This is a genomic window from Nocardia puris (assembly GCF_003315035.1).
GTDB lineage: Bacteria > Actinomycetota > Actinomycetes > Mycobacteriales > Mycobacteriaceae > Nocardia > Nocardia puris.
On record NZ_QNRE01000024.1, the window covers coordinates 1 to 57,671 of the forward strand.

Here is a 57,671-nt window from a genome sequence, read left to right on the forward strand (position 1 = left end):
CCCTTCCCCTACGCGGTTCCCCGGCACACGTATTCGGCGGCGCGGGCTTGCCATGCTGCGGTCGGCTGTCGACGAATCCGCAAGCGGTGGAGTGCAATTGAACTATCAGGGTGGGTTCAGCAAGCCTGAGCCGGTGCAAGCACATCCGGCCCCTGCGCCACCGCCGTATTCGCCACCGCCGCAGGCTTATCCGCCGTACGGCCACCCAGCCCCGGGCGCATCACCGCAGGGCTATCTGACGCCCGGCTACCCGCGCCAAGCGCCGCCACCGAGGCGGAAGGGTTCCGGGGCTATCGTGCTGTTCGTGATCCTCGGGGTGGTCGTTCTCGTCGGCGGCTTGATCACGGCGGTGCTGGCACAGTCCGGGGTGTTCTCCGCGTCGAACTCCGAGCCGATGCAGATCCCGATCGTCGGAACGTGCACGGACCAAGTGGCCGGCGTTCTGCATCTCCACGAGCCGCTGAAGACGAAGGATTGCTCGGATCCGTCGGCGATCTTCAAGGTGGTCGAGTCGGAGATCATCACCGGCACGGGTCTCGACGTGAACTGTGACGCCGGCGTCGAAATGCGGATCACCACCCAAGGCAAGCACTACGGCAAGGGTGCTACCGCACATTCGTGCGCCGCGCTGAATCTCATTGTGGGGCACTGCTACAGCAGGTCGGGCACCTACCGGAAGTATGAGACGGACTGTCGCGCGGGCGGACGCCTCCATCAGAAGATCGAAGGGATCGCGGACGAGGACGCGTGCGACTTCCTGGCGCCCGAGGAGCCCGGCGCCGCGATGGAGTGGATCCCGATCACGATGATCGACCACGTGGACGAACGTGAGCCGGCTACCTACTGCTTCGTGCCCGTGTCCTGAGCGGGCGGGTTCCGGAGCGGAACCCGTGAGGGCCTAGACTCGACCGGTGCGCCTTGTGATTGCTCGTTGCCAGGTCGACTACGTCGGTCGTTTGACCGCCCACCTTCCGATGGCCCGCAGGCTGCTGATGATCAAATCCGACGGGTCGGTGCTCGTGCACTCCGACGGCGGCTCCTATAAGCCGCTGAACTGGATGAGCCCGCCGTGCTGGCTCGAGGAACGCGACCCCGTCGCGGCCGAGCTGCCGGACAGCACCAAGGCGCTGTGGGTTGTCACCAACAAGGGGGGTGAGGAGCTGCGCATCACCATCGAGGACGTGGAGCACGACTCCTCGCACGACCTCGGCATCGACCCCGGACTCGTGAAAGACGGTGTGGAGGCGCATCTTCAGGAGCTGCTGGCCGAACACGTGCAGACCCTCGGCCCCGGCTACACCCTGGTGCGCCGCGAGTACATGACCGCCATCGGCCCGGTGGACCTGCTCTGCCGCGACGCCGACGGCGCCACCGTGGCGGTGGAGATCAAGCGGCGCGGCGAGATCGACGGCGTCGAACAGCTCACCCGCTACCTGGACCTGCTCAACCGCGATCCGCTGCTCGCGCCGGTCAGCGGGGTGTTCGCCGCCCAGCAGATCAAGCCGCAGGCACGCACCCTCGCCGAGGACCGCGGCATCCGTTGCCTCACACTCGATTACGACGCGCTGCGCGGCACGGAGAGCACCGAATTCCGCCTCTTCTGAGCCCTTCTTCGCGCCGCGATCGTGGCACTGCGCTGGGTGTCTGATTCGGCCCTCCTCCTCCCCGCCGCGTGCGGGCAGGCCGGGTTGGGCGCCGTTCGGCTCTTCTGATCCTTCTCGCACCGCGATCGGTGCCCCCTGCGCAGGGCACTGAATTCTGCCTCTCCTCACCCCTTCTCGCCCCGCGACAGGGGCGCCAAGCTGAGTGCCGAGTTCTGCCCGTTCTCTGCGCCCGGTCGGGACCCGCGCTGGGCACTGAGTTCCCGCCCATTCCAAGCCTTCTCCAGGCCGCCGCGCTGGGTGCCGAGTGCTGGCTCTTCTCAGGCCCCATCCGGGCCGCTCCGCGGACGGCTGTGTTGGGCGCCGAATGCCGCCTCTCCTCAGCCCTCTCCGCGTCGCCACTGGAGACGGCAAACCAGCGCCGCGACGGGGGAGGATCGTGCTGCGGCTTGTCCTGTGTCTGTGCGGCAGGCCGGCACTCCGCCGTGTGGGCGGCGCAAGGCGCCGATGGCACCACCGGCGCGTCTTCGTTCTACCCTCGAATCATGCCCCGCCGTAAACCGCGCCGAGACACCGAGGTGAGCCGTCGGTATGCCGACGGCCTCGGCTTCGGCGATGTCTTCGGCCGCACCGAGGCCGGTCCGGACGGCGACGAGGACTACGCCGTGCGCACGATTCCGGCCGCCCGCGCGCTGAAGACCTATCGCTGCCCCGGCTGTGACCACGAGATTCCGCCCGGCGTCGCGCACATCGTGGCGTGGCCGCGCGATGGGGACATGGACGATCGCAGGCACTGGCATCGGGGCTGCTGGAACGGCAGGCATACCCGGCGGATCACGCGGCGCTGGTCCTGATTCCGAGGTAAGCGAGGTTCACGCGGTCGGCGCGGTATGCCGGGTTCGTCCGCCCATTAGGAAGGCCGCCCCCGGGATCCGGGAGCGGCCTTCGGCTGAGTTCGGTCGTACCGCCGTCGCGTGGAAGGGCTGACGTCAGTTGGCGATGTCGGCGTTCTCGCGCTCGTCGGCGTCGAGTTCGGCGTCCTCGTTGGTGACCTCGGGGATCGCCTTGGTGTTATTGCGCGAGCCGGTCACCGACTTGTTGCCGCCGCTGTTGATCGACTTGCGCTGCTCCGGAACACCGTCCAGCAGTTCGCTTTCCCGGTTGACGGCCGCCAGCATGGCGGGCACCGAGTCCAGCTGGCCGCGGATGCCGAGCAGCTGGGCGAGCACCCGGCCGCGCAGCACGCGCATCTCCTCCGCCAGTTCCTTGGCGTGCGCGATCTTGCGCTCCGAGGTCTGGGTGGCCGAGGTGATGAGGCGGTTGGCCTCATCGGTCGCGTCCTTGATCCGCTGGGCGGCCTCGGCGCGGCTGGTGGCCTCGAGCTCCTCCATGGCGCGCGTGAGCTTGGTGCGGCGCTCGGCCATGGTGACCTCGAAGTCCTGCTGGGCGGCCTTGCGCTTCGCCTCGGCTTCCTTGGCGATGCGGTCGGACTCGGCCTGCGCGGCCTCGATGATCTTCGCGGACTCGGTGCGTGCGTTCGCGAGGGTCTGCTCGAACTCGATCTCGAGCGCCTCGCGCTTCTCCTTCGTCTCGGCGAGCAGCGACTCGTACTTGCCACGCATCTCGGTGGCCTGCTGCTCGGCGATCGACACCATCTCCGCGGCCTCGGCCTGGGCCAGGGCCCGGACCTCGCTGGCCTCGTCGGAGGCCAGCCGCAGCATGCGGGAGATGCGATCGGACATGCCTTCCGCGGTGGTCGGCGGAACCGAGAGCCGGTCGACCTCCTTGCGGAGTTCGTCGATCTCGTCCCGCGCGTCCTCGAGCTGGGCGGCGAGGTTGCGCGCCTGGGCCGCGGCGGCGTCGCGGTCGGTGGCGGTGACCCTCAGTTCGGCATCGAAGCGGTCGAAGTAGTTACGCACCTCGTCTTGCGCATAACCCTTGCGCACAACGGTGAAGGGCAGTGCAACGAAGCGATTGCGATCGGACTCAGGTGACGACATGGCACACAAACTACAGCCTAGAAGGACCCGATGGTGACTCGACTGCGAATGTGATCAGGATGAGTTTTGCGGGCCCGATCTTGATACTAGTGCGTAACATTCGGGTTCGGCTCGACCAACTCGATCAGCACACCGCCAGCATCCTTCGGGTGGATGAAATTGATGCGGGAATCGGCGGTTCCGTGCCGCGGCGCCTCGTACAGCAAACGCAGGCCGCGTGCCCGCAGGTGCGCGGAGACGGCCTCGATATCGGTGACGCGGTAGGCCAGCTGCTGCAGACCCGGGCCGCTGCGATCGAGGAACTTGGCGATGGTGGATTCGGCGTTCAGCGGAGCCAGCAACTGCAGGGCCGTCGCGCCGTCGTGCGCGCCCGGCAGCGACAGCATCGCCTCGTGCACGCCCTGGCTCTCGTTGACCTCGCGGTGGGTCTCGATCATGCCGAGATTGTCGGTGTACCAGGCGATCGCGGCGTCGAGGTCGGGGACGGCCACGCCGACGTGGTCGACGGCGACGACGTAGTCGCCGGGAACGATTTCGGAGGTGTTGTTCGCGGTGCTCACGACTCGACGGTAGCGCCTACCTGCGCGCGGCCACGCGGGCCGGGCAGGCTACCGTGGGGTACCAGACTTGACGCCGTGCCGTCGCCGTGCGAGGGCGCGGCGGGATCCACCTACGAATGCGAGGCTCGTCGTGACCACTACCGTCATCGTCTCCGGTGCGCGCACCCCGGTCGGCAGGCTGCTGGGCGGGCTGAAGGACTTCTCGGGTTCGGATCTGGGCGGGTTCGCGATCAAGGCCGCGCTGGAGAAGGGCGGGGTCGCGCCGGAGCAGGTGGACTACGTGATCATGGGCCAGGTGCTCACTGCGGGCGCGGGCCAGATCCCGGCGCGCCAGGCGGCGGTGGCGGCGGGCATCCCGATGGACGTGCCCGCGCTGACGCTGAACAAGGTGTGCCTGTCGGGGATCAACGCGATCGCGTTGGCGGATCAGCTGATTCGCGCGGGCGAGTACGAGATCGTGGTGGCCGGCGGCCAGGAGTCGATGAGCCGGGCGCCGCATCTGCTGGAGAAGAGCCGCGAGGGCTTCAAGTACGGCGACGTGACGCTGCGCGACCACATGGCCTACGACGGCCTGCACGACATCTTCACCGACCAGGCGATGGGCGCGCTCACCGAGACGCGCAACGACACCGACAAGATCAGCCGCGAGGATCAGGACGCGTTCGCCGCCGCCTCGCACCAGCGCGCCGCCGCGGCGTGGAAGAACGGCGTGTTCGACGAGGAAGTGGTGCCGGTCGCGGTGCCGCAGCGCAAGGGTGATCCGGTGCTGGTGAGCGCCGACGAGGGCATCCGCGCCGACACCACGGTGGAATCGCTGGGCAAGCTGCGCCCGGCGTTCCGCAAGGACGGCACCGTCACCGCGGGCACCGCCTCGCAGATCTCCGACGGCGCCGCCGCCGTGGTCGTGATGAGCAAGGAGAAGGCCCAGGCGCTGGGGCTGAGCTGGATCGCCGAGATCGGCGCCGCCGGCGTCGTCGCGGGCCCGGACTCGACCCTGCAGGACCAGCCGGCCAACGCCATCGCCAAAGCCTGTGCGCGCGAGGGTATCTCGCCCGCCGATCTGGATCTGGTGGAGATCAACGAGGCGTTCGCCGCGGTCGGCATCGCCTCCACCCGCAAGCTGGGCATCGATCCGGAGAAGGTGAACGTCAACGGCGGCGCCATCGCCATCGGCCACCCGCTGGGCATGTCGGGCGCGCGCATCGTGCTGCACCTGGCGCTGGAGCTCAAGCGCCGCGGTGGCGGTGTGGGCGCGGCCGCGCTGTGCGGCGGCGGCGGTCAGGGCGACGCGCTCATCGTCCGGGTCTGAGCTGTTTCCGCAGGTCCGGCTCGTATACACGCGGGCCGGACCGCGGGCACGCGAGTGTGACACGATCGACTACGACACCCTGTAGTGAATCGGGCAGAATGGACGCCATGGGAAATTTCTTCGACTTGAGCACTGTCGCCAAGCGATTCCGTTTCATCGCCGTGCTCGAGGCGATCTCCTGGGCCCTCCTGATCGTCGGCATGGTCTTCAAGCGGCTGCCGGAGCCGGTGTTGTGGCCGGTCAAGGTGTTCGGAATGACCCACGGCATCGTCTTCGTGCTGTTCCTGCTCGTCACGCTGGTCACCGCCCGTGAGCTGAGCTGGAACTGGAAGGTCACCGTCGCCGCGCTGGTGTCGAGCATCCCGCCGTTCGCCACCGTGGTGTTCGAGATCTGGGCCGCCCGCAACGGTCATCTGGCCGAGCTGAGCACCGACGGATCGACCGACTCCGCGGGAGCCGTGCGCGCCGCGTCGTGACACACTGGAAACCGTGACTCGACCAGCCGCACGCCGTCCTTCGCCCGCCGTCGCTGCCGCAATGTCCGGCGCGGTGGATCTGTCCAGTCTGAAGCAGCCGCCCGCCGGCGCCTCCGGCGGTTCCGGTGGCGACCACGCGGTCTCCGAGACCGATTTCGAGACCAAGGTGCTGCGCCGTTCGATGCAGGTGCCGGTGGTGGTCGCGCTGTACTCGCAGCGCAGCCCCGGCAGCGTCGAACTGGTCCGCACCCTGGAGCGGTTGGTCGCGGCCGACGGCGGCACGTGGGATCTGGCGACCGTCGAGGCCGAGGCCAATATGCGCATCGCGCAGGCGCTGCGGGTGCAGGGCATCCCCACCGTCATCGCTATCGCGGCCGGGCAGCCGCTCGCCGATTTCGAAGGCGCGCAGCCGGAGCCGCAGGTGCGCCAGTGGCTCGACGCCGTGCTGGACGCCGTCGCGGGCAAGCTCGAGGGTGGCGTGCAGGAGGAGCGTCCGGTGGAGGACCCGCGCTTCACGGCCGCCGAGGACGCGCTGGAGCGCGGTGACCTGGCCGGCGCGGAAGCCGCGTACGAGGCGATCCTGGCCGCCGAGCCGAACAACACCGAGGCCGCGGGCGCGCTGCGGCAGCTGCGCTTCCTCGCCAGGGCCCAGCAGGTTCCGGAGTCGGCGTTGGCCGCCGCCGAGGCGAACCCGGCCGACGTGGACGCCGCCATCGCTGCCGCCGACCTGGAACTGCTCAGCCAACAGCCCGAGGCCGCGTTCGATCGGCTCATCGCCGTGGTCAAGCGCACTGCGGGGGACGAGCGCACCAAGGCGCGCACCCACCTGCTGGAGCTGTTCGAGCTGTTCGACCAGGCCGAACCGTTCGTGGTCGCGGCCCGGCGCAAGCTGGCCGCCGCGCTCTACTGACGGATCATCCCGCGGGCGCGGCCAACCAGACGGCGCTGTTCGGCGCGATCGTCACGGCCGCCGAGAACGGCCTGCCGTGCCACGGGATCTCCTCGGTGCGCACCGCGCCGTAGTTGCCGACACCGGCGCCGCCGTACTCGGTGGCGTCGGTGTTCAGTATCTCGGCCCATTCGCCCGCGACGGGCAGGCCCACTCGGTACTCGCCGTGCACCGAGCCGGAGAAGTTGTAGACGCACGCCACCACGGACCCGTCCGAGGCGTAGCGCAGGAACGCGATCACGTTGCGTTCGCGGTCGTCGGCCTCGAGCCAGGAGTAGCCGCCCGGTGTGGTGTCCTGACTCCAGAACGCCGGGTGCGCGCGGTAGACGGCGTTGAGGTCGCGCACGGCGGCGGCGATGCCCGCGTGCAGGGGGTTGTCCAGCTCGCCCCAGTCCAGCCCGCGGTCGTGGGACCACTCGCGGAACTGGCCGAAATCCTGTCCCATGAACAGCAATTGCTTGCCGGGGTGGGCCCACATGTAGGCCAGCAGCGCGCGTACGCCCGCGGCCCTGGCGTAGTCGTCGCCGGGCATCCGCGTCCACAGCGTGCCCTTGCCGTGCACGACCTCGTCGTGGCTGATCGGCAGCAGGTAGTTCTCGCTCCACGCGTACATGAGCGAGAAGGTGACCTCGTTGTGGTGCCAGGACCGGTGGATGGGGTCGCGCGCCAGGAAGCCCAGCGTGTCGTGCATCCAGCCCATGTTCCATTTCATGGTGAAACCGAGCCCGCCCACGTCGGTGCCGCGGGTGACGCCGGGCCAGGCGGTGGACTCCTCGGCGATGGTCACCGCGCCGGGGTGGGCGCGGTGCACGGTGTCGTTGAGGTCCTGGAGGAAGTCGACGGCTTCCAGATTCTCCCGGCCGCCGTGCATATTCGGCTCCCACTCGCCCTCGGCGCGCGAATAGTCCAGGTACAGCATGGAAGCGACGGCGTCGACGCGCAGGCCGTCGATGTGGAACTCGTCGAGCCAGTAGTTGGCGTTGGCCACCAGGAAGTTGCGCACCTCGTTGCGGCCGAAGTCGAAAATGTAGGTGCCCCAGTCGAGTTGCTCGCCGCGGCGCGGGTCGGCGTGCTCGTAGAGTGGGGTGCCGTCGAAGCGGGCCAGCGCCCACTCGTCGCGCGGGAAGTGCGCGGGCACCCAGTCCAGCAGTACGCCGATCCCGGCGGCGTGCAGGTGGTCGACGAAGGCGCGGAAGTCGTCGGGGGAGCCGAAGCGCGCGGTGGGCGCGTAGTACGAGGTGACCTGGTAGCCCCAGGAACCGCCGAACGGATGCTCGGCGATGGGCAGCAGTTCGACGTGGGTGAATCCGGCGGCGCGCACGTAATCGGCCAGCTGCGTGGCCATTTCGCGATAGCCGAGGCCGGGCCGCCAGGAACCGAGGTGCACTTCGTACACGCTCATCGGCGCGCGCGTGGGGTCGGTGGCGGCGCGGCGGGCGAGCCATTCGCCGTCGTGCCAGGTGTAAGAGCTCGCGGTGACCACCGACGCGGTGGCGGGCGGGGTCTCGGTGGCGAAGGCGAACGGGTCGGCGTGGTCGACGGTGCGTCCGTCCGCGCCGTGCACGCGGTACTTGTACTTCGTGCCGACGCCCACGCCCGGCAGGAACACCTCCCACACCCCGGACGAGCCGAGGGCGCGCATGGGCGCGGTGTTGCCGCTCCAGCCGTCGAAATCGCCGATCACGGTGACGCCGCGCGCATTCGGCGCCCACACCGCGAACGACGTGCCCTCGACCTCGCCGTCCAGCGTCGTGTAGTGGCGGGGGTGCGCGCCGAGCACGTCCCACAGTCGTTCGTGGCGGCCTTCGCCGATCAGGTGCAGGTCGAGATCGCCCAGGGTGGGCAGGAAGCGGTAGCCGTCGGCGGAGATGATCGTCTGTCCCCCTGGGTAACTGGCGACGACGCGATAGTCCATCAGATCCGGGTACGGCAGCACCGCCGCGAACACCCCGTATCCCTGGGAGGCCAGCGGGTGGTCGATACCGCCCACGCGGACCTCGACTTTTTCGGCGTGCGGACGCAACACTCGCACCGCGGTGCCGTCGGGGTGGGCGTGGGAGCCGAGGACGGTGTGCGGGTCGGGATGGGTACCCGCCGCGAGCAACATCAGATCGCGCCGCCGGATGACCGCCCCCCGCTTCATCGGAACGACTTCCGGTACGCCAGAGGCAGCCGCGCGGGCGCGGGTACCGGCGGCAGCGCGATGATGTGCGCGACGGCCTTCGCCGGGTCGAGCCGCACCCAATTGGTCTGCGCCCAGTGGTATTCCTCGCCGCTCACCTCGTCGCGCACCACGGGGTGGTCGTGCCATTCGCGGCCGATGGCGGGCAGATCGAGGGAGATGTGGCCCTCCTCGGCGCCGTAGGGGTTGAGGTTGACGATGGTGAGCACCGCGTCGCCGGTCTCCGGGTCGAGTTTGGAGTAGGCGATGAGGGCGTCGTTGTCCACGTGGTGGAAGTGCAAGCAGCGCAACTGTTGTAGCGCGGGGTGCGCGCGGCGGATCTCGTTGAGCCTGGTCAGCCACGGCTCCAGCGACTCGCCGCGGGCCAGCGCGCCGGCGAAGTCGCGGGGGCGCAGCTCGTACTTCTCCGAATCCAGGTACTCCTCGCTGCCCGGCCGCACCGCCTGGTGCTCGAACAGTTCGAAGCCGGAGTAGACGCCCCAGGTGGGCGCCAGCGTGGCGGCCAGCACCGCGCGGATGGCGAACATGCCGGGACCGCCGTGCTGGAGGCTCTCGTGCAGGATGTCGGGGGTGTTGACGAACAGGTTGGGCCTGGCCTCGTCGGCCTTGGCGGCCAGCTCGGTGCCGAATTCGGTGAGCTCCCACTTGGCCACCCGCCAGGTGAAATACGTGTAGGACTGGCTGAATCCGCGCCGTGCGAGGCCGTAGAGGCGGGCGGGGCGGGTGAACGCCTCGGACAGGAAGATCACGTCGGGATCGGTGCGCCGCACCGTCGCGATCAGCCACTCCCAGAAGTCGGCGGGTTTGGTGTGCGGGTTGTCGACGCGGAAGATCTTGACGCCCAACCCGATCCAGTGCCGCACCACCCGCAGCACCTCGGCGTAGAGGCCGTCGGGGTCGTTGTCGAAGTTGACCGGGTAGATGTCCTGGTACTTCTTGGGCGGGTTCTCCGCGAACGCGATGGTGCCGTCGGGCAGCGTGGTGAACCACTCCGGGTGCGCGGCCACCCACGGGTGGTCCGGCGCGCACTGCAAGGCCAGGTCCAGCGCTACTTCCAGGCCCAGTTCGGCGGCGGCGGTGACGAATTCGGCGAAATCGCGTTCGGTGCCGAGGTCCGGGTGCACGGCGTCGTGGCCGCCCTCGGCGGCGCCGATCGCCCAGGGCGACCCCACGTCGCCGGGTTCGGCGGTGAGGGAGTTGTTGCGGCCCTTGCGATTCACCCGGCCGATGGGATGGATGGGCGGCAGGTACACCACGTCGAAGCCCATGCCCGCGATGCGCGGCAGTTCGGCGGCGGCGGTGGCGAAGGTGCCGTGCACGGGCCTGCCCTCGGCGTCGCGGCCACCGGTCGACCGCGGGAAGAACTCGTACCACGAGCCGTAGAGCGCGCGCTGCCGTTCCACCTGCACGGTGTGCTGCGGTCCGCGCGTGACGAGTTCGCGCAGCGGGGTGACGCGCAGGATCTCGGCGACCTCCGCGCTGAACGCGGGCGCCACGCGCGCGGGCAGTTGCTCCTCGCCGCGCAGGGCGGCCGCCGCCGCGCGCAGTTTCTCGAACTTCGCCTTGGGCAGCGCTTGGGCGGCCCGCTCGAACAGGCGCGCGCCGAGCTCGAGATCGTTGGCCAGATCGGCGGCACTCTGGCCGACGGCCAGTTTCGCCTCGACCGCGTGCCGCCATGTCGCGAGCGGATCGCTCCAGCCCTCCACGCGGAACGTCCACGCCCCGGGCGTGTTCGGCACGAACGTCGCGTTGAACACGTCGGGCTCGTAGTCCGGCGTCATGCGGATGCGGGTGGCTCGCGACGAGCCGGGGGCGCGCACGGCGAGGGTGGCGGCGACGGCGTCGTGCCCTTCGCGCCACACCACGGTGCGCACCGGGAAGACCTCGCCCACCACGGCCTTGGCCGGGCGGCCACCGGGGATGGACGGGGCGGTGTCATCGATGGCGATGCGGCCGGTCACGCGGACCAACCTACCCGCTGGCGCCCGCTCGCTCCGGCCGGACGGGTGCGTCGGCGCGCTCGCGCAGCCCGGCCAGCACCCGGCGCAGCGCGGCGGTGGTCTCGGCCAGCGCGTCGGGTTCGGGGGCGGTGGCCAGCCACAGCGCGGCCTCGTTCATCGCGCCGGACAGCAGGTGGGCCAGCGGTTCGACGGGCTGGCGGGCGAGCAGGCCGTCGTCCATGGCCGCGAGCAGCGCCTCACCGAGGTGGCGCCCGGAGTTCGCCTCGTCCATCGCGCGCCATTCGTGCCAGCCGAGCACGGCGGGCCCGTCGATGAGCATGATCCGCTGGATCTCCGGGTCGGCGCTCACGGTGAGGAAGGCCTCGCACCCGCTGACCAGCTGGTCCCACGCGTCGCCGGAGGCGTCGGCGATCGCCGCGACGCGTTCGCCGACCTCCTGCTGCACCTGGTCCAGCACGGCGCGGAACAGCTCGGCCTTGCCCGCGAAGTTGTGGTACAGCGCGCCCTTGGTGACCCCGGCGGCCGCGACGATCTCCGAGAGGCCCACGGCCCCATAGCCTTTCGCGGCGAACAAGCGCCTGCTCTCGCGCAGCAGGGTGTTGCGGGTCTCCTCGCGTTGCTTGGCGCGCAGGGACATCGGATCCTCCTCTTGACATACCGTCGGTATGTCGACTAGCTTACTTCACATACCAACGGTACGTGAAAGGTTCCGGTCATGAAGATCAGCAGCTTCTACCCCGTCATCGCCACCGCCCGCGTCGCCGAATCGCGCGACTTCTACACCAAGTGGTTCGGCTTCGAGATCACCTTCGAGGCGGACTGGTACATCAGCCTGCGGCGCCCGGCCGCCGACGGCGAGCGCGAGTACGAACTGGCGCTGCTCGACCACACCCACCCGACCATTCCCGAGGGCTACCGCACGCCGGTCCGGGGCCTGGTGCTCAACTTCGAGGTCGACGACGTCGACGCCGAGTGGGAGCGGCTGGTCACCCAGGGCGGGCTGCGCGCCGAACTCGAGATCCGCAGCGAGGAGTTCGGCCAGCGGCACTTCATCGTCGCCGATCCCAGCGGCGTGCTCATCGACGTGATCACCGAGATCCCGCCGAGCGGTGCGTTCGCCGAGCAGTTCAGCGCCGAGTACACGGCTGAGAAGTTCGGCGGCGAGTGAGTTCGTCACCGGTGAAGGCGCTGGTCGGGAGGGTCTTCGAGGGTGGCGCGCGACCGGCGGCGCGGTGCCCGTCCGTGTAGGGTCTACCCGGTGAAGGCTCTCCGTAGGTTCACCGTCCGCGCCCACCTGCCCGAGCGGCTCTCGGCTCTCGGCGAACTCTCCACGAACCTGCGCTGGTCCTGGCACGGGCCCACCCAGGATCTGTTCGCCGAACTCGATCGGGACCTGTGGGCCGAGGTCGGGCACGATCCGGTGCGGATGCTGGGCGAGGTGCCCGCCGCCCGGCTCGACGAACTCGCCGCCGACCCCGCCTACACCGCGCGGGTGGACGCCGCCGCGGCCGAACTCCGGGACTACCTCGACAAACCCGCCTGGTTCCAGCGCCGCGACGACGAGGACGGCGTGCGCGGCGTGGCCTACTTCTCCATGGAGTTCGGCGTCACCGAGGTGCTGCCCAACTATTCCGGCGGCCTCGGCATCCTGGCCGGCGACCACCTCAAGGCCGCCTCCGATCTCGGCCTGCCGCTCATCGGCGTCGGCCTGCTCTACCGCTCCGGGTACTTCCGCCAGTCGCTGTCGGCCGACGGCTGGCAGATCGAGCACTATCCGGCGCTGGACCCGCAGGGCCTGCCGCTGCGCCTGCTCACCAGCGACGGGTCGCCGGTGCTCGTCCACGTCGGCATGCCCGACCACCGGGTGCTGCGGGCGCGGGTGTGGGTCGCGCAGGTGGGGCGGGTGCCGCTGCTGCTGCTGGATTCCGATATCGCCGAGAACGATCCGGAACTGCGCGCGGTGACCGACCGGCTCTACGGCGGCGACCAGGACCACCGCATCAAGCAGGAGATCCTGGCCGGCGTGGGCGGGGTGCGCGCGGTGCGCGCCTACACCCGCGCCGAAGGGCTGCCCGACCCCGACGTGTTCCACATGAACGAGGGGCACGCGGGCTTCCTGGGCGTGGAGCGCATCCGCGAATACGTCTCCGCCGGACTGGATTTCGATACGGCGATGGCCGCCGTGCGCGCGGGCACCGTGTTCACCACGCACACGCCCGTCCCCGCCGGCATCGACCGCTTCCCGATGCCGCTGGTGCGCCGCTACTTCGGCGGCGCGCACGGTGAGTCGGAATCCGCGCTGCTGCCGGGACTTTCGGTGGATCGCATCCTGGCGCTCGGCCGCGAGGCCGACCCGTCGGTGTTCAACATGGCGCACATGGGTCTGCGACTCGCCCAGCGCGCCAACGGCGTATCGCGATTGCACGGCGAGGTGAGCCGCGAGATGTTCGCGCCGCTGTGGCCCGGTTTCGATGCGTCGGAGGTGCCGATCGGCTCGGTCACCAACGGTGTGCACGCGCCCACCTGGGCCGCGCGCGAATGGATCGACAAGGCGCGCGAGCACTTCGGCGCGGAGTTCGTGCAGGAGGCGCGCGGCTGGGAGCGGCTGCGCGACGCCGACCTGGGCGAGTTGTGGTCGACCCGCGAGAGCCTGCGCGCCCTGCTGGTCGCCGAGGTGCGCCGCCGGGTGCGCGCGTCGTGGTTGCAGCGCGGTGCCGCTCCGGCCGAATTGGGCTGGGTGGACGATGTTTTCGACCCCGCCGTGCTCACCGTCGGATTCGCGCGCCGGGTGCCCACCTACAAGCGCCTCACCCTCATGCTGCGCGATCCCGACCGGCTGCGCTCGCTGCTGCTGCACCCCGAGCGCCCGATGCAGCTGGTGGTCGCAGGCAAGAGCCACCCCGCCGACGACGGCGGCAAATCGCTGATCCAGCAGGTGGTCCGGTTCGCCGACGACTCCGAGGTGCGCCATCGCATCGTCTTCCTGCCCGACTACGACATGTCGATGGCCAGGTACCTGTACTGGGGTTGCGATGTGTGGCTGAACAATCCGCTGCGCCCGCTCGAGGCGTGCGGCACCTCGGGCATGAAGTCCGCGCTCAACGGCGGGCTGAACCTCTCCATCCGCGACGGCTGGTGGGACGAGATGTACGACGGCGAGAACGGCTGGGCCATCCCCACCGCCGACGGCGTGTCCGACGAGCACCGCCGCGACGACCTGGAGGCGGCCGCGCTCTACGAACTGTTCGAACGCACCGTAGCGCCGCGCTTCTACGATCGCGACGCCGCGGGCCTGCCGACGCGCTGGGCCGAGATGGTGCGCCACACGCTGGAGACGCTGGGCCCGAAGGTGCTGGCCACGCGGATGGTTCGCGATTACGCCGTGCGGTACTACGGTCCGGCGGCCACCGCGTTCCGCACGGCCGCCGCCGACGAGTTCGCCGGTGCGCGGGAGATCTCGGAGTACCGCAAGCGGGCCGAGGCGGCGTGGCCGTCGGTGAAGGTCGTGCAGGTGGACAGCTCCGGGCTGCCCGACACCCCGATCATCGGGGCGGAACTGTCGCTCACCGCGAAGGTCGACCTCGGCGGGCTCGCGGTCTCCGATGTCACGGTGCAGGCGGTGCTGGGGCGGGTCACGTCGAGCGACGATCTCACCGACACCACCACCGTGCCGATGGCGCACGCGGGTTCCGAGGGCGGCATCGAACAGTTCACCGTCACCACGCCGGTCCCGCTGTCGGGAGCGGTCGGCTACACCGTGCGGGTGCTGCCGCAGCATCCGCTGCTCGCCTCGCCGGTGGAGTTCGGGTTGATCGCCTCGCCCAGCGCCTGAGTCCGGTGTGCTGGTCACCGCGGCGCGCGTCGGCCGTATCGGGTTCGGGCCGGCCGGGTGTGTCGTGTCCTCCAACACGTGGCGTCCGATCGTGTCTTCGGACCGGTGAATCGTCAGCTAACGTGCCTCTGACCCTCTCGTTACGCCACGTCTGGAGAACCCATGGCTACCCCCGTGCTGACCAAGGCTCGCGGTCGCGTCGACTCGTATTTCGGTGTCGGCAGGAACGGATCGACCATGCGGCGCGAGATCATGGCCGGGACGGTCACGTTCCTGGCGATGTCCTACGTGCTGGCGGTGAACCCGTCGATCCTCGGCGATCAGGGCGCGCTGGGGGAGCAGGGCATCCCGATGCAGGCCGTGTTCACGGCGACCGCGGTGGCGGCGGTGTTCGGCACGCTGGTGATGGGGTTGTGGGCGCGGTATCCGATCGCGCTGGCGCCGGGCATGGGGCTCAACGCGTTCTTCGCGTTCTCGGTGGTGCTGGGCATGGGCATTCCGTGGCAGGTGGCGCTGTCGGGCACGTTGCTGTCGGGTGTGATCTTCTTCGTGCTGGCCGTCACCAAGGTCCGCGAACGCATCCTCGACGCCATCCCGCTGCAACTGAAATTGGCGGTCGGCGCGGGCATCGGCCTGTTCGTCGCGTTCCTGGGGCTGAAGAACGCCGGCTTCGTGGTGGCCAGCGAGGCCACCTTCGTCACCCTCGGCGATTTCACCGAGGGCACCACCCTGCTGGCCATGTTCGGCCTGATCGTCACGGTGATCTTCCTGGTCAAGGGCTGGCACGGCGCGGTGCTCTACGGCATCGTGCTCACCGCCGCGCTCGGCATCGTCACCGGGCTGGTCGACCTGCCGTCGGGGATCGCGGCGCTGCCGCGCGGGCTGGACGAGACCTTCGGCCAGGCCATCATCCACCTGCCCGACGCGTTCACCGCGCAGATGGCCATCGTCGTGCTCACCATGTTGTTCGTCGACTTCTTCGACTCCGGGGGCACCTTGATCGGCGTCGCCAACCAGGCCGGGCTGCTCACCGAGGACGGCAAGCTGCCCCGCGCTGCCAGCGCGTTCGCGGCCGATTCGGTAGGCACCATGGCGGGCGCGGTGATCGGCACCTCGACCACCACGGCCTACGTGGAATCGACGGCGGGTGTGAGCGCGGGCGGGCGCACCGGGCTCACGGCCGTGACGACAGCGGGCTGGTTTCTGCTGGCGATGTTCTGCTACCCGCTCTTCGCGGTCGTCGCGGGGGCGGGCGAGGTGACCGCGCCCGCGTTGATCGTGGTGGGTGTGCTGATGTCGCGCGCGCTCGGGGACATCGAATGGCCGAAACTCGAGTACGCGGTGCCGGCGTTCATCACGATCATCATGATGCCGCTGACGTATTCGATCGCCAACGGCCTCGCCATGGGCATGATCTTCTACCCGATCGTCATGGTGGCGCGGGGGCGCGCGCGGGAGGTTCACCCGGTCATGTGGGCGCTGCTCGTGCTGTTCGCGGCCTATTTCCTGTTCCTCGCGGAATAGCGGACCCCGAGTCCGGTTGCTCATCAACACGTTTCGCGACCACAACCTGTGGTTCACCCGCGCGTCCCGGTTCTGTGTAAAATCGGACCCTGGTCCGATTAGCCTGTCGACGCGGCCAGGCGGCAGCGGACCTTCGACCGCAGGGATCGAGGACGACTATGACCACGACCGAGACCAAGAGTGCTTCGCGCACCGACTTCACGCACCCGCTCGACGGGATCTCCACCGATATCGGACTGCTGATTCTGCGCGTCGTGTTCGGCTTGCTGTTCGCCGCGCACGGTGCCCAGAAGCTGTTCGGCTGGTTCGACGGCATGGGATACGAGGCGGCCAAGGCCGCTTTCGACGGCCTGGGCTACAACCCGGGCGCGTTCTTCGCCACGCTCGCCGCCCTGTCCGAGCTCGTCGGCGGCCTGCTGCTCGCCGCGGGGCTGCTGACGCCGCTGGCTTCGGCCATCGTGGTCGGCACGGTGATCAACATCATCTACGTCACCTGGGAACCCGGTCTGTTCGGCCAGGGCGGCTGGGAGCTCGGCCTCATGTTCGGCGTGTTCGCCGCGGCCGTGGCGTTCACCGGGCCGGGCAAGTTCTCGCTCGACGCCGGACGTCCTTGGGAGCGCAAGGGCTTCGTGTGGGGTGTGGGCGCGATCGTGCTGGCGGTCGTCGCCGGTGGGATCATCCTGATTCTCGAGAGCGTGCTCTGAGCGCGAGCTGAGACTTGAACGACGGGCGGCGTGGTGAGACGGTCACCGCGTCGCCCGCCGTTTCGGTAGGTCAGCCGGTGGGTGGTCGCAGGACCAGCATGGTGGTGGCGCCGCGTTGGAATTCGAAGGGGGTGGGGCGGGTTTGAGTGGGAATTCCCCTGCGGTGCAGCTCTTTTCGCAGGTGGTCGACCAGGGCGTGCTGGGGTTTGCCGGTGTGGTCGACCAGGGGGTAGAGGCGGGTTTCGCCGTGGGTGACTCGGGCGAGTTCGAGGAGGGCCGCCAGGTGGAAGGCGGCGTCGAGGCGGTCGGCGTAGGTAAAGAGCAGGTGGGAGCTGAGGGTGAGGTCGAAAGTCCGGTCGGCGAACGGTAATTCGGGGAGTTCGGCCGCGAGGTAGCGGTCGGGGTGGGCCGTGAGGTCGGCGGCGAAGCGGGTGGCGGCGGTGTGGCGCAGGTTGGTGTGCGCCTCGGGGGAGCCGTAGTAGTCCCAGGTGTAGCGATCGGCGTGCGCGGTGATCCAGGCGCCGCCGCGGTCGATTTCGGCGCGGGTGTGCGCGCTCAGCGCCGCGGGCGGGTGTGCGTAGACGGGATCGACGGCCGTGACGGTGGCGCCGAGTTCGGCGGCCTCGGCGGCGAAACTCGCGGCCCCGCCGGGACAGTCGAGAATTCGGCCGCGCAGATCTGCCTCGGTGAGCTGGAAGATGGCGCGATACTCCGACAGAGTCCGTGCGCTGATGAGGAATTCGCCGAGGGTGTCGGAGGGCTGCATCGCCTCACGGTCGCACGCGAGGGCGAGCGGCGGCAACGGATTTCCCTGCGATCGGTAGTGCCCCCGCGCCGCGTGCAGGGCTTGGCGCGGGGGCGGACCGATACCCCGGCGTGGGAATTGGGGTCCACCGGAGTACCGCCACCCAATTTACTTCCGCATGGAAACACAGGTAACCGCGTTGTGAGTGGTTTCACATCGCTGGTCAGGCCTCGGCCGTGAGCCGCCGTAGCGCCTTGACCACGACCTCCGGATCGGCGGTCTCCCAGTACGGCGGCAAGGTGGCGCGCAGGTAACCGCCGTAGCGCGCGGTGGCCAGGCGCGAATCGAGGATCGCGACCACGCCCCGGTCGTCCACGCTGCGCAACAGGCGGCCGGTGCCCTGCGCCAGCAGCAGCGCCGCGTGATTGGCGGCGACCGTGAGAAAGCCGTTGCCGCCCCGGGATTCGACCGCGCGCTGCCGCGCGGTGAGCAGGGGGTCGTCGGGGCGCGGGAACGGGATGCGGTCCAGGATCACCAGGCTCAGCGACGGGCCGGGCACGTCCACGCCCTGCCACAGCGAGAGCGTGCCGAACAGCGAGGTCTCCGGATCGTCGGCGAACTTGCGCACCAGCGCGCCCGTCGAATCCTCGCCCTGGCACAGGATCGGCGTGCGCACCCGGTCGCGCAGCAGGTCGGCGGCGGCGCGCGCGGCGCGCATGGACGAGAACAACCCGAGGGTGCGCCCGCCCGCGGCGTCGATGAGGCGCTCGATCTCGTCCACGTAGCTCGACGGCAACCCGTCGCGACCGGGCGGCGGCAGGTGTTCGGCGACGTAGAGGATGCCGGACTTGGCGTGGTCGAACGGCGAACCCACGTCCAGCGAGCTCCACCGCACCGTGCCCTCGTCCGAGGGTGCCTCGGCGCCGTTGGCGGTGGCCGGATCGACGCGGGCGCTCGACTGCGCGGGCAGGCCCCAGGTGACGGCGAGCCCGTCGAACGAGCCGCCGATCTGGAGGGTGGCGGAGGTGAGCACGACCGTCGCGGTGCCGAACAGCCGTGCGCGCAGCAGCCCGCCCACCGAGAGCGGCGCCATCCGCAGGGTCTTGCGCGGCACGCCGCCGCGCGCGTCCTCGGCGGCCAGCCACAGCACGTCGCGCCGCGCCGCCGGATCGGCCTGCTCGAAGGCGGTGAGCGCGCGCACGGCGGTGTCGTGGATCTCGTCGATCGCGGCCACCGCCATGGTGCGGGCGGCCGCGGTGTCGGGATCGCCCTGGTTGGTGCTGCTGCCGGGTGGGGCCAGTTCGGTGCGCGCGTTCCACGCGGCGTCGCGCACCAGAGCCAGCACCTCGGCGACGCCGGAGGGCATGACATCCCAGCGGGCCGGCGGGAGGCCGTCGAGGAGTTCGTGCCACGCCTCGGCGGCGCCTTCGAGGCGGTCCACCTCGCGCTCGTCGATGAGTTTGGCGCAGCGGCGAGCCGCGGCGCTGATCGCGGGGGCGGCGAGATCGGCGGTGGCCACGCCGGTGACGCGGTCGACCAGTTCGTGCGCCTCGTCGATCACCACCACGTCGTGCTCGGGCAGCACCTGGATGCCGCTGATGGCGTCGATGGCCAGCAGGGCGTGGTTGGTGACCACCACGTCGGCCTGCGCGGATTCGGTGCGCGCCTTCTCGGCGTAGCAGTCCTGGCCGAACGGGCAGCGGGACTTGCCGAGGCATTCCCGCGACGACACGCTCACCTGGCGCCACGCGCGGTCGCTCACGCCGGGGGCGAGTTCGTCGCGGTCGCCGGTCTCGGTGTCGGAGGCCCACTCGTTGAGCCGCTGCACCTCGCGTCCGAGCCGCGAGATGGCGAACGCGTCGAACAGTTCGGCTTCGGCGGGCTCGTCGGGGACGGCGCTGTTGATCTTGTTCAGGCACAGATAGTTGTTGCGCCCCTTGAGGATCGCGTACTTGGGCATCCGGCCCAGCGGCGTGGCCAGCGCTTCGGACAGGCGCGGCAGATCACGGTCGACCAGCTGGCGTTGCAGGGCGATGGTGGCGGTGGAGACCACCACGGTGCGCCCGGTGCGCACCGCGTGCCGCAGGCTGGGCACCAGGTAGGCCAGCGACTTGCCGGTGCCGGTGCCCGCCTGGACGGCCAGGTGCTCCTTGGTGTCGATGGCGTGGTCGACGGCCGCGGCCATCGTCACCTGCCCGGTGCGCTCCTTGCCGCCGAGTGCGCGCACGGCGGTGGCCAGCAGGTCGGAGACGGGCGGCAGTTCGGGCACGCGACGAGCCTACTGCCCGCCACCGACACCGCGCGCCCGCTAGTTCTCGGACACCTCGCCGGTCAGTTCGACGCCCGCGGCGCGCAGCTCGTCGAGTGCCTTCGTCACCGTCGCGGGCGCGACGCCCGCGGTGAGGTCGAGCAGCACCCGGGTGTCGAAACCGGCGGCCTTGGCGTCGAGGGCGGTGGCGCGCACGCAGTGGTCGGTGGCGATGCCGACCACGTCGACGGCGTCGATGCCGCGGTCGCGCAGCCAGTGGGTGAGCGCGGTGCCGTCGCCGGCGGCGCCCTCGAAACCCGAATAGGCGGCGGCATATTCGCCCTTGGAGAAGATCTCCTGGACCGGCGCGGTGTCGAGGTTCGGGTGGAAGTCGGCGCCCGGCGTGCCGACCCGGCAGTGCGGCGGCCAGCTGTCCACGAAGTCGGGCTCGTCGGAGAAGTGCGCGCCGGGGTCGATGTGGTGATCGCGGGTGGCGACGACGGCCGCGTAGTCGGCGCCGGCCGCGTACGCGCTGATGCGGCTCGCCACCGCCGCGCCGCCCGCGACGGCGAGCGAACCGCCCTCGCAGAAATCGTTCTGCACGTCGACGATGATCAACGCCCGGCTCATCTCGTGGCACCTTTCCCGCGGCTGTAAACGCAGCCTACCGCCGCGGCCATAACCAGGTGCGGCGCCGGATCGCCCGGCCCGCGAGCAGCGAGGAGACGGACATGACCCCGATGACGAGACGACTGTGGGGGATCTTCGCGGGAGCGCTCGCGGGATTCGTCGCGGCCACGATCGGCCTGCGCCTGGCCGGCGGCGACGCGTTCGCCGGCGCGGACCGGGTGTGGACCGCGGTGGGCGGCGCCGTGGCCGGCGTGGTGGCGGTGCTGGTCGTGCACCTGCTCACGGCGCGCCGGCGACGGGGGCCCGAATGACTCAGTTCAGGAAGGTCGTCGGGATCGCCGGTTCCCCGGCGGAGAGTTTGAGACCCTCCCACGGCAGGCTGACGAGTCCGCGCGCGACCAGCGCCCGGCCGTCGGCCAGCGTGGGCGCCTCGTCGGCCACCTTGCCCTCGCGCACCAGCGGCACCGCCAGCTCGCGCGCCTGGAATCCGTTCGTGGCCGGGGCCGCGCCCGCGGCTGGGTACACGATCTCCTCCACCACGGTGCCGGTATCGCGGGCCAGACGCACGGCGCGCTTGGCGCCGCCGCGCGACTCCTTGTGGCTGCTGCGCTTGGCCACCGGCCTGCCGTCCACCTCGACCAGCTTGTAGACCATGCCCGCCGTCGGCGCGCCCGAACCGGTCACCAGCGAGGTGCCCACGCCGTACACGTCGACCGGTTCGGCGCGCAGCGCGGCGATGGCGTACTCGTCCAGATCGCCCGAGACGACGATGCGGGTCTTCGTCGCGCCCAGCCCGTCGAGCTGGTCGCGCACCTGCCGGGCCAGCACGCCGAGATCGCCGGAATCGATGCGCACGCCGCCGAGTTCGGGGCCGGCCACCGCGATCGCCGTCGCGACGCCCTCGGTGATGTCGAAGGTGTCCACCAGCAGGGTGGTGCCGATGCCGAGCGTCTCGACCTGGCTGCGGAACGCGCCCGCCTCGTCGGAGCCGTGCGCGCCGCTGTGCAGCAGGGTGAACGCGTGCGCGCTGGTGCCCGCGCCCGGAACCCCGTAGCGGCGCACCGCTTCCAGATTCGAGGTGGCGTCGAAACCGGCCAGGTACGCCGCGCGCGCCGACGAGGGCGCGGCCAGCTCGTGGGTGCGCCGCGACCCCATCTCGATCATCCGCCGCCCGCCCGCGGCGCTCACCATGCGGGCCGCGGCGGAGGCGATCGCGCTGTCGTGGTTGAGGATCGACAGGATCAGCGTCTCCAGCACGACGCATTCGGCGAAGGTGCCGCGCACCGACAGGATCGGGGAGCCGGGGAAGTACAGCTCGCCCTCGGCGTATCCGTCGATGTCGCCGCCGAATCGATACTCGCGCAACCACGTCAGCGTGCGCTCGTCCAGGAAGCCGGCCACCGTGGCCAGTTCGCGCTCGCCGAACCGGAACTCGCCCAGGGCCTCGAGCAACCGCCCGGTACCGGCGACGACGCCGTAGCGGCGACCGTTGGGCAATCGGCGGGCGAACACCTCGAAGACGCAGGGCCGGTGCGCCGAACCGTCGGCCAGCGCGGCCGAGAGCATGGTCAGTTCGTACTGGTCGGTCAGCAGCGCCGTACTGGCCCGGCCGTCGCGGTCGTTCACACCGGTCACTGTAGCCAGAAACGCATCGGACCTGCTCGCGCGCGGGTGTTGTGTATCCGGAGTCGAGTCGTACCCTTGACGTTATGAGCTTGTGCGAAACGAACGCGATGCCGTCGGCGGCACAGGCCACTCCGGAGGCGGTCGAGCACACCGAGATCCTGGAGGCGGAGGACCGTCCGTGGGTGACCGTGGTGTGGGACGATCCGGTCAACCTCATGCACTATGTGACCTACATCTTCCAGAAGCTGTTCGGCTACAGCAAAGCCAAGGCGACCGAGTTGATGTTGCAGGTGCACAACGAGGGCAAGGCCGTCGTGTCGTCCGGCTCGCGCGACAAGATGGAGCACGATGTCCGCCGACTGCACGCCGCCGGATTGTGGGCGACCATGCAACGGGATGACTGATCGCGGCGACTACCCTGGCGCTCGTGCGTAATCGGAGTGGGCGTCTTGCGTAAGTGGAGCCGGAAGAACTCGCTGAGCGGTCCCAAGTTGCGGACCGAGATGGACGCGAGGGAAGCGAGCGTGCTCCGCTCGCTGGTGGGCGCCGTGTCCGGCTTGCTCACCGAGCGGGCCGAGTCGGCCCCGGAGGACGAACTCGCGGCACTCACCGGCTTGCGGACCGGGAACACCGAGGCGCCGGAGGACCCCAGATTGCGGCGGCTGCTGCCCGACTTCCACCGCGCCGAGCCCGGTTCCCCCGATGCCGAGCGAGCCGGCCTCAACAGCGCGCTGCGCGGTCTGCACGAGCCGGAGATCATCGACGCGAAACTGGCCGCCGGGTCGGTGGTGCTGAACACCGTGCCCGCCGACGGCGGCAAGGTCGTCCTCACGCCCGAGCAGGCCGACGCCTGGCTCACCGCGCTCACCGACGTGCGGCTGGCGCTCGGCGCGGTGCTGGGGATCGACGCCGAGACGCCCGACCACCTCGAACCCGACGATCCGCGCGGCCCGCATCTGGACGTGTACCACTGGCTCACCTGGATGCAGGACAGCCTGTTGCAGGCGCTCGCGCCCTGACGCGAGCGGGGCGGGTGCCCACCCCGCCGCAACGGTGGGCAGTGCGATCGCCGGGCACGCCAGCAGCGTCTTTCGGACACCGCCTTGATCGGCGTATCCCGATCCGGCCGCGCATCGGGCGCACAATGGGCGGCAGTCGATGCAGAGGAGACTCCCATGAAGGCGGTGCCCGGTCCGCGTGACGCGCTCACCGATGTGGCGGGCCTGCTCGTCGGACACCATCACGCGCTCGACGAGTACGCCACGCTCGGCTCGGGCGCGGCCACCGGCTGCACCGTGGTGCGCGCGCCCGGCGGCGTGACGGCGGCGGTCGACGTGCGCGGCGGCGGCCCCGGCACCCGCGAGACCGACCTGCTCGATCCCGGCAACGCCGTGCGCCAACTCAACGCGATCCTGCTCACCGGCGGCAGCGCGTACGGGCTCGCCGCGGCCGACGGCGTGATGCGCTGGCTGGAGGAGCACGGCGAGGGCATCCCGATGGACCCGGCCGACCCGAGTCGGGTGGTGCCGATCGTGCCGGGCGCGGTGATCTTCGATCTTCCGGTGGGGGACTGGCACATTCGGCCCACCGCCGATTTCGGCTTCCTCGCCGCCGAGGCTGCGGCCGAGGAGTTCGCGCGCGGCTCGGTCGGCGCCGGTGTGGGCGCGCGGGCGGGCTCGGTCAAGGGCGGTGTGGGGACCGCGAGCGTGGTGCTCGGGCCGGGGCCCGCCGAGGGGGTGACGGTCGCGGCGCTGGTGGTGGCGAATCCGGTGGGGTCGGTGTTCGACCCCCGTACCGGGTTGCCGTGGGCGATCGGCACCGATGGTCCGGAACGGGTCGGGTTGCGCACGCCCACCGCCGAGGAACTCGCGCGGGCGAACGCCCTTCCGGTGAAGGGGACCGTGCTCAATACGACGATCGGCGTGGTCGCGACCGACGCTCCGCTGGACCCGATGGGCTGCCGGCGTATGGCTATCACCGCTCACGACGGGCTCGGTCGGGCGATACGTCCGGCCCACTCGCCCCTCGACGGCGACACACTGTTCGCCCTCGCGACGGGTCGCGCGTCCATTCCGGACTTCCCGCTGCCCCCGGCGTTCCCCAAAGACCTGCTGGCGCTCGACACCATCTGCACGGCCGCCGCCCTGTGCGTCGAGCGGGCAGTGCTGGACGCCGTTCTCACCGCCACCCCCGTCGCGGACATCCCCAGCTACAGCTCCCTTTTCCCACGCTGACGATCGCCGCCGTCGAACCAATCGATCGCGGCGATCCGCGACCGTCGCCCGGCAGCCGGTGCCCACTCCGACCGCCGGTTCGCGTCGGCGTGCGCGCGACCGCCGCCCCGCCCCTCGATCTCCGCGCGAAAATCGGCGCCCGCGGGACCGGTGCGGAACCCGAGGGGAACAGCCGCATATTCTGATGCGTTGTGGACTGAGGCCGGTCGCGCGGACGACCAGGCGGGAACCGCGGAAAGGTTTGACTGGTGCTGGTGATCAAGGCCGACCTGGTGGACGCGATGGTGGCGCACGCCCGCGCCGACCACCCGGACGAGGCGTGCGGCGTCCTCGCGGGCCCGGAGGGTTCGGACCGGCCCGAGCGGTTCATCGCCATGATCAACGCCGAGCGCTCGCCCACCTTCTACCGTTTCGACTCCGGCGAACAGCTGAAGGTCTGGCGCGAGATGGACGCCGCCGACGAGGAACCCGTGGTGATCTACCACTCCCACACGGCCACCGAGGCGTACCCGAGCCGCACCGACATCTCGTTCGCGTCCGAGCCGAACGCCCACTACGTGCTGATCTCCACCCGCGATCCCGAGCGGCACGAGCTGCGCAGCTACCGCATCGTCGACGGCGAGGTCACCGAGGAACCGGTGCGCGTCGTCGACGCCTACGAGAACGCCTGAGCCACCCGGCCCACGACGAAAACAGGAGTATCCATGTCGGTCACCGTGTCCATCCCCACCATCATGCGCGGCCTAACCGGGGGCGAGAAGCGCGTGCAGGCCGACGGCGCCACGCTGTCGGCGCTCATCGCCGATCTCGACGCCAACCACCCCGGCCTGGCCGAGCGGCTGCTCAAGGACGGCAAGCTGAACCGCTTCGTCAACATCTACGTCGACGACGAGGACGTCCGGTTCTCCGGCGGGCTCGAGGCCGAGGTGCCCGAGGGCGCGAGCGTGACCATCCTGCCCGCCGTCGCGGGCGGCTCCGTCGACGCGCGCTGAGCCTGTGGCACGCTACGAATCGCTCATCGCCACCCTCGGCGACACCCCCCTGGTGGGGCTGCGCACGCTCTCGCCCAAGTGGGACGGCGACGACCACGTCCGCCTGTGGGCCAAGCTCGAAGACCGCAACCCCACCGGGTCGATCAAGGACCGGCCCGCGCTGCGGATGATCGAGCAGGCCGAGGCCGACGGGTTGCTCACCCCCGGCTGCACCATCCTCGAGCCCACCAGCGGCAACACCGGCATCTCGCTGGCCATGGCCGCCAAGCTCAAGGGCTACCGGCTGGTGTGCGTGATGCCGGAGAACACCTCGGTGGAGCGGCGTCAGCTGCTCACCATGTTCGGCGCCGAGATCATCGACTCGCCCGCCGCGGGCGGCTCCAACCAGGCCGTCGCGCGGGCCAAGGAGATCGCCGCCGAGCACCCCGACTGGGTGATGCTGTACCAGTACGGCAACCCTGCCAACGCCCTGGCCCACTACGAGACCACCGGTCCGGAACTGCTGGCCGACCTGCCCGAGATCACGCATTTCGTGGCGGGCCTCGGCACCACCGGCACGCTCATGGGCACCGGGCGCTACCTGCGCGAGAAGGTGCCCTCGATCGAGATCGTCGCCGCCGAACCCCGCTACGGCGAACTGGTGTACGGCCTGCGCAATATCGACGAGGGCTTCATCCCCGAGCTCTACGACGAGTCCGTGCTCACCACCCGGTTCTCGGTGGGCCCCTACGACGCGGTGCGCCGCACCCGCGAGCTGGTGCTCGAGGAGGGCATCTTCGCGGGCATCTCCACCGGCGCCATCCTGCACGCCGCGCTCGGCGTGGCGCGCAAGGCGCTGAAGGCGGGCACCCGCGCCGACATCGCGTTCGTGGTGGCCGACGGCGGCTGGAAGTACCTGTCCACCGGGGCCTACGACGGCACGCTGGAAGAGGCCGAGGAGAAGCTCGACGGCCAGCTCTGGGCCTGACCGGCCGCGGTTTCGGTACCCTCGGAAGGGACGTTCGCGCGCCGCGGCGGTCCCGGGCCCGCGCGGCTAGGAGGCAGCCATGACCAGCGGATTCGGACCATCGTTCGATCCCGATCGACTCGACTACATCTCGTCCGCGCGCGGGCCCTACCAACCCGGCGTCCCGGGCCAGACCCCCGCGCGCCGCCAGGACCCCACCGGCTTCGCCGCGACCAAGCAGATGTGGTTGCGCGCGGGCATGCTGATCAGCGCGTTCATCGCGCTGCTGTACGCGATCGAGGCGTGGGACGCCGTCGACAGCCGCGACCTCGACATGGCCGGGATCGAACCGCGCGAGGTCAACGGGCTCGACGGCATCCTGTGGGCGCCGCTGCTGCACGCGGGCTGGGACCACCTGATCAGCAACACCCTGCCGCTGTTCATTCTGGGCTTCCTGGTGCTGGCCACCGGCATCTGGCGCGGCTTGGCCGCCACGGGCGTGATCTGGGTCGTGGCCGGCGTCGGCACCTGGCTCGTCGGCGGCGACAACTCGGTGCACGTGGGCGCGTCCTCGCTGATCTTCGGCTGGCTCACCTATCTGCTGCTGCGCGGCATCTTCGCGCGCGACGTGGTGCAGATCGTGATCGGCCTGGTGGTGTTCGTCCTCTACGGCTCGATGCTGTGGGGCGTGCTGCCCAGCGACCCCCGAATCTCTTGGCAAGGCCATCTTTTCGGAGCCGTCGGCGGTGTGCTCGCGGCATGGTGGTTGGCCCGCCGCCCCCGCGAGAAGCGCCCGGCCGGAGCCTGAGCAGGGCTCGAAAACGTTTGGTGTAACCCTGATTTCGCCGGTGTCGCATGGCGGGAGCGGCCGGTGGGTACCCTCTGGGAATGGACGTCGACGCCCGTAGCTGGATTGTGCTTCGTTCCAGTGTGCGCCGGTGTTCGTGTACCTCCTGTGGCAGATATTGGGGGATCGTTTCGTGAGCGAGAATTCTTCGTGGCAGCATGTGGGCATGCGCCTTACCGTCCTCGGGTGCTCGGGCAGTGTGTCCGGCCCGGACTCCCCAGCGTCGGGATACCTCCTCACCGGCCCGGATATGCGACCCGTCGTCATCGATTTCGGGCCCGGCATCCTCGGTGCGCTGCAGCGGTACCTCGATCCCGGTGAGGTCGACATCTTCCTCACCCACCTGCACGCCGACCACTGCCTGGACCTGCCCGGTCTGCTGGTGTGGCGGCGCTACCACCCGACGCCACCGGTCGGGCGCGCCATCGTGCGCGGCCCCTCTGACGCGCCCCTGCGCATCGGCAACGCCTCGGCCGAGGTGGGCGGCGAGACCGACGACTGGTCCGACGTGATCGACCACCGCACCTGGGTGGAGGGCGAACAGGTCGAGTTCGGCCCCGGCCACACCATCACCGCGCGACGTATGTACCACCCGCCGGAGTCCTACGGCCTGCGCCTCACCACCGCCGCGGGGCGCACGTTCGTCTACACCGGCGACACTGCGATGTGCGACGCCGTCCAGGAACTGGCCGAGGGCGCCGACATCCTGATGTCGGAGGCGTCGTGGACCCACGACCCGGCCAACCGCCCGCCCGGTATCCACCTGTCCGGCACCGAGGCGGGGCGCATCGCCGCCCGGGCGGGCGTCAAAGAGCTGTTGCTCACCCACATTCCGCCGTGGACCTCGCGCGAGGACGTGATCGCCGAAGCCAAGGCCGAGTTCGCCGGGCCCGTGCACGCGGTGGCGCCGGGGGAGACCTTCGACCTGTAAACGCGTCCACTAGGCTTGCCCCGTGTCGAGACGAGCCGATGGTAGGGCGGACGACGAACTCCGCGAGGTCAGGATCACCCGTGGATTCACCACGCATCCGGCCGGTTCGGTGCTGGTGGAGTTCGGGCAGACCCGCGTCATGTGCACCGCGAGTGTGACCGAGGGCGTGCCGCCGTGGCGGCGCGATTCCGGGCTGGGCTGGCTCACCGCCGAATACGCGATGCTGCCCGCCGCCACCCACACCCGCTCCGGCAGGGAATCGGTGAAGGGCAAGGTCGGTGGGCGCACCCAGGAGATCAGCAGGCTGATCGGCCGCTCGCTGCGCGCGTGCATCGACCTGGCCGCGATCGGGGAGAACACCATCGCCATCGACTGCGACGTGCTGCAGGCCGACGGCGGCACCCGCACGGCCGCCATCACCGGCGCGTACGTGGCGCTGTCCGACGCGGTCACCTGGCTCGGCGCCGCGGGGCGGCTGGCCGATCCGCAGCCGATCTCGTGCGCCATCGCCGCCGTGAGCGTGGGCGTGGTGGACGGCCGGGTCCGCTTGGACCTGCCGTACGAGGAGGATTCGCGCGCCGAGGTCGATATGAACGTCGTCGCCACCGACACCGGAACCCTGGTCGAGGTGCAGGGCACCGGCGAGGGCGCCACCTTCCCGCGCTCCACCCTGGACAAGCTGCTGGATTCGGCGCTGGCCGGCTGCGAGCAGCTGTTCGCCATCCAGAAGGAAGCGCTGGCGCTGCCGTACCCCGGTGGCCTGCCCGAACCCGCCGAGACGTCGAAGAAGAAGTGATGAGCCGCGTCCTGGTCGCCAGCCGCAACGCCAAGAAGCTGAACGAGCTGCGCCGCATCCTGGCCGAGGCGGGCGTGGCGGGCGTGGAGATCGTCGGCCTCGACGACGTGCCCCCGTACGACGAGGCGCCCGAGACCGGCGCGACCTTCGAGGAGAACGCCCTGGCCAAGGCCCGCGACGGCGCGGCCGCCACCGGATTGCCCTGTGTCGCCGACGATTCCGGCCTCGAGGTGGACGCACTCAACGGCATGCCCGGCGTGCTGTCGGCCCGGTGGTCCGGCCGCCACGGCGACGACGCCGCCAATAACGCCCTGCTGCTCGGCCAGCTCGGCGACGTCCCCGACGAGCGGCGCGGCGCCCGCTTCGTCTCCGCCTGCGCGCTGGTGGTGCCCGGCGGCGCGGAAACCGTTGTGCGAGGGGAATGGCCGGGGTCGATCGCGCGGAAACCGGTGGGCGACGGCGGTTTCGGCTACGACCCGCTGTTCATTCCGGACGGCGGCGAGGTGTCGGCGGCGCAGCTGACGCCCGCGGAGAAGGACGCGGCGTCGCACCGCGGGCGGGCACTGCGGGAGTTGTTGCCCGCGATCGCGGCGCTGGCCGGATAGTCAGACTCCGAAGTCGTTCTTGACCTGCTTCGCGTTCTTGTGTTCGACGAAGAACGAGAGCAGGGGGATGGTGCCGGCCAGGAGGGTGCCGATGGTGCGGCCGACGGGCCAGCGCACCTTGACGGCGAGGTCGGCGGTGACGATCAGGTACAGGAAGTAGACCCAGCCGTGCACGACGGCGATCCAGCTGGGCGGGTTGGCGTCGAAGCCGTACTTGGCGATCATCTCGCCGGTGAGCAGCAGCAGCCACAGGCCGGTGAACCAGGCCAGCGCGCGGTAGCGCAGCAGCGCGGAGCGGATCTTCGCGGTCTTCTCGGAGCCGGCCGCCGGCGGGGCGGCGGTCTTCTCCATGGTGACGCTGGACTCGTTCTCGGCGCTCACCCGGCGCTCCTCTCCGTGCTGCGGGCGGCCCGCGCGGTGCGGCCGTCCCCGTCGTCGCTGTCCTGCGCGTGCAGGTCGGCCAGGTACTTGTTGTATTCGGCCAGCACCGGGTCGTCGTCGCGCGCCGCCGTGGGCCGCTCGGGCAGGAAGCCCGCCGGAATCACGCGGGCGGCCGCCGGACGGGCCGGGCGCTCGGCCTCGGCGGGCTCCTCGGCCTCGCTTTCCAGCCGGACGAACCGGAAGTAGGCGAACACCACGAAGCCCGCGAACAGCGGCCACTGGAGCGCGTACCCGAGGTTCTGCCCGGTGCCGCTGGACGACTCGAACCGCTCCCACTGCCACCAGCCCAGCGCCAGGCAGACGAGGGCGACCACCAGCGCCAGGGCGATCAGGGCCGGGCGATTGTGTGCCGAGCGGCGGGGTGTTGCGGACACGCCTCTACGGTACCTGTCTACTACACGCTGCGTAGGAGCAGGTCGGCCCGCTCAGAGCTTGTAGACCACCCCGGTCATCCGCTCGGACTCCTCCCACAGGCGGCGCAGCAGCTCGGGGTTGTTCGAAAGTTTCGTCGACGCCGAGGGTTCCACCGGTCCCTGGCTGCCGAACAGCCGGTTCGGACCCCAGTAGGTGGTGGGATCGGCGTCGGGCTCGGTGGCCGCGAACAGCGTCGAATGCGCCGCCTTGTGCGGCGGGTGCCCGATCAGGCGGACGAACGGCTTGCTGATCTTGTCCAGCGGCGTCTCGGTCCTGGCGAACAGGTCGGTCGCGGAGACGCCGGGGTGCACGGCGTAGGAGCGCTTGGCCGAACCGGCCTCGGTGAGCCTGCGCTGCAATTCGCGCGCGAACATCAGGTTGGCCAGCTTGGCCTGGGCGTAGGCGAGATTGCGCTGGTAGCGGCGGTTCTCGTAGTTGAGATCGTCGATCCAGAGCTTGGGCGTCTGGCGGTGGGCGATGCTGGCCAGCGTGACGACCCGGTCGCGGATGCGGTCGAGCAGCAGTCCGGTGAGCGCGAAATGCCCGAGGTGGTTGACGCCGAACTGGGTCTCGAACCCGTCGGCGGTGCGGGAGAACGGGATGTTCATCAGGCCCGCGTTATTGATCAGCACGTCGAACTCGCCGGATTCGTCGGCGAAGCGGCGCACCGAAGACAGGTCGGCCAGGTCGAGGGCGGCGACCCGCACGTCGCCGGGGATCGAGGCGGCCACCGGCTCGGCCTTGGCCGCGTTGCGGCAGGCCATCACCACGGTCGCGCCCTTGGCGGCGAGTACCTTGGTGGTCTCGGCCCCGAGGCCGCCGTTCGCGCCGGTGATGACGAACGTGCGCCCGGTCTGGTCCGCGATCTGCTCTGGTTTCCATGCCATACGCACGTACCTTACTCCGGAGTAAGTTCCGGGGGAAGGGGCAGTCGCGCCGATGTTCGCTACGGTTGAAAACGTGACGACCACGGTGGGCAGGCAGTACGGCGGGCGTGCCGTCGCGGAACGCAAGGCCGAGCGTCGCTCGCGGTTCCTCGACGCGGCCACCCGCCTGTTCGCCGAGCGCGGTTACACCGAGGTCTCGCTGGCCGACGTGTGCGCCGGCGCCGGACTGTCCAAGCGGCAGTTCTACGAGGAGTTCGCGACCAGGGAGGACGTGCTCGTCGCGTCCTACGACCGCATCCAGGAGGAGGCCACCGCCGCGGTGACCGCCGTGCTGGGCGAGCTCGATCCCCGGCTCGGTCCCGAGGCCGCCATGACCGCCGTGATGACCGCCTACGTCGGCTCGCTCGGCGCCGATCCGTACCGGGCGAAGGTCGCGTTCATCGAGGTCGTCGGCGTGAGCGAACGGTTGGAGCGCCACCGCAGGGAGCGGCGGCACGCCTGGGGGCGGGTGCTGGAGGACGAGGTGGTGCCGCGCGTTGTCGCGGGCGGGCGCATCCGCGGCCTGCCAGGACTGGCCGCCAGCGCCATGATCGGCGCCGTCAACGGCCTCACCCACGAATGGCTGCTCTGCGACCCGCGCCCGCCGGTGTCGGAACTGGTCGAGCTGCTGGTCCCGATGGCCATCGCGCTCATCGAGACGCCATGACCACCGGGCGCCGCGCTCAGCCGAGCATGCCCTCCAACCGCCGCCTGCGGGCGGGCTGACGCAGTTTGCCCAGGGCCTTCGCCTCGAGCTGGCGCACCCGCTCGCGCGAGACGCCCAGCGCCGTGCCCACCTGTTCGAGGGTGCGCGGCTCACCCCGGTCCAGGCCGTAGCGCAGCAGGATCGCCGTGCGTTCGCGGTCGGTGAGCGTGGCGAGCACCGCGTCCAGCCCGCCGCGCAGCTGCGCGGCGGCCACCAGATCGGCCGGATCGGGCGCGTCGTCGGGAATCAGCGCGCCCAGTTCGGTGTTCTCGCCGACCGGCGCGTGCAGCGAGACCGGTTCGCGGCCCGCGCGCAGGATGTCGTCCACCTGCGCGGCCGTGAGATCCAGTTCCGCGCCGATGCGGGCGCTGTCGGGCTCGCGGCCGAGTTCCTGCGCCAGCGCCAGTTTGGTGCGGGCGACCCGGTTGTGCAGCTCCACGGCGTGCACCGGCAGGCGGATGGTGCGGCCCTGATCGGCCAAGGCGCGGCCGATCGACTGCCGGATCCACCAGGTGGCGTAGGTCGAGAGCTTGAGCCCGAGCCGGTGGTCGAACTTGTCGACCGCCCGCATCAGCCCGATCGTGCCCTCCTGCACCAGATCCAGCAGGGAGACGCCGACCGGCGTGGGATAGCGCTTCGCGATCGACACCACCAACCGCACGTTGGCGCGGACCATGTGGTCCTTGGCGAGTGCGCCGTCGGCCGCGGCGGCCCGCAATCGACGGCGTTCGGTGGCGTCGAGTTCGATTCCGGCGCTGTCCTTTTCGTCGAGGGTGCGGCGGGCCGTCACGCCCGCCTCGATGCGGCGGGCGAGGTCGGCCTCCTCGGCGGCGGTGAGCAGGGCGGTGCGCCCGACGGCGCGGAGATAGTCGCGCACCGCGTCGTCGGTGACGGTGGCGGCGCGCTGGTGTTCGGACTGGGGCACGGGTGCGTCCTCTCGGTCGGGCTGGTCGATCGGGGCCGGTTTCCTCAGCGGCCCTGTGCGCGCCGCAGACCGGTGGGCCTGCCGCCGTGGATCTGGCTGTGCCGGATTCCCTGTGCCGCGCCGCGGCGGGCACGCGCCGGATTCGTGCGGCGGTCGACGGCGGTCGCGCGGCGAATGGCGTTCTCGAGAGTGGTGTTCGCGGTGTGGTCGGCCATGGTGGGTGCTCCCTCGAAGTCGGTGCGGTGCTGGGTCGGGGTCGCGGTGGGAAGGCCGTGGGTCATGCCGGGTGGTGCTCCTGTCCGTCGGTGCCGCCGGAGGGCGACGAGAACAAAATTAGAGCAGGCATAAAAATATGTCAAGCATAAATTTTGACCGGACCGATGTTAGAGTTCCCGGCATGACCGAACAGGGACTGCGCGCCCGCAAGAAGCAGCAGACCAGGGAGACCATCTCGCGGCGCGCGACCGAGCTCTTCCTCGAGCGCGGCTTCGACAAGGTGACGATCGCCGAGATCGCCGCCGCCGCCGACGTCGCCAAGATGACCGTGACGAACTACTTCCCCCGCAAGGAAGACCTCGCCCTCGACCTCGGCGAGGTGTTCGTGGAACAACTCGCCGCCACCGTGCGCGACCGGGAAGCGGGGGAGTCGGCGCTGGCCGCGTTGCGCCGCGCGTATCTCGCCGCGGCCCGCGCGTGCGATCCGGTGGTGGGGTTCTCCGGTCCGGAGTTCGCGACCATGATCGTGCGGAGCCCGGCGCTCACGGCGCGCCTGCGCGAGTTCCACGAGGAGCGCGAGGCGGTGCTCGCCCGCGCGCTGGCCGCGGAAACCGGTGCGGCACCGGAGGATATCCGCCCGCGGGTCGCCGCCGCCCTGCTCGGCGGGGTGCACCGGGTGCTGTTCGAGGAGACGATGCGCCGCACCCTCGCCGGGGAGTCGAACGAGAAGATCTCGCGCGCGCTGGTCGCCTACATCGGCGAGGCCTTCGGCGCGCTGGAACCCGCCCTCGGCGATTACGCGGTGCGCGTCTGACCGGGTACCGCCGGTTCGCCACCGTGTCGCTGGCCGATCGGGCGCGCGGCGTCGGCCCATACTGTCACGATGAGCGGAGCAGTAGCTGTCGCCGAGGAGCCCGCGCGTGAGCCGCTGAGCCGCGCTCGCACCAACGTCGTCTTCGCCACCGTCGTGCTGGGCATGCTGATGGCGGCGCTCGACCAGACCATCGTCTCCACCGCCCTGCCCACCATCGTCGCCGACCTCGGCGGCGCGGGCCACATGGCGTGGGTCGTCACCGCCTACCTGCTGGCCGAGGCGGTCGCCACCGCGCTGGCCGGCAAACTCGGCGACCTGTTCGGCCGCAAGCTGATCTTCCAGCTCAGCGCCGTGATCTTCATCGCGGGGTCCATGCTCGCCGGCCTGGCCAACGGGATGCTGCTGCTCATCGTCGCGCGCGGCATCCAAGGCGTCGGCGCGGGCGGGTTGATGGTCACCTCGATGGCGCTCATCGCCGACACCATCCCGCTGCGCGAACGCGGCAAATACCAAGGCGCGCTGGGGGCGGTCTTCGGCGTCACCACCGTCATCGGCCCCACGCTGGGCGGGCTGTTCACCGACCACGCCAGTTGGCGGTGGTGCTTCTACGTGAACGTGCCGGTCGCGATCCTGATGATCGTCATGGCCGCGCGCACCATTCCGCGCGTGCGCGCGATCGCCCGCCCGATCATCGACTACGCGGGCATCGGCCTGGTCGCGCTCGGCGTCTCCGGCCTCATCCTGGGCCTGGAGTGGGGCGGCACGGAATACCCTTGGGGCTCTTGGCAGATCATCGGCCTGTTCGGCGCCGCCGTGGTGCTGCTGACGGCCTTCGTCGCGGTGGAACTGCGTGCGGCGGAACCGATGCTGCCGATGCGGTTGTTCCGTAGCAACGTCTTCACGGTCTGCTCGGTGCTGAGCTTCATCGTCGGATTCGCGATGCTCGGCTCGATGACCTATCTGCCCGCGTATCTGCAATACGTGGACGGTGTTTCGGCCACCATGTCCGGCGTGCGCACGCTGCCGCTGGTGGTGGGGCTGTTCCTCACCTCGATCATCTCCGGACAAGTGGTCGGCAGAACCGGCCGCTACCGGTACTTCCCGATTGCGGGCACGGCGGTGATGGTGATCGGCCTGTATCTCATGTCGACGATGGGCCGCCACACCAGCGTGTGGCTGGAATCGCTGTACATGCTGATCCTCGGGCTCGGCATCGGCCTGGCCATGCAGGTGCTCACCATCGTCGTCCAGAACACCGTGCCCTACGCCGATCTCGGCACCGCGACCTCCGGCGTCACCTTCTTCCGCACCCTCGGCAGCGCGTTCGGCACGGCGGTCTTCGGCACGCTCTACTCCAACAAGCTCGAGTCCGAACTGGGTGCGGCGCTGGCTCAGGTGCGGGTGGTGCCGCCGGAGGTGGCCGCGAATCCCCAGGCGCTGCGCGCGCTTCCACCCGAGACGGCCGCGCCGATCATCGACGCCTACGCCGCGACCATCGACCACGTGTTCCGCTGGGTGGTGCCGGTCGCGATCGCCGGCTTCCTGGTGGCCTGGCTGCTGAAGGAGGTGCCGCTACGCGACAGCGCGCGGATGGGCGCTTCCGATGTGGGCGAAGGGTTTTCGATGCCCGAGCAGGGCGACCGCGTGGCCGTGCTGGAGCGGGCGGTCTCGGCGGTCATGCGCAAGGCGCGCGCCGAGGGCGAGGTCTTCCCCGGCATCCTCGCCGAGGCGGGCAGTCCGCTCAGCCGCGGTCAGGCGTGGGCGCTCGGACAGGTATACCTGCACAACAGGATTCGCGGTATCGCCACGCTGAACTCGATCGCGCGGGCGCACCGTGTGCCCGACGAGGTGATCGAACCGGTCTACGTGCGAGTGATCGGCGCGGGCTACGTCGACGCCGAGGACGGCGCGCTGCGCCTCACCGAGTCGGGCCGCGCCGAGGTGGACCGCGTGCAAGCCGCCTGGCGGCGCTGGCTCGCCGCGCACCTGGACACCTGGGACGACCGCGATCCGGGCGACCGCGCCCTGCTGGACGAGGCGCTCACCAATATCGCCACAAAGCTCCTCGAAGAACACCTGGACGAGCTCGAGCCCGCCCACTGACGGAGCCCGCCCGCGCCGAACGTGCCATCGGGTTCCACGGGCCCAGCTCGCGGCGTCCAGCCGTTCGGTCCGCGCGGGCAGCGGACCCCCGCGCAGGCGATCGATCAGCCGGCCCGGACAGACACGCGCCACGCCGGTGACGCCGGGGCCGCGCCCGCACGCGATCCGCCCGCACCGCTGGATGCCGCCGCGTCCTCGGCAGGCATCGAACTCAGCACCTGTAACCGCGCACTCCACCCGGTTGTGCCGGAATACTCGTAGACGTATATTCGTCTACGAATAAGGAGGGCGCATGGCCAAGCGCAAGGTGAACAATCTGCTGGCACTCGCGATCCTCTCGGTGCTGGTGGAGCGGCCGATGCACCGCTACGAGATCGCCGCCAAGCTGCGCGAACGCGGCAAGGACCAGGACATGGACATCAAGTGGGGCTCGCTCTACACGGTGGTCCAGAACATGACCAAGGCCGGGTTCCTCGAGGTCGTGGGCAGCGAACGCGACGGCGCACGTCCCGAGCGTGTCATCTACCGCATCACCGACGCGGGTCGCGCCGAAATGTCGGACTGGACAGGGGAACTCGTCGCTTCCCCCCGTACCGAGCACCGCGCCTTCACCGCCGGGCTGTCCGTTATCGGCGCATTGCCCCCCGAGGAGGTCATCGATCTGCTCGCCACCCGGATCGCCGCGCTGGACGCCGTGATCGCCCGCGTGCGCGCGGAACTGGACGGTCTCGCCAGCAGGCTGCCGCGCTTGTTCGTCATCGAGACCGAGTACTCGGTGGCCATGCTCGAGGCCGAGGCGGCGTGGGCGCGCGCGTGGCGGGCGGAGCTGGTCTCGGGCGAGTTCCCCGATCTGCCGCTGTGGCGGCGCATGCACGAGCCCGGCGCGTCGTCGGCCGAACTCATCGCGATGGTGGAGAGGGGGTTCGCCGAGCCGGAACCTCAGGAGTAATCGCAGATACCGAGCCCGGCGGGGGTGCGGCAACACCGCCCGCCGAGCCCGATGAACCGTCTCGAACCGCGCCCGCTCGCGCGCACCCGGCCACGAGGCTGGCAACCACAGGATAGCTGGGTGGGTGGCACGCGGATCGGTTCGCCGTATCGATCCACGTTCGGAGTACACCTATGTCCACAGTCCGTTCCGCACTCGTCATAGGGGGCGGCATCGCCGGTCCCGTCACCGCCACCGCCCTGCGAAAAGCGGGTATCGACGCCCGCGTCTTCGAGGCGTATCCGGGCACCTCACACGGCATCGGCAGCGGGCTCGCGCTCGCGCCGAACGGCATTGCCGCACTGGAGATCATCGGCGTCGCCGACGCCGTGCGCGCCATCGCGCAGCCGGTGTCGAACCAGGTCCTGCTGGTCGGCGGCAAACGCCACCGAGTGCCCCGCCTGACGGACGCGCCGCCGATGCAAGTGGTGGCCAGGGCCGATCTGCACCGCGTGCTGTCCGAGCACGCGATCTCGGCCGGGGTGCCGGTGGAGTCCGGCAGGCGGCTGGTCGGCGTGGACGAGCACGCCGACGGCGTCACGGCCCGTTTCGCCGACGGCAGGACCGCGACCGCCGACATCCTCGTCGGCGCCGACGGCATCCGTTCCACCGTGCGCGACCTCATCGACCCCGCCGCGCCGGGTCCGCACTACACCGGCATGCTCGGCTTCGGCGCCACCACCGACTGCCCGTCCGAAACCGCCACCGGCACCATGGTTTTCGCGTTCGGTAAACGCGCCTACTACCTGTTCTGGCCGCTCGGCGACGGCCGCGTCACCTGGGGCGCCAACCTCCCGCACCGGGAGTACCTGACGCTCACCGAGGCGCGCGCCGTCCCCGCCGCGCGCTGGCTGGAGATCCTGCGCGACACCTACGGCGACGACGTCCCCGGCGGTGAGCTGGCGCGCAATACCACCGAGGAGCAGCTGGAGATCACCGGCGGCCTGCACATCATGCCGCCGGTCCCGCACTGGTACCGGGAGCGGATGGTGCTGGTCGGCGACGCCGTGCACGCGCCGTCCAACAGTTCCGGGCAGGGCGCGTCGCTGGCCGTCGAGAGCGGCGTGCAGCTCGCGCGCTGCCTGCGCGACATCCCCGATCCGGCGCGGGCGTTCGCGGCCTACGAACGCCTGCGGCGTGCTCGCGTGGAGGGCATCGCCGCGCGGGCCGCGAAGATCAACCACAGCAAGACGCCCGGCCCGATGGCCCGCCGGATCATGAACCTGCTGATGCCGCTGCTGGTCAAGACGGTGATGAACCCGGACAAGACGCAGGCCGACGAATTGCGCTACCGCATCGACTGGGACGAACCGGTCGCGGTCTGACTTCGTCCCCCTTGGTGGGGAAACGTTCACCCTCGGAGGTGGCGGGGCAGCACTGGGGTTCCTGTCGGCGGCGGCCGTTCTCGGCGAGATTGGAGTGGTCACCAGAACACCGCGAACCAGGGAGGAGCACCGCATGTGCATCCAGGCCGACACCACCACCCGTGCGATCGAGAACGGCGGGCTCGCCACCGTCACCAGGATCGACCCGGCGGCCGTCGCGGTGTCCACCCCCGACGGCGACCTCACCTACCGTGAGCTGGACGGCTGGTCCAACCGGCTGGCGCGGGTGCTGCTGGAGCTGGGCGCCCGGCCCGGCGCCCGCGTCGCGATGGCGGTGCAGCCGGCGATCGAATCGGCGGTGACGCGGCTGGCCATCACCAAGACCGGCGCCACCCCGGTGCCGGCCGCCGCCGACGCCGCGCTCGGGGTGACCACCAAGGCGGGCCGGGACGCGCTGGCCGACGACATCGGCTGGCTGGTGCTCGACGACCGCTCGACGCTGGTGCGCTACCTCACCGGCTCCGACGCGCCGCTCACCGACGACGAACTCGCCACGCTGCCGAAGGCGTCGTGACGACGCGCCGCCGCGCACCCCGGCATCCGTCCTGACATGCGGATTCCGGGGTGCCGGTGCGGGTGCCGGGGCTACACTGCCCACGGAGTCATTCCGATGCGCACGTTGGCCGACACCCCCGCCGAGAGGCCCGTTCCCACACGCGGCCCGGCTCACTACGGCCCGGTGCGCGCCCGTTACCGGCGCGTGTCCTGAGGCCGTTTCACCCCCTTTCTTCTCTTCTGTCCCCGGGACGTTCGTATGACTCAGCAGACCCTTTCACCGTCGGCCGACGGCGCGACGCTGCCCGACGGCGCGTTCCCGCTCTCGGCCGCGCAGCGCGGCATCTGGTTCGCCCAGCACTTCGCGGGCGACACCCCGATCTCCATCGCGCAGTATGTGGAGTTCCGCGGTGACCTCGACGTGGCGCTGCTCGCCGACACCGCGCGCCGCGCCGGGCGCGAGTTCGGCACCGGCTACCTGCGGCTGATCGAGGTGGACGGCTTCCCGTTCCAGGTGATCGACACCGCCCTGGACGACGAGCTGCCGGTGATCGACCTGCGCGGGGAAGCCGATCCGGTGGCGGCCGCGCACGCCTGGATGCGCGCGGAATACAGCGCGCCGCTGGATCTGCTGTCCGACCGGCTCGCCGCCTACGCCATGCTGCGGCTCGGTGACGCGCACTGGTTCTGGTATCAGCGCATCCACCACATCCTGCTGGACGGGTTCGGCGCGATGACCATGTTGCAGCGCATCGCCGCGCTGTACAACGCGGTGGTGGAGGGCCGCGAACAGCCCGCGAGCAAGGCGGCCGATCTGCGCGCCATCGTGGAATCCGATGTGGCCTACCGTGATTCGGACCGGTTCCGGACCGACGGCGCGCACTGGCGCGAACACCTGGCCGGACTCTCCGAACCCGTGAGCCTGGCGGGCCGCGCCGCGCCCGTGGAAGCCCACCCGGCCCTGGTGACGGGCGAATTGCCCTCGGCGACAGCGGAATTGCTCGACGCGGTGGCGAAGGCGGAATCGTCGAGCATCGCCCCGATCGTGGTGGCGGCGTTCGGCGCCTACCTCGGCGCGATGACCGGCGCCGCCGAGGTCACGCTCAGCCTGCCCGTCTCCGGGCGCACCACCGCCGCGCTGCGGAACTCCGGCGGCATGGTCGCGAACGTGGTGCCGCTGCGGCTGCGCCCGGCCGCCGAGGTCACGGTGGGCGCGCTGATCGCCTCGGCGCAATCCGAACTCACCTCGGCGCTGCGCAGGCAGCGCTACCGGCAGGAGGACATCGTTCGCGATCTGGGCCTGCCGGTCGACGAGGCGTCGTTCGGGCCGACGGTGAATCTGATGATGGTGGACACCAGGATTCGGTTCGGCGACGTCACCGGACGCATGCACGTGCTCACCTCGGGACTGATCGACGATCTGTTCCTCAACCTGTATCCGGGCGTCGGCGGCGAGACCACCCACATCGACTTCCAGGCCAACCCGAACCTCTACGGCGACGACGAACTGGCCGCCCAGCACCGCCGCTTCCTCGACTACCTGCACCGGTTCCTCGCGGCCGGGCCGGACGCGCCGCTGCGCGTGGTGTCGGTGCTCTCCGATGCGGAGCGCGCCGAACTCGTGCCGGCACGGGGTCCGGCGGGTGTGCCCGAGGCATCGCTGCCCGACATCCTCGCTCGCGGTGTGGCCGCCGCACCGGACGGCGTCGCGCTCCGCTTCGGTGCGAAGGTTATGACGTACCGCGAGGTGGATGCCTACGCCAATCGTCTGGCGCGGCTGCTGATCGCCGCCGGTGCTGGTCCGGAAACTACTGTGGCCGTGGCTGTTCCGCGCTCGCTGCACTCGGTGCTGGCCCTGTGGGCGGTGGCGCGGACCGGCGCGGCGTTCGTGCCCGTCGATCCGGCGTATCCGGCCGACCGGATCGAGCACATGCTCGGGGACAGCGGTGCGGTGGCGGGCGTGACCGTCGCGGCGGCGCGTGTGGCGCTGCCGGACCGGATCACCTGGTTGACGTTGGACGACCCCGTGACCGAAGAGGTTGTCGCGCATCAGGATCCGTCGGCGGTCGAGGCCGAGCGGCGGGCGCCCGTGCGGCTCGATCAGACCGCCTACCTCATCTACACCTCCGGGTCCACCGGTCTGCCGAAGGGCGTCGCGGTGACCCATCGGGGGCTGGCGAATCTGGTGGCGAGCTCCGGTGCGGCGTTCGGTGTGACGCCGGATTCCGTTGTCGCGCACGCGGTGTCGCCGAGTTTCGACATCTCCGTCGAAGAGCAGTTGATCGCGTTCGCGGTGGGGGCGACGCTGGTCGTGGTGCCGCCGTCGGCCTACGCGGGGGAGGAACTGGCGGGCGTGCTGCGCGAACATCGCGTGACGCACTTGAACGTGACGCCCGCCGTGGTGGGCACCCTCGATCCGGCGAGCCTGCCCGCGCTGCGGACCGTGGTGGTCGGCGGCGACGCGTGCCCGCCGGAGCTGGTGGCGAAATGGGCGGGCCGCACCCTGCTCAACGGGTACGGGCCCACCGAGACCACCGTCACGGTCACCGTCAGCGCGCCGCTCGTCCCGGACGAGCCCGTGTCCATCGGGAGTCTCGCGAAGGACGTCACCGCGCTGGTGCTCGATGGCGCGCTGCGCCCCGTCGCGCCGGGCGCGATCGGCGAGCTCTACCTCGGCGGGCCCGCGCTGGCCCGCGGCTACCACCGGCGCACCGGACTGACCGCGAGCCGGTTCGTGGCGCATCCGTACGCGCCGGGTGAACGCCTGTACCGCACCGGCGATCTGGTGCGCTGGCGCAGGCGGGGCGGCAGGCTGGAACTGGACTACGCGGGCCGCGGTGACTTCCAGGTGAAGGTGCGCGGCTATCGCATCGAGCTGGGTGAGGTGGACGCGGCGCTGGAGCGGCTGCCGGAGGTGGATTTCGCCCTCACCCTCGGCGCCACAACGCCCGGCGGTGCGACGGCGCTGGTGTCGTATGTGCTCGGAGCGGACGTGCAGCCTGAGGCGGTGAAAGCCGCTGTGGGGGAGAGTCTTCCGTCGTACATGGTGCCGTCGGTGATCATGGTGCTCGACGAGGTGCCGCTGACGCCCGTCGGCAAGGTGGACCGGCGGGCCCTGCCCGCACCGGATTTCGGGACGCGGACCGCCGTGCGCCGCCCGCCCACCACACCGCGCGAGGAGACTTTGGCCGCGCTGTTCGCCGAGGTCCTCGGAGTGGACGCGGTGGGCGTGGACGAGAACTTCTTCGCCCTCGGCGGCGACAGCATCGTCTCCATCCAGTTGGTGTCGCGCGCGCGAACCGCCGGGCTGCGGTTCAGCGCCCGCGACGTGTTCGAACGCAAGACCGTCGCGGCACTGGCCGCCGTCGCCACCGACGCCGAGGATCTCGCGGTCCGGGAGTTGCCGGGCGGGGGTGTGGGCGAGGTGCCGTTGACTCCGATCGTGCACGCGATGCTCGAGCACGGGGAGTCCTGGAACCGGTACAGCCAGGCGGTACTGATCGCGCTGCCGTCAGACGACGTGGATGCGTTGCGGTCGGCCGTCCAGACGTTGGTCGATCACCACGACGTCCTGCGCAGCACTTTGCGTCGCGTGGGAGACGAGTGGCAATGGACTGTTGCCGAGGTGGGTTCGGTGGTGGCGTCCGCGTTGATCGAGACCGTCGACGTCGATCTGTCGGATGAGCGGGTTCGCGAACGTGAGCTGCAAAGGGCCGCTGATCGTCTCGATCCGCGCGGGGGAGTGGTGGGCCGGTTTGTGCTCCTGCGTGGAGCTGAGGGGAGCGCTGGTTTGGAGGGTGATGTGGCGCGTGGGGTGGGCGAGGGTGGCGGCGCGGAGGGCGGTCTCGCGGCCGGAATGATCGAGAGTGGCGGCGCGGAAGGAGATTTCGCGCGCGGCGGGGTGACCGTCGACGCTGCGAAGTCCGAGGGCAGCTCGGCACTGCTGTGGATTGTGCTGCACCACTTGGTGACCGACGGCGTGAGTTGGCGGGTGCTGCTGCCGGATCTGGCGACGGCGTGGTCGGGCGGCGAGTTGACGCCGGCCGGCACGTCCTACCGGCGCTGGGCGCACGCCAATCAGGAGCAGGCGCGGGTGCGCGAAGCCGAACTCCCCGTGTGGCAGCGGATTCCGAGGTCGGATCCGCCGATCGGCACGCGGACTCTCGACCCGGCGCTCGATACCGTCGACACCGCGGCGGACCTGATCACCACCGTGCCCGCCGACGTGGCGAGCACCGTCCTGGACGTCGCGCCCACGCTGTTCCACTGCGGCGCCGACGAAGTGCTGCTCGCCGCCATGACCATGGCGCTGCACCGCTGGCGCGGGCGGACCCGTGCGCTGTTCACCCTCGAAGGGCACGGCCGGGAGGAATCCGTGCTGCCGGGTGCGGATCTCGCGCGCACGGTCGGCTGGTTCACCAGCGTCTACCCGGTGTCGATCGACCTGGGCGACCTCGACATGGACGAAGCCTTCGCGGGCGGCGAGGCCGCGGGCGCGGCGATCAAGGCGGCCAAGGAACAACTGCGATCGATACCGGATCGCGGTGTGGGATACGGGATGCTGCGCTATCTCGACGCGCGCACGGCACCTGTCCTGGCCCAGGTGCCGACGCCGCAGATCAGCTTCAACTACCTCGGCCGCGCCACCCTCGCCGACGAGGGCGCTTGGCTGCCACGGCGATTCGCCGCGACCAGGAACGGCGACGCGCCGCTGCCCGCCGTGCTGGACGTCAACGCGATCATGGGTTCCTCCGGTCTCGAGGTCACCTGGACCTACGCCACCGGTGTGCTCACCGAGGCCGAGGTCGCCGAGTTCGCGAACGAGTGGACCGTCGCCCTCGCGGCGCTGGCCATGCACGCGCACGCGGCGGGCGCGGGCGGTCACACGCCCTCCGACTTCCCGCTCGCGCGGGTGACCCAGCGGCAGATCGACGGGTGGGAACGCCGCTACCCGAACCTGACCGATGTGTGGCCCCTCTCGCCGTTGCAGTACGGCCTGCTGTTCCACGCCTGGTACGACAACGACACCGCCGACGGCTACACCGTGCAGAGCAGGCTCGCCCTGGCCGGCCGCGTGGACGCCACCCGGCTGCGCGCCGCCGCGCAGGTGCTGGTGGACCGGCACGAGAACCTGCGTGTCGCGTTCGCCGAGACCGAGGACGGCCCGCGCCAGCTGGTGCTCGCCGCCGCCGAAGTGCGCTGGGACGACGTGGATCTCACCCATCTGCCCGACCCGGACCGGGAGGTGGACCGGCTCGTCGCCCTCGACGCCGCCACCCGCTTCGACCTCACCGCGCCCCCGCTGCTGCGCTTCCGCCTCCTCCGCACGAGCGCGGACACCTGGACCCTGCTGATGACCAACCACCACGTCATCCTCGACGGCTGGTCCACGCCGCTGCTGGTCCGCGAACTCCTCACCGTGTACGTGGCGGAGGCGGCGGGGAGGGACCCGGCCGACGTGCTGCCTCCGGCGCCGTCGTATCGCACGTTCCTCGCCTGGTTGGCCGAGCAGGAGCGCGTGTCGACGGATCCCGCCGTGATCGAGGACCAGCGCGACGGCACTGACCTCGGGATCGGTGAAACCGGCTCTGGTGCAGTGGGTATCGCCGCCGTTGGAGGAGTCGACGCGTCGAGGGAGGCAGAGGCGGATCCCCTCGCTGACGGGTCAGGTGCACCGGGCGACACGCAGTCGGTCGGAACCCACTCGGCGACAACAGGTTCCGCAGCCCTGGAGGCGTGGCGCGAGGCGTTGGCCGGAATCGACGCCCCCACGCGCGCCGTGCCCTCGCTCGCGGGCATCGAGTCGACCGAATCCGGCACGGTCTCCCTGGATCTGCCCGCCGAGGCCGTGGCGCGGCTGGAAGCCACGGCGCGCGCGGCGGGTGCCACCGTCAACACCGCCGTGCAGGTGGCGTGGGCGCTGGTGCTCACCATGCTCACCGGACGCACCGATGTGGTATTCGGCGGCACCGTGTCGGGGCGGCCGCCGCAGCTGCCCGGCGTCGAGGACATGGTGGGCCTGTTCATCAACACGCTGCCCGTGCGGGTGCGGCTCGATCCCGCCGAGCGGGTCGCCGATCTGCTGGCGCGCGTGCAGAGCGAGCAGGCGCGGTTGCTGGATCATCAGCACGTCGGGCTGGCCGCCATCCACCAGGCCGTGGGCCTGGCCGAATTGTTCGACACCCTCACCGTTTTCGAGTCCTACCCGATCGACCGGGAGGCGCTGTCGCAGTCCCTCGACGTGGCGGGGATGCGGGTGCTCGATGTCGAGGGTACCGACGCCACGCCGTATCCGTTGAACCTCATGGTGATTCCGCTGCGCGGCTTGCCCGGCGCTCCCGGCGACACGCTGCGCGTGAGCGTGAAATACCTGGCCGATCACCTGGGTGAGGCCGAGGCCCGCAGGCTGCTGGAGCGCTTCGTCGCGCTGCTCGACCAGATCGCCGCGTACCCGGATCGGCTCGTCGCCCGCCTGCACCACTGCGATCCCGCCGAGCGCGCCGCCCTGCTGCCCGTGCGCGGGCCCGAGTCGGTGCCGCAGCGCACGCTGCCCGACATCCTCGCGGCGGGGGCGGCGATCGATCCGGCGGCGCTGGCGGTCAGCGCGGGCGGCGACACCATGACCTACGGCGAACTCGACGCCTGGTCGAACCGGTTCGCGCGGGTGCTGCTGCGGCGCGGGATCGGCGCGGAAGTGTTCGCGGTGCTGGCGCTGACTCGCTCGGTGGAATCGGTGGTCGCGGTGTGGGCACTGGTCAAGACCGGTGCAGCCTTCGCGCCGCTGGACCCGAACTACCCGGTGGAGCGGATCGAGCACATTCTCACCGACTCCAAGGCGCCGATCGGCGTCACGGTGCGCGCCACCGGCGAGACCCTGCCCGCCACCATCGACTGGCTGCTGCTCGACGACCTCAACACCATCCGCCACGCCATGACCGTGCCCGACGGGCCGATCACCGACGCCGAACGCGGCGGCGCGATCCGGATGGACCAGACCGCCTACCTCATCTACACCTCCGGCTCCACCGGCAAGCCGAAAGCCGTGCTGCTCAGTCATCGTGGCGTCGCCAATCTGGTCGCCGCGCAACGGGAGTCGCTGGACCTCGACCCGACCGCGCGCGCCTTGCAGGTGGCCTCACCGAGCTTCGACGCGTCGGTGTTCGAACTGCTCACCGCGCACGCGATGGGCGGCGCGCTGGTGCTCTCGCCGCCCGAGGTCTACGGCGGCGCCGAACTGGAACGGCTGCTGCGCACCGAGCGGGTGACGCACGCGGTCATCACCCCGTCGGTGCTCGCCACCATGGAGCCTGGCGGGCTGACCGAGCTGCGGGTGCTGTCGGTCGCGGGCGAGGCGGCCGGACCGGAGCTGACGGCGCAGTGGTCACCGGGCCGGCGCATGGTGAACCTCTACGGCCCCACCGAATTCAGCATCTGGGCGACCGGGCCCGGCGAACTGCGCGCGGGCGAGCCGGTCACCATGGGCGGTCCGATCCGCGGGGCGGCCGCGATGGTGCTCGACGGCTGGCTGCGCCCGGTCCCGGTCGGCGTGGAAGGCGAGCTGTACTTGGCCGGACCGGCCATCGCGCGCGGGTACTTCAACCGATTCGCGATGACGGCCGGACGGTTCGTCGCGAATCCGTATGGCGCGCCGGGTGATCGGATGTACCGCACGGGTGACATGGTGCGCTGGGTGGAATCCGGTGGCGACCGTGATTCGGCGCTGGAACTGGAATATCTGGGCCGCAGCGATTTCCAGGTGAAGATCCGCGGGTTGCGCATCGAACTGGGCGAGATCGACGCGGTGCTGGCCGCCGACGATCAGGTCGAGTACGCCGCCACCCTCGGCTGCCCCGGCCCGGCGGGGGAAACCGTGCTGGTCTCGTACGTGGTGCCGAGTGATCTCGGCCGTGAGTCCGCCTCGCGAACAGACGGTTTCGACACCGAGCGGCTGCGCTCCCGCATCGCGGGCGAACTGCCCGGCTACATGGTGCCCGCCTATCTGCTGGTGCTGGACGAGGTTCCGCTGACACCCGTCGGCAAGCTGGACCGAAAGGCCCTGCCGATGCCGGACTTCGACGCGCTGCGCCGCCGCTACCTCGCCCCGCGCACGCCGGTGGAGGAGGCGGTGGCGGCGGTGTTCGCCGACGTGCTCGACGCCGACCGGGTGAGCGTGGACCACTCGTTCTTCGAACTGGGCGGCAACTCGCTCAGCGCGACCAAGGTGGTGGCCAGGGTGAACGCCGCGCTCGGCGCGACCATCGCACTGCGCGACCTGTTCGACGCGCCGACCGTCGCCCAGCTCGCCGCCCGCGTGGTGCCCGCAGCGGCGGGGGAGCGGGCCCGCTTCGCCCTCGGCCCGCGCCTGCGCCCGGACCGCATTCCGCTTTCGCCCGCCCAGCAGCGCATGTGGGTGCTGAACCGCCTCGACCCCGCCTCACCCGCCTACAACATCGCGGTCGCCCTGCGGCTCACCGGCCATCTCGACCTCGACGCCCTGCGCGAGGCCGTGCGCACCCTCGTCGAACGTCACGAGACCCTGCGGACCCTCTACCCGTCCGACGCCGAGGGGCCGCGCCAGGTCGTCATCGAGGCCGCCGCCGCGACACCGGACCTGCGCCCCGTGGCGGTCTCCGAACTCGAACTGGCGTCTCGCATCGCGGAACTTACCGGCACCGGCTTCGAACTGGCCACCGAATCCCCGTTCCGCATCGGGCTGTTCCGGGTGTACGCGGACGATCGGGGCTCGCGTGCTGTTCCCGTCGTGCGCGATGGTGCGAGCGTGACCGGGAGCGAGCACGACGAGTCCGGCGTCTATCACGCCGGACGAAGCGCCGTGCCCACGAGGGCGATTCGATCAGCATCGCCCACGGATCCGGCGGACGGGAACGCATCACCGGATGACGAGAGCGTGCACGTGGTGGTCCTCGTCGTCCACCACATCAGTGCGGACGGAACATCGATGGCCCCGCTGGCCACCGATCTGATGGCCGCCTACGCGGCCCGCACCGTCGGCGCCGACGCGGACCTGGCCGCGCTGCCGGTGCAGTACGCCGACTTCGCGCTGTGGCACCGCGAAGTGCTCGGCGCCGAGGACGATCCCGAATCCCTGGTGGCCCGGCAGGTGCGGTACTGGACTGAAACGCTGTCCGGCGCACCGGATCTGCTCGAGCTGCCCACCGACCGGCCGCGCCCGGCGGTGCGGAGCGCCAGGAGCGCCGACTTCGAGTTCCCGGTGTCCGCCGAATTGCACCGCGCCCTGGGCGAACTCGCCGCGACCACCGAGACCAGCCTGTTCATGGTGGTGCACGCCGCGTTCGCCACGGTGCTGGCGCGTCTCGCCGCCACCGACGACGTGGTGATCGGCACCGCCGTCGCCGGTCGCGGTCACGCCGCGCTGGACGGGCTGGTCGGCATGTTCGTCAACACCCTCGCCCTGCGCACCCGCGTGCGGCCGGACGAGTCGTTCCTCGACCTGCTCGCCGCGGTGCGCATCGGTGATCTGGACGCCTTCGCCCACGCCGACGTGCCGTTCGAGCGGTTGGTGCAGGTGCTCGATCCGGTCCGGTCCACCGCGCACCACCCGGTGTTCCAGGTGTCGCTGTCGTTGCAGAACTTCGTCACGCCGGAACTCGCGCTGCCGGGCCTGCGCATCGCGGTGGAGGACCTGAACCGCGACGCCTCCCAGTTCGACCTCACCCTCGACCTGCGCGAACACCTCGACGGCACGGACCGGGCCGGGCTCACCGCGACCCTCACCTACGCCACCGACCTCTTCGACCCGGCCACCGCGCGGTCGCTGTCGCGGCGCTGGCTCGCGGTGCTGGAAGCCGTGGTCGCCGAGCCGCACCGGCGCGTCGGTGATCTGGACCTGCTGACCCCGGCCGAACGCGCCGACCTGGTCCCGGCGCGCGGTCCGGAGAGCGTCGAAGGCACCACCCTGCCTCGCCTGCTCGCGGAGACGGCGGCCGCGCATCCGGACCACCCGGCCATCGTCGCGGGCGACACCACCCTCACCTACGCCGAACTGTCCGCGCGGGCAACGACACTCGCGCACCGGCTCGCGGCGGCGGGTGCGGGGCCGGAAACCGTTGTCGCCCTGGCCCTCACCCGGGGCGTCGAACTGCTCGTCGGCCTCTGGGCGACCGCCGTGACCGGCGCGGCGTTCGTCCCGGTCGACCCGAAGCATCCGATCGACCGCATCGACCACATGCTCACCGACTCCCGCGCCGTACTCGGCCTGACCGTCGCCGCGCACCGACCGGCCCTGCCGGACACGACCCGCTGGCTGGTCATGGACGACCTCGAGCCGGGGGAGGATGGCGCGCTCGCGGCACCGGATCCCACCGGTCCCGCCGTGCATCCCGACACCCCCGCCTGGCTGATCTACACCTCCGGCTCCACCGGTACGCCCAAGGGTGTCGCGGTCTCCCATCGCGGCCTCGCGGATCTCGTTGCCGCGCAACGCGAACAGCTCGCGCTCGAAGAGCACGCCCGCGTCCTCCAGGTCGCCTCACCGAGTTTCGACGCGTCGGTGTTCGAAGCGCTCATGGCGTTCGGGTGCGGCGCGACCTCCGTGGTCGCACCGCCCGACGTGTTCGGCGGTGACGCCCTCGCGGCGCTCGTCGCGGAGCGGCGGGTTACGCACATGGTGATCACGCCGTCGGCCCTGGCCACGGTGGACCCCGCGCGGGTGTCGAGCGTGCGTGTGCTGGCGGTCGCGGGTGAGGCCGTCGGCCCAGAACTGGTCGAACGCTGGGCGACCGGACGCACCATGGTGAACCTCTACGGTCCGACCGAATCCACCATCTGGGCAACGGCTTCCGGTGCACTCGTACCCGGCGCGCCGGTCACCATCGGCACGCCCATTCGGGGTGCGGCGGTGCTCGTGCTCGACGCGCGACTGCGACCGGTGCCGCCCGGCGTCGCGGGCGAGCTCTACCTCGCGGGTCTGTCGCTGGCTCGCGGCTATCACGCGCGCCCCGATCTGACCGCCGCCCGCTTCGTCGCGAATCCTCATGGCGCGCCGGGGGAGCGGATGTATCGCACCGGCGACCTCGTGCGCTGGACCACCGACGGTGACTTGGAGTACGTGGGCCGCACCGATTTCCAGGTGAAGGTGCGCGGCCAGCGCATCGAACTCGGCGAGATCGACGCCGTGCTCGGCCGCGCCGAGGGGGTGGAATTCGCGGTCACCCTGGGTGTTGCGGGTCCGTCGGGCGCGACGGCACTGGCCGCCTACGTCGTCCGCGAGCCCGGCGTCGCACCCGATGTCGAGGAGTTGCGCGCCCACGCCGCCGCCTCCCTGCCCGCGTACATGGTGCCCTCGGCGTTCGTCGTGCTCGACGCGCTCCCGCTCAACGCGGTGGGCAAGTTGGACCGGAAAGCCTTGCCGGAACCTGTGTTCGGCGCGGATGCCGCCGAGTACGTCGCCCCGCGCACCCCCACCGAGCGGGAACTCGCGGCGATCTACGGCGAACTGCTCGGCCGCGCTCGCGTCGGCGCGCAGGATTCCTTCTTCGCGCTCGGCGGCGACAGCATCCTAGCCATCCAGCTCGTCTCCCGGGCGCGGCTGAGCGGCCTGACTCTCACGCCGCTGCAAGTGTTCGAGCACCGGACGGTGGCGGCGCTCGCGGCCGCAGCCGATGCGGCCGGAGTGGCGGTCACCCTGGACGAATTGCCCGGCGGCGGTGTGGGTGCCATGCCCCTGACCCCCATCGTGCGCTACATGCTCGAACGCGGCGGCGACCACCGGCGTTTCGCGCAGACCGCCGTGCTGGAGCTGCCCGCGGGCATCCGCGAAGACCAGCTCGTCGCCACCCTCACCGCCGTGATCGACCGGCACGACATGCTGCGCGCCCGCCTCTCCGACGGGCCCGAGCCGACCCTCGAGGTCACCGCGCCCGGTTCGGTGGACGTGGCCGCCCTGCTGCACCGCGTCGAATTCGACGCCGCCGCCGACACTCTCGACCTGCGCGAATACGCGAGCGCCGCATTGGATGCCGCGCTGGACCGGCTCGATCCGGCCACCGGTGCGGTGCTGCGCTTCCTGTGGTTCGACCCGGTCGGCGCGGCGGGTGACCGCAGCAGGCCGGGCCGGCTGATCGTCGTCGCGCACCACCTCGTGGTGGACGGCGTCTCCTGGCGCATCCTCGTGCCCGATCTCATGGCCGCGTGGGCGCAGGTCTCCTCCGGTGCGACCCCGGTGCTCGCCGAGGTCGGCACCTCGATGCGGCGGTGGGCGCACGCGCTCGCCGAGGAAGCGCAGGCGCCTGGTCGCGTCGCCGAAATCGACTACTGGCGCGACGTTCTCGACGCACCGGACCCGATGATCGGTGGCCGGGAGCTGGATCCGCGCCGCGACGTGGCGGGCACCTTGCGCATGGTCGACATCGCGGTGTCGGCGGAGACCACCACGGCCCTGCTCACCACGTTGCCCGCGCTGTTCCAGGGCGGCGTCGAGGACGCCTTGCTGGCCACCTTGGCGCTGGCGGTGCGGCGGTGGCGCGGCGGCGACAGCGTGCTGTTGCGGCTGGAGGGGCACGGTCGCCAGCAGGAGATCGTTCCGGGTGCGGATCTCTCCCGGACCGTCGGCTGGTTCACCAGCATCTACCCGCTCCGCATCGACCTGAGCGCCGTCGATCCCGACGACGCCGCGCGGGGCGGCCCGGCCCTCGGCACCGCTCTGCGCGCCGCGAAGCACCGCCTGCTCGCCGTGCCGGACAAGGGTGTCGGATTCGGGTTGCTGCGCTACCTGAATCCCGAGACGGCACAGCGGCTTCCACACCGACTCCCCGGACGGATCGCGTTCAACTACCTGGGCCGCCTCGCCGGCGGCGAGATCCCGCCCGGCCTCGAAGGACTCGGCTGGCTGCCCACCGACGACCTCGGCGACCTGCCCGCCACCGAACATCCCGGTGTCCCCCTGCAAGTGGAGATCGACGTGAACGCGGTCGTCGTCGGCGATCGCCTGCGCGCGAGCATCGGCTTCCCCGAAACCCTGCTCAACCACGGCGAGGTGGCGGAACTGGCCCGGCTGTGGCGGGAGATGCTCGACACCGCGGCGGCTTTCGCCCACACCGCGCACGCTCGGGAGGCAGCCGCCGAGGAGCAGAGCGCCCGCGCGAGCGAAACCGCTACTCCCAGCAGCGCGCTGGGCCTGGACGTGCTGTTGCCGATCCGCGCCGACGGTGACGAGCCGCCGCTGTTCTGCGTCCACCCGTCCTCCGGAATGTCCTGGAGCTACTTGGGATTGGCGGAAGCTCTCGCGCCGGGGCGGCCGATCTACGGCCTGCAAGCGCCGGATCTGAGCGGCCGCGAACCCTCCGCCCGCAGCATCGACGAGTTCGCCGAACGCTACGTGCGCGAGATCCGGGCCGTGCAACCCGAGGGGCCGTACCACCTGCTCGGCTGGTCGTTCGGCGGGCTCATCGCGCACAATATCGCGGCCCGCCTGGCGGCCGAGGGCGCCCGGGTCGGCACCCTCGCGCTGCTCGACGCCGACACCGCCGATATCGACGGCGACAGCATCGAACCCCTCACCGCCGGTGCGTTCGTCAACGCGTTCGGCGCCGTGTTCGGCATAGACGACGTGCCCGCCGACGCCACGGCGCAGGATGCCGCCGACCTGATCGCCGCCCGCACGGGGGGTGTCGCGCTGGTGGACGCCGCCATGCTCGAACGGATGGCCGGGTCCTACAACGCCTCCGCCCGCACACGGACCGGCTACCGCAGGCCCGTGTTCGACGGCGACGCGCTGTATTTCAGTGCCACCGTGGACAGTTCGGACATCTTCGGCCCGGAAGGCTGGCGGCCCTACGTGACCGGGGCCCTCACCAACCACGACGTCGCGGTCACCCATGACGAGATGACCGCGCCACACGCGCTCGCGCAGATCGCACGTGTGCTGGACGAACACCTGGGAGGCACACAGTGAACGAGTACGGAGTCGTGGTGGAAGGCATCGAGAAGTCCTTCGGCCAGGTGCGAGCTCTGCGTGGCGTGAATTTCACAGCGGCGCAAGGGGAAGTGCTCGGCATCCTCGGGCCGAACGGCGCGGGCAAGACCACCACCGTGAACGTGCTGTCCACGCTCATCGCGCCGGACCGGGGTCGCGCGGAAGTGGCCGGGTACGACGTGGTGGCCGATCCGGCGGCGGTGCGGCGCTCCATCATGCTCACCGGGCAGTTCGCGGCGCTGGACGACATGCTCAGCGGCTACGAGAACCTGGTCATGTTCGGCAGATTGATGGGCCTGCGCAAACGCGAGGCCCGCGCTCGCGCCGACGAACTGCTCGCCGAGTTCGATCTGACCGGTGCGGCGGGCCGCCGGGTCGGCACGTACTCGGGCGGGATGCGCAGGCGGATCGACATCGCGTGCGGGCTCGTCGTCCGGCCCGACGTGGTGTTCCTGGACGAGCCGACCACCGGCCTGGACCCGCGCAGCAGACAAGGCGTGTGGGATCTGGTGTCGGGCTTCCGCAAGCACGGCATCACCACCCTGCTCACCACCCAGTACCTCGAAGAGGCCGACGCGCTGTGCGATCGGATCATCGTCATCGACCACGGTGTGGTGATCGCCGAGGGCACCGCCGACGAACTCAAATCCCGCACGGGCGGCAGCTATTGCGAAGTGGTGCCGCTGCGCCTGGAAGACCTGCCCGCCATCGCGACCGCGCTGGGATCGCTGCTACCGCAGGAAATCAGGGCCGCGCTCACCCCGGAATCCGACCGCCTGGCCATCCCCGCGCCCGACGGGGCGAAGACCTTGGCCGAGGCCCTTCGCCGACTGGACGCCGCCGGTGTGGAACTGGTCGACATCGCGCTGCGGCGGCCCTCGCTGGACGACGTATTCCTCCAGCTCACCGGACATCTCGCCGACGCGGAGCAGCGGCCGTGACCGCCGGGGCCTGGCTCACCGACGTGCGCGCCACCCCGGTGCGGATGCGGCAGTGGTGGGTGCTCACGGCGCGCCTGGTGACGCCGTCGCTGAAGACCGGCGAGGTGCTCACCTCCGTGCTCGCGCCGATCACCTTCACCGCCAGCTTCTACATCCCGCTGAAGACGGTGATGACGTTCGCGGGCACCGGATTCAGCAGCTACGCGCAGTTCATGATGCCGATCGTGATCCTGCAAGCCGCCGCGTTCACCGCCATCGGCGCGGCCTTCCGCTCGGCCACCGACGCCGTGTCGGGACTGGACCGGCGCTTCGGCGCGATGCCGATCGGGCCGCTGGTGCCACTCGCGGCGCGCATGTCGGGCAACGTGTTCCGGCTCGTGATCGCGATGATCTCCGCGGTGGCCTGCGGTTACGTGATCGGGTTCCGGTTCCGGCTCGACACTCCGCACACCCTGGGGTTTCTCGCGTTCGGGATGCTGATCGGCATCGCGTTCACCATCGGCGCGGACGTGATCGGCACGGCGACCAAGAGCCCCGAGTCGACCACCCAGGCCCTGGTGCTGCCGCCGCTCATCCTCGGCATGCTCTCGACCGGTCTGGCGCCCGCGACCCAATTCCCCGAGTGGATACAGCCTTTCGTACGCAACCAGCCCGTGTCGCAGTTCGCGATCGGCTTGCGCGCGCTGGCCGGTGACACGGCGGGCAACGCGGGCGAGGTGACGTGGGCGTTGATGGGGCCGCCGCTGCTGTGGATCGCGGCGATCCTCGTGGTGTCGATACCGCTGGCCTGGCGGCTCAGCGCGAGGAGGGCGTGATGGTGATGACGGTGGCGCGCGCCGACGCGCGCGGTGAGACCTCGGTGGCGGGACTGGTGCGCCACACCGTGATCCAGACGCAGCGGCTGCTGCTGCGCTGGTCGCGCAACCCGGTGGCGCTGTTCGAGACGCTGATCATCCCGTGCCTGCTGCTGCTCATGCTCGACATCGTGGTGGGCGGCCAGATCCAGAAGTTCTCCGGCACGGATGCCCTCTACGGGTCGGTGCCGATGGTCGCCATAGTCGGCGCGCTGTCGGGCGCGGTGGCGAGCGGGGTGATGCTCGGACGTGAGCGCGACGCCGGTCTGCTGGCCAGGTTCTGGGTGCTGCCGGTGCACCGGGCGTCGGGTCTCACGGCGCGCATCCTCGCGGAGGGCTGTCGCATCCTGATCGGCACGCTGGCGGTGGTGCTCGTCGGGCACCTGCTCGGCTTCCGCTTCCAGCAGGGGCCGCTCGCGGCGCTGATGTTCATCGCGATCCCGGTGCTGTTCGGGCTGGCGTTCGCGACGCTGGTCACGGCGATCGCGGTGTACAGCGCGAAAGCCACACTGGTGGAGGGGATCACGATCCTCACCTCGCTGCTGATGTTCTTCAGCACCGGTTTCGTCCCGCTGATCGCCTACCCGGAATGGATCCAGCCGGTGGTCCGCAACCAACCCATGTCGGTCGCGGTCGACACCATGAAAGCCCTGGCTCTCGGCGGACCGCTCACCCGCCCCCTGACCCTCACCTTGCTGTGGTCGCTGGGTGCGGTGGTGCTGTTCGCGATTCCGGCCGTCATCGGGTATCGGCGCGCGAGTCGGCGGTGAGAAGTTCGGTGCCGGGGCGGTGCGTCGACCGCCCCGGTTCGAGGGTGCTGAATCAGGAATCGCCGCTGTCGGGAACCGCACCGGGGGACTGCGCGGCGGTAGCGCCGGTGGTCGACGCATCGACGTGAGCGGACGGCGATGCGTCCGGTGCCGAGGCGGGATGGGATTCCGTTGCCGTGCCGGGTGATGCGGGAGTTCCGGCCGCCGTGGGCGACTCCGGAACCGGGCTCGGATTCAGGCTCGGGCTCGCTGAGAGCTCAGCGTCGGCACTCGTATCGGGTTCGGCCGCTGCGGTTCTCGCATCCGCGGTGGCGCTCGCATCGAGGTCAGGCGTGGCACCCGAGCCGGGTTGGACCACGGCGTTCGTGTGGGGGCAGGGTGCTGCGCTCAGGTCGGGGCTGGCTGCGGCACTCGCATCGGAGTCGGCCACGGCGTTCGGCTCGGAGTCGGGTACGGCGGTGGCATCTGGGTCGGCTCCGGCCCCCGCACTCGCGCCCGGTTCGGACGCGCCCTCCGCCGACACAGCCGCCGCCGGTTGCCCGCCTTCGGGAGATGCCGGGGGAGCGGTGGTTTCGGACTCGTCCGGCGGATACGCCTCGAACGGCAACACATTGCCCGCCGCGTCGCGCGCGCCCTTCTCCGCCTCGATGGCGGCGGCGAGTTCGGCGGTGGTGGACCAGGTCCTGGGTGGGTCGAGATCGAGATTGCCGATGGTGAGCCAGGTGTCGGTACCGCGGTAGCGGACCAGCCCCTTGCCCTCGGCGTCGACGGTGACATCGAGTTCGCCGGACACCGTCCCTTCCTCTTCGGTCATGACGGCGGCCCCGGCGGAGAGCTCGATGATCTCGGTTATCGGAAACCTCCTCGTTGGACGCATTCGTCGACCGCCGAGCGCAGCGCGGTCATTTCGGCGGTGTCGACGGTCAGCCCGTACTTTATCTTGACCCGAACGTAACGCTCGACATATCCACACCGGAATTCGCCGGGCGGCAGATAGTTCGCGGCGTCCTGATCACCCTTGGAACGATTGGCCGTCGGATCGGAAGCTTCCAAGTTGAGCGCGTCGTTGGCGATGCGGCGCCGGGTCTGCTCGTCGCCCTTCGCGGCGCCCGAACGCCATGCCTCGGCGAGCGGGACGATGTGTTCGGCGTCCACGCCGGAGGAATCGGTGATCCATTTGTACTCGCGCAGCTGCCCGGTCTTGCGGTCCAGCACGCCGTAGCGATCGCGCCACCCGCCGTCGGCCCCGACGGTCACCACACAGGTCTTGGGATCGAGGGTCACCGAACCGGTGCTGTCGCGCAGCAGCATCACCTCGCGCGTGGAACATTTGCTGTACCGGGCGAATTCGTCGCCGAAGCCGTGCTCGAGTTTATTGGTGTCCCAGTGCGGGAACTTCTCGCGGTCGTAGCCCGTCATCGAACCTTCCGCCGCCACAGTCAATTTCCCGAGCAGGTCGCGGATTTCCTGTGCGGAGGTGGCGGCCGAGCCCGCGGGCCCGGGACCGGAACCGTCCTTCGCCGACATCTCCTCCAGCACCGTGTAGGCGGCGACGACCGCGATGGCGACCAGAATGGGTGCGGCGAAAGCCAGTGCCCGGCGCACCATGCCTGGCTTGGTGGACGAACGCGTCATGACAGCGCTCCGCTCGCCGGCGGGACCGAGACCATCTGCAAGTTTTTTCCTAACACCTACGCACCGAACTATGGCGCGGGACAAGCTACCCGGGCTGACTGCCACGGAACGCCAACGCGGCGTATGACATTCGGCACGTTTAGGATAACCCGTTGCGGGCCAAGGTGTCTCCGTGAGCGTGCTGCTATCGTTCCTCGTCGGGCTGCGCAGTGGGCGGAATTCCGGTGTCGTGGAAGCGAACCAGGCGCCCGATGCCGTCGGTGTGGTCCACGCAGCGTTCCAGATGGTGGCCGAGCAGGGCCAGGTCGATGATCGTGCCGGCCGAGTGCGGCGGCTCGGATTCGGCGAGGGTGGTGCGCAACCGGGTCCGCAACTCGGCGAGCTCGTCGGGCGTCGGCACGGCCTC

47 protein-coding genes and 1 pseudogene (1 of these 48 running past the window's edge) are annotated in these 57,671 nt (G+C 70.6%); 31 read left to right on the top strand and 17 right to left on the bottom strand.

Translation table 11 applies throughout. The features are described 5' to 3' along the window. From DFR74_RS32935 to DFR74_RS32945, 3 genes and pseudogenes are all read left to right on the top strand, one after another. A pseudogene (locus tag DFR74_RS32935) lies at window positions 1–865 on the top strand (hypothetical protein); the annotation flags it as partial. Between the two features lie 46 nt (window positions 866–911). After that, complete coding sequence (gene nucS, locus DFR74_RS32940) at window positions 912–1,604, top strand: endonuclease NucS (protein ID WP_067512597.1); 693 nt, start codon at window positions 912–914, stop codon at window positions 1,602–1,604. Window positions 1,605–2,146: 542 nt separating this feature from the next. Beyond that, complete coding sequence (locus tag DFR74_RS32945; RefSeq protein ID WP_067512599.1) at window positions 2,147–2,455, top strand: ATP/GTP-binding protein; 309 nt, start codon at window positions 2,147–2,149, stop codon at window positions 2,453–2,455. Between the two features lie 135 nt (window positions 2,456–2,590). Here the strand turns inward: DFR74_RS32945 and DFR74_RS32950 are convergent, their stop codons facing one another. Together DFR74_RS32950 and mce are read right to left on the bottom strand one after the other, a co-directional pair. Next, window positions 2,591–3,601, bottom strand: coding sequence for a coiled-coil domain-containing protein (locus tag DFR74_RS32950; RefSeq protein WP_067512601.1), 1,011 nt, complete (start codon window positions 3,599–3,601; stop codon window positions 2,591–2,593). Between the two features lie 86 nt (window positions 3,602–3,687). Continuing rightward, window positions 3,688–4,161: a methylmalonyl-CoA epimerase gene (gene mce, locus DFR74_RS32955; protein ID WP_067512603.1), complete on the bottom strand. Its 474-nt coding sequence runs from the start codon at window positions 4,159–4,161 to the stop codon at window positions 3,688–3,690. Between the two features lie 130 nt (window positions 4,162–4,291). Between mce and DFR74_RS32960 the strand changes: the two genes are divergently transcribed. The 3 genes from DFR74_RS32960 (at window position 4,292) to DFR74_RS32970 (ending at window position 6,856) form a co-directional block, all read left to right on the top strand. Further along, window positions 4,292–5,470, top strand: coding sequence for an acetyl-CoA C-acetyltransferase (locus DFR74_RS32960; RefSeq protein WP_067512605.1), 1,179 nt, complete (start codon window positions 4,292–4,294; stop codon window positions 5,468–5,470). 98 nt (window positions 5,471–5,568) lie between these two features. Beyond that, entirely contained in the window at window positions 5,569–5,946 is a 378-nt protein-coding gene (locus tag DFR74_RS32965) for a DUF3817 domain-containing protein (protein WP_067512607.1), read from the top strand. A gap of 61 nt (window positions 5,947–6,007) precedes the next feature. Further along, on the top strand, window positions 6,008–6,856 hold the full coding sequence (locus DFR74_RS32970) for a tetratricopeptide repeat protein (protein WP_067512609.1): 849 nt from the start codon (window positions 6,008–6,010) through the stop codon (window positions 6,854–6,856). A gap of 4 nt (window positions 6,857–6,860) precedes the next feature. Here DFR74_RS32970 and glgB read toward each other — a convergent pair whose 3' ends face one another. The 3 genes from glgB to DFR74_RS32985 are packed head-to-tail and all read right to left on the bottom strand — an operon-like array spanning window position 6,861 to window position 11,675. Beyond that, window positions 6,861–9,038 (bottom strand): 1,4-alpha-glucan branching protein GlgB, encoded by a 2,178-nt coding sequence (gene glgB / locus DFR74_RS32975; RefSeq protein WP_067512611.1) that lies wholly within the window; start codon window positions 9,036–9,038, stop codon window positions 6,861–6,863. Then, window positions 9,035–11,038, bottom strand: coding sequence for an alpha-1,4-glucan--maltose-1-phosphate maltosyltransferase (locus tag DFR74_RS32980; RefSeq protein WP_067512663.1), 2,004 nt, complete (start codon window positions 11,036–11,038; stop codon window positions 9,035–9,037). The genes glgB and DFR74_RS32980 overlap by 4 nt, the downstream gene beginning before the upstream one ends. A 10-nt stretch (window positions 11,039–11,048) precedes the next feature. Then, the gene (locus tag DFR74_RS32985) at window positions 11,049–11,675 is read right to left on the bottom strand and encodes a TetR/AcrR family transcriptional regulator (RefSeq protein WP_067512613.1); all 627 of its coding nucleotides are present in this window, start codon (window positions 11,673–11,675) and stop codon (window positions 11,049–11,051) included. A 78-nt stretch (window positions 11,676–11,753) separates the two neighbouring features. Between DFR74_RS32985 and DFR74_RS32990 the strand changes: the two genes are divergently transcribed. The 4 genes from DFR74_RS32990 (at window position 11,754) to DFR74_RS33005 (ending at window position 17,098) form a co-directional block, all read left to right on the top strand. Continuing rightward, complete coding sequence (locus DFR74_RS32990; RefSeq protein ID WP_067512614.1) at window positions 11,754–12,206, top strand: VOC family protein; 453 nt, start codon at window positions 11,754–11,756, stop codon at window positions 12,204–12,206. Window positions 12,207–12,296: 90 nt separating this feature from the next. Beyond that, window positions 12,297–14,870 (top strand): alpha-glucan family phosphorylase, encoded by a 2,574-nt coding sequence (gene glgP / locus DFR74_RS32995; protein ID WP_067512615.1) that lies wholly within the window; start codon window positions 12,297–12,299, stop codon window positions 14,868–14,870. Window positions 14,871–15,032: 162 nt separating this feature from the next. After that, window positions 15,033–16,394, top strand: coding sequence for an NCS2 family permease (locus DFR74_RS33000; RefSeq protein WP_067512616.1), 1,362 nt, complete (start codon window positions 15,033–15,035; stop codon window positions 16,392–16,394). 158 nt (window positions 16,395–16,552) lie between these two features. Beyond that, window positions 16,553–17,098 carry a DoxX family protein gene (locus tag DFR74_RS33005; protein ID WP_067512618.1) on the top strand — a complete coding sequence of 182 codons (546 nt, stop codon included), beginning with the start codon at window positions 16,553–16,555 and terminating at the stop codon, window positions 17,096–17,098. A gap of 70 nt (window positions 17,099–17,168) precedes the next feature. Here the strand turns inward: DFR74_RS33005 and DFR74_RS33010 are convergent, their stop codons facing one another. From DFR74_RS33010 to DFR74_RS33020, 3 genes are all read right to left on the bottom strand, one after another. Continuing rightward, window positions 17,169–17,864 carry a class I SAM-dependent methyltransferase gene (locus tag DFR74_RS33010; protein WP_067512665.1) on the bottom strand — a complete coding sequence of 232 codons (696 nt, stop codon included), beginning with the start codon at window positions 17,862–17,864 and terminating at the stop codon, window positions 17,169–17,171. Window positions 17,865–18,066: 202 nt separating this feature from the next. After that, window positions 18,067–20,112: an ATP-dependent DNA helicase gene (locus DFR74_RS33015; protein ID WP_067512620.1), complete on the bottom strand. Its 2,046-nt coding sequence runs from the start codon at window positions 20,110–20,112 to the stop codon at window positions 18,067–18,069. 39 nt (window positions 20,113–20,151) lie between these two features. Further along, window positions 20,152–20,721 carry an isochorismatase family protein gene (locus tag DFR74_RS33020; protein ID WP_067512622.1) on the bottom strand — a complete coding sequence of 190 codons (570 nt, stop codon included), beginning with the start codon at window positions 20,719–20,721 and terminating at the stop codon, window positions 20,152–20,154. A gap of 101 nt (window positions 20,722–20,822) precedes the next feature. Here DFR74_RS33020 and DFR74_RS33025 point away from each other — a divergent pair, with 101 nt between their 5' ends. Next, window positions 20,823–21,032, top strand: a complete 210-nt coding sequence (locus tag DFR74_RS33025; RefSeq protein WP_113975391.1) for a hypothetical protein — start codon at window positions 20,823–20,825, stop codon at window positions 21,030–21,032. Window position 21,033: 1 nt separating this feature from the next. Here the strand turns inward: DFR74_RS33025 and DFR74_RS33030 are convergent, their stop codons facing one another. Then, on the bottom strand, window positions 21,034–22,347 hold the full coding sequence (locus tag DFR74_RS33030) for a nicotinate phosphoribosyltransferase (protein WP_067512669.1): 1,314 nt from the start codon (window positions 22,345–22,347) through the stop codon (window positions 21,034–21,036). Window positions 22,348–22,430: 83 nt separating this feature from the next. Here DFR74_RS33030 and clpS point away from each other — a divergent pair, with 83 nt between their 5' ends. From clpS to rdgB, 10 genes are all read left to right on the top strand, one after another. Continuing rightward, window positions 22,431–22,751 (top strand): ATP-dependent Clp protease adapter ClpS, encoded by a 321-nt coding sequence (clpS, locus tag DFR74_RS33035; protein WP_067512627.1) that lies wholly within the window; start codon window positions 22,431–22,433, stop codon window positions 22,749–22,751. A gap of 45 nt (window positions 22,752–22,796) precedes the next feature. Next, window positions 22,797–23,366: an oxidative stress transcriptional regulator AosR gene (aosR, locus tag DFR74_RS33040; protein WP_067512670.1), complete on the top strand. Its 570-nt coding sequence runs from the start codon at window positions 22,797–22,799 to the stop codon at window positions 23,364–23,366. Between the two features lie 156 nt (window positions 23,367–23,522). Then, a complete protein-coding gene (locus DFR74_RS33045) occupies window positions 23,523–24,581 on the top strand; it encodes a P1 family peptidase (RefSeq protein WP_067512629.1) in 1,059 nt (352 codons plus the stop codon). A gap of 248 nt (window positions 24,582–24,829) precedes the next feature. Continuing rightward, a complete protein-coding gene (locus DFR74_RS33050) occupies window positions 24,830–25,252 on the top strand; it encodes a M67 family metallopeptidase (RefSeq protein ID WP_067512630.1) in 423 nt (140 codons plus the stop codon). 33 nt (window positions 25,253–25,285) lie between these two features. Then, a complete protein-coding gene (locus DFR74_RS33055) occupies window positions 25,286–25,573 on the top strand; it encodes a MoaD/ThiS family protein (RefSeq protein WP_067512632.1) in 288 nt (95 codons plus the stop codon). 4 nt (window positions 25,574–25,577) lie between these two features. Further along, window positions 25,578–26,540 carry a PLP-dependent cysteine synthase family protein gene (locus DFR74_RS33060; protein ID WP_067512634.1) on the top strand — a complete coding sequence of 321 codons (963 nt, stop codon included), beginning with the start codon at window positions 25,578–25,580 and terminating at the stop codon, window positions 26,538–26,540. Window positions 26,541–26,619: 79 nt separating this feature from the next. Next, window positions 26,620–27,327 carry a rhomboid family intramembrane serine protease gene (locus DFR74_RS33065; protein ID WP_084538035.1) on the top strand — a complete coding sequence of 236 codons (708 nt, stop codon included), beginning with the start codon at window positions 26,620–26,622 and terminating at the stop codon, window positions 27,325–27,327. 205 nt (window positions 27,328–27,532) lie between these two features. Beyond that, on the top strand, window positions 27,533–28,297 hold the full coding sequence (locus tag DFR74_RS33070) for a cyclic nucleotide-degrading phosphodiesterase (protein WP_084538039.1): 765 nt from the start codon (window positions 27,533–27,535) through the stop codon (window positions 28,295–28,297). A gap of 22 nt (window positions 28,298–28,319) precedes the next feature. After that, window positions 28,320–29,093, top strand: coding sequence for a ribonuclease PH (rph, locus tag DFR74_RS33075; RefSeq protein ID WP_067512636.1), 774 nt, complete (start codon window positions 28,320–28,322; stop codon window positions 29,091–29,093). Beyond that, window positions 29,093–29,698 (top strand): RdgB/HAM1 family non-canonical purine NTP pyrophosphatase, encoded by a 606-nt coding sequence (gene rdgB, locus DFR74_RS33080; RefSeq protein ID WP_067512638.1) that lies wholly within the window; start codon window positions 29,093–29,095, stop codon window positions 29,696–29,698. Before rph ends, rdgB begins: the two co-directional genes overlap by 1 nt. On the opposite strand, the gene DFR74_RS33085 is transcribed toward rdgB, so the two are convergent. From DFR74_RS33085 to DFR74_RS33095, 3 genes are read right to left on the bottom strand one after another with little or no spacing between them, the layout of a single operon-like run. Beyond that, on the bottom strand, window positions 29,699–30,049 hold the full coding sequence (locus tag DFR74_RS33085) for a DUF3817 domain-containing protein (protein WP_067512675.1): 351 nt from the start codon (window positions 30,047–30,049) through the stop codon (window positions 29,699–29,701). It abuts the gene before it with no gap. Between the two features lie 26 nt (window positions 30,050–30,075). After that, window positions 30,076–30,513 (bottom strand): transcriptional regulator, encoded by a 438-nt coding sequence (locus tag DFR74_RS33090; protein ID WP_067512640.1) that lies wholly within the window; start codon window positions 30,511–30,513, stop codon window positions 30,076–30,078. A 51-nt stretch (window positions 30,514–30,564) separates the two neighbouring features. Further along, window positions 30,565–31,440, bottom strand: coding sequence for an oxidoreductase (locus DFR74_RS33095; RefSeq protein ID WP_067512641.1), 876 nt, complete (start codon window positions 31,438–31,440; stop codon window positions 30,565–30,567). 73 nt (window positions 31,441–31,513) lie between these two features. Here DFR74_RS33095 and DFR74_RS33100 point away from each other — a divergent pair, with 73 nt between their 5' ends. Beyond that, a complete protein-coding gene (locus DFR74_RS33100) occupies window positions 31,514–32,146 on the top strand; it encodes a TetR/AcrR family transcriptional regulator (RefSeq protein ID WP_084538036.1) in 633 nt (210 codons plus the stop codon). A 16-nt stretch (window positions 32,147–32,162) separates the two neighbouring features. On the opposite strand, the gene DFR74_RS33105 is transcribed toward DFR74_RS33100, so the two are convergent. Together DFR74_RS33105 and DFR74_RS33110 are read right to left on the bottom strand one after the other, a co-directional pair. Next, window positions 32,163–33,110, bottom strand: a complete 948-nt coding sequence (locus DFR74_RS33105) for a sigma-70 family RNA polymerase sigma factor (RefSeq protein ID WP_067512643.1) — start codon at window positions 33,108–33,110, stop codon at window positions 32,163–32,165. 44 nt (window positions 33,111–33,154) lie between these two features. Then, a complete protein-coding gene (locus DFR74_RS33110) occupies window positions 33,155–33,391 on the bottom strand; it encodes a hypothetical protein (RefSeq protein ID WP_067512644.1) in 237 nt (78 codons plus the stop codon). 116 nt (window positions 33,392–33,507) lie between these two features. Here DFR74_RS33110 and DFR74_RS33115 point away from each other — a divergent pair, with 116 nt between their 5' ends. The 9 genes from DFR74_RS33115 (at window position 33,508) to DFR74_RS33155 (ending at window position 55,630) form a co-directional block, all read left to right on the top strand. After that, a complete protein-coding gene (locus tag DFR74_RS33115) occupies window positions 33,508–34,140 on the top strand; it encodes a TetR/AcrR family transcriptional regulator (protein ID WP_067512646.1) in 633 nt (210 codons plus the stop codon). A 69-nt stretch (window positions 34,141–34,209) separates the two neighbouring features. Further along, window positions 34,210–36,243, top strand: a complete 2,034-nt coding sequence (locus DFR74_RS33120) for an MDR family MFS transporter (RefSeq protein ID WP_067512650.1) — start codon at window positions 34,210–34,212, stop codon at window positions 36,241–36,243. A 292-nt stretch (window positions 36,244–36,535) separates the two neighbouring features. Beyond that, window positions 36,536–37,192, top strand: a complete 657-nt coding sequence (locus DFR74_RS33125; protein ID WP_067512652.1) for a PadR family transcriptional regulator — start codon at window positions 36,536–36,538, stop codon at window positions 37,190–37,192. A 173-nt stretch (window positions 37,193–37,365) separates the two neighbouring features. Then, the gene (locus DFR74_RS33130) at window positions 37,366–38,556 is read left to right on the top strand and encodes an FAD-dependent monooxygenase (protein ID WP_067512654.1); all 1,191 of its coding nucleotides are present in this window, start codon (window positions 37,366–37,368) and stop codon (window positions 38,554–38,556) included. A 133-nt stretch (window positions 38,557–38,689) separates the two neighbouring features. Further along, a complete protein-coding gene (locus DFR74_RS33135) occupies window positions 38,690–39,130 on the top strand; it encodes an AMP-binding protein (protein ID WP_067512655.1) in 441 nt (146 codons plus the stop codon). Between the two features lie 240 nt (window positions 39,131–39,370). Further along, complete coding sequence (locus DFR74_RS33140) at window positions 39,371–53,044, top strand: non-ribosomal peptide synthetase (RefSeq protein ID WP_084538037.1); 13,674 nt, start codon at window positions 39,371–39,373, stop codon at window positions 53,042–53,044. Beyond that, entirely contained in the window at window positions 53,041–54,006 is a 966-nt protein-coding gene (locus DFR74_RS33145) for a daunorubicin/doxorubicin resistance ABC transporter ATP-binding protein DrrA (RefSeq protein ID WP_067512656.1), read from the top strand. The genes DFR74_RS33140 and DFR74_RS33145 overlap by 4 nt, the downstream gene beginning before the upstream one ends. After that, window positions 54,003–54,821, top strand: a complete 819-nt coding sequence (locus DFR74_RS33150; protein WP_084538038.1) for an ABC transporter permease — start codon at window positions 54,003–54,005, stop codon at window positions 54,819–54,821. The genes DFR74_RS33145 and DFR74_RS33150 overlap by 4 nt, the downstream gene beginning before the upstream one ends. 5 nt (window positions 54,822–54,826) lie before the next feature. Beyond that, on the top strand, window positions 54,827–55,630 hold the full coding sequence (locus tag DFR74_RS33155; RefSeq protein WP_228791832.1) for an ABC transporter permease: 804 nt from the start codon (window positions 54,827–54,829) through the stop codon (window positions 55,628–55,630). Between the two features lie 52 nt (window positions 55,631–55,682). Here the strand turns inward: DFR74_RS33155 and DFR74_RS37510 are convergent, their stop codons facing one another. The 3 genes from DFR74_RS37510 to DFR74_RS33170 form a co-directional block, all read right to left on the bottom strand. Continuing rightward, the gene (locus DFR74_RS37510) at window positions 55,683–56,444 is read right to left on the bottom strand and encodes a hypothetical protein (RefSeq protein ID WP_232331866.1); all 762 of its coding nucleotides are present in this window, start codon (window positions 56,442–56,444) and stop codon (window positions 55,683–55,685) included. 35 nt (window positions 56,445–56,479) lie between these two features. Continuing rightward, complete coding sequence (locus DFR74_RS33165; protein WP_233444468.1) at window positions 56,480–57,370, bottom strand: HNH endonuclease family protein; 891 nt, start codon at window positions 57,368–57,370, stop codon at window positions 56,480–56,482. 79 nt (window positions 57,371–57,449) lie between these two features. Next, window positions 57,450–57,671: the final stretch of a phosphate signaling complex PhoU family protein gene (locus tag DFR74_RS33170; protein ID WP_228791827.1), read on the bottom strand. The gene runs 495 nt beyond the window's last position; only the last 222 of its 717 coding nucleotides appear in the window; the start codon falls outside the window, past its right edge — the gene reads right to left on this strand; the stop codon is at window positions 57,450–57,452.

Coding starts and splice junctions, on each gene's coding strand:
- DFR74_RS33095 (WP_067512641.1), bottom strand. CDS start 31,440: ATGGCATGGAAACCAGAGCAGATCGCGGACCAGACCGGGCGCACGTTC.
- DFR74_RS33155 (WP_228791832.1), top strand. CDS start 54,827: ATGACGGTGGCGCGCGCCGACGCGCGCGGTGAGACCTCGGTGGCGGGA.
- DFR74_RS33010 (WP_067512665.1), bottom strand. CDS start 17,864: ATGCAGCCCTCCGACACCCTCGGCGAATTCCTCATCAGCGCACGGACT.
- DFR74_RS33005 (WP_067512618.1), top strand. CDS start 16,553: ATGACCACGACCGAGACCAAGAGTGCTTCGCGCACCGACTTCACGCAC.
- DFR74_RS33110 (WP_067512644.1), bottom strand. CDS start 33,391: ATGACCCACGGCCTTCCCACCGCGACCCCGACCCAGCACCGCACCGAC.
- DFR74_RS33135 (WP_067512655.1), top strand. CDS start 38,690: ATGTGCATCCAGGCCGACACCACCACCCGTGCGATCGAGAACGGCGGG.
- DFR74_RS33065 (WP_084538035.1), top strand. CDS start 26,620: ATGACCAGCGGATTCGGACCATCGTTCGATCCCGATCGACTCGACTAC.
- DFR74_RS33020 (WP_067512622.1), bottom strand. CDS start 20,721: ATGAGCCGGGCGTTGATCATCGTCGACGTGCAGAACGATTTCTGCGAG.
- DFR74_RS32990 (WP_067512614.1), top strand. CDS start 11,754: ATGAAGATCAGCAGCTTCTACCCCGTCATCGCCACCGCCCGCGTCGCC.
- DFR74_RS32965 (WP_067512607.1), top strand. CDS start 5,569: ATGGACGCCATGGGAAATTTCTTCGACTTGAGCACTGTCGCCAAGCGA.
- DFR74_RS33140 (WP_084538037.1), top strand. CDS start 39,371: ATGACTCAGCAGACCCTTTCACCGTCGGCCGACGGCGCGACGCTGCCC.
- DFR74_RS33125 (WP_067512652.1), top strand. CDS start 36,536: ATGGCCAAGCGCAAGGTGAACAATCTGCTGGCACTCGCGATCCTCTCG.
- DFR74_RS37510 (WP_232331866.1), bottom strand. CDS start 56,444: ATGACCGAAGAGGAAGGGACGGTGTCCGGCGAACTCGATGTCACCGTC.
- DFR74_RS32950 (WP_067512601.1), bottom strand. CDS start 3,601: ATGTCGTCACCTGAGTCCGATCGCAATCGCTTCGTTGCACTGCCCTTC.
- DFR74_RS33070 (WP_084538039.1), top strand. CDS start 27,533: ATGCGCCTTACCGTCCTCGGGTGCTCGGGCAGTGTGTCCGGCCCGGAC.
- DFR74_RS33115 (WP_067512646.1), top strand. CDS start 33,508: ATGACCGAACAGGGACTGCGCGCCCGCAAGAAGCAGCAGACCAGGGAG.
- DFR74_RS33085 (WP_067512675.1), bottom strand. CDS start 30,049: ATGGAGAAGACCGCCGCCCCGCCGGCGGCCGGCTCCGAGAAGACCGCG.
- DFR74_RS32985 (WP_067512613.1), bottom strand. CDS start 11,675: ATGTCCCTGCGCGCCAAGCAACGCGAGGAGACCCGCAACACCCTGCTG.
- DFR74_RS33130 (WP_067512654.1), top strand. CDS start 37,366: ATGTCCACAGTCCGTTCCGCACTCGTCATAGGGGGCGGCATCGCCGGT.
- DFR74_RS32970 (WP_067512609.1), top strand. CDS start 6,008: ATGTCCGGCGCGGTGGATCTGTCCAGTCTGAAGCAGCCGCCCGCCGGC.
- DFR74_RS33045 (WP_067512629.1), top strand. CDS start 23,523: ATGAAGGCGGTGCCCGGTCCGCGTGACGCGCTCACCGATGTGGCGGGC.
- glgB (WP_067512611.1), bottom strand. CDS start 9,038: ATGAAGCGGGGGGCGGTCATCCGGCGGCGCGATCTGATGTTGCTCGCG.
- DFR74_RS33120 (WP_067512650.1), top strand. CDS start 34,210: ATGAGCGGAGCAGTAGCTGTCGCCGAGGAGCCCGCGCGTGAGCCGCTG.
- DFR74_RS33025 (WP_113975391.1), top strand. CDS start 20,823: ATGACCCCGATGACGAGACGACTGTGGGGGATCTTCGCGGGAGCGCTC.
- DFR74_RS32945 (WP_067512599.1), top strand. CDS start 2,147: ATGCCCCGCCGTAAACCGCGCCGAGACACCGAGGTGAGCCGTCGGTAT.
- rdgB (WP_067512638.1), top strand. CDS start 29,093: ATGAGCCGCGTCCTGGTCGCCAGCCGCAACGCCAAGAAGCTGAACGAG.
- clpS (WP_067512627.1), top strand. CDS start 22,431: ATGAGCTTGTGCGAAACGAACGCGATGCCGTCGGCGGCACAGGCCACT.
- DFR74_RS33055 (WP_067512632.1), top strand. CDS start 25,286: ATGTCGGTCACCGTGTCCATCCCCACCATCATGCGCGGCCTAACCGGG.
- DFR74_RS33000 (WP_067512616.1), top strand. CDS start 15,033: ATGGCTACCCCCGTGCTGACCAAGGCTCGCGGTCGCGTCGACTCGTAT.